Origin of the sequence: Micromonospora inyonensis, assembly GCF_900091415.1 — a bacterium.
Classification (GTDB): Bacteria; Actinomycetota; Actinomycetes; order Mycobacteriales; family Micromonosporaceae; genus Micromonospora; species Micromonospora inyonensis.
Genome location: NZ_FMHU01000002.1, coordinates 1,262,052 through 1,319,722, shown reverse-complemented (window position 1 = coordinate 1,319,722; position 57,671 = coordinate 1,262,052). Strand labels below are relative to the sequence as shown.

The 57,671-nt window shown below is 71.2% G+C and carries 49 protein-coding genes (2 of these 49 cut by a window edge); 16 read left to right on the top strand and 33 right to left on the bottom strand.

The genetic code is table 11. From position 1 onward, the window contains the following. Positions 1–48, bottom strand: the beginning of a protein-coding gene (locus tag GA0074694_RS31845; protein ID WP_176738043.1) for a helix-turn-helix domain-containing protein. Its footprint begins 156 nt before the window's first position; 48 of the gene's 204 nt are visible here — the first part of the coding sequence; its start codon is at positions 46–48; the stop codon falls past the left edge of the window. Positions 49–177: 129 nt separating this feature from the next. Here GA0074694_RS31845 and GA0074694_RS31840 point away from each other — a divergent pair, with 129 nt between their 5' ends. Next, positions 178–762 carry a hypothetical protein gene (locus tag GA0074694_RS31840; protein WP_176738042.1) on the top strand — a complete coding sequence of 195 codons (585 nt, stop codon included), beginning with the start codon at positions 178–180 and terminating at the stop codon, positions 760–762. Between the two features lie 124 nt (positions 763–886). On the opposite strand, the gene GA0074694_RS20595 is transcribed toward GA0074694_RS31840, so the two are convergent. Then, positions 887–2,305 carry a recombinase family protein gene (locus GA0074694_RS20595; RefSeq protein WP_176738041.1) on the bottom strand — a complete coding sequence of 473 codons (1,419 nt, stop codon included), beginning with the start codon at positions 2,303–2,305 and terminating at the stop codon, positions 887–889. Between GA0074694_RS20595 and GA0074694_RS31835 the strand changes: the two genes are divergently transcribed. Further along, the gene (locus GA0074694_RS31835; RefSeq protein WP_176737954.1) at positions 2,219–2,929 is read left to right on the top strand and encodes a hypothetical protein; all 711 of its coding nucleotides are present in this window, start codon (positions 2,219–2,221) and stop codon (positions 2,927–2,929) included. The genes GA0074694_RS20595 and GA0074694_RS31835 overlap by 87 nt on opposite strands. On the opposite strand, the gene GA0074694_RS20590 is transcribed toward GA0074694_RS31835, so the two are convergent. The 8 genes from GA0074694_RS20590 to GA0074694_RS31830 form a co-directional block, all read right to left on the bottom strand. After that, complete coding sequence (locus tag GA0074694_RS20590; protein ID WP_091460899.1) at positions 2,865–4,082, bottom strand: sensor histidine kinase; 1,218 nt, start codon at positions 4,080–4,082, stop codon at positions 2,865–2,867. The two genes, GA0074694_RS31835 and GA0074694_RS20590, sit on opposite strands and share 65 nt — an antisense overlap. Further along, a complete protein-coding gene (locus tag GA0074694_RS20585; RefSeq protein WP_091460896.1) occupies positions 4,075–4,770 on the bottom strand; it encodes a response regulator transcription factor in 696 nt (231 codons plus the stop codon). The genes GA0074694_RS20590 and GA0074694_RS20585 overlap by 8 nt, the downstream gene beginning before the upstream one ends. A 9-nt stretch (positions 4,771–4,779) precedes the next feature. After that, the gene (locus GA0074694_RS20580; protein ID WP_091460893.1) at positions 4,780–5,442 is read right to left on the bottom strand and encodes a VanZ family protein; all 663 of its coding nucleotides are present in this window, start codon (positions 5,440–5,442) and stop codon (positions 4,780–4,782) included. Positions 5,443–5,569: 127 nt separating this feature from the next. Next, positions 5,570–6,841: a serine hydrolase domain-containing protein gene (locus GA0074694_RS20575; protein WP_091460891.1), complete on the bottom strand. Its 1,272-nt coding sequence runs from the start codon at positions 6,839–6,841 to the stop codon at positions 5,570–5,572. A gap of 211 nt (positions 6,842–7,052) precedes the next feature. Further along, positions 7,053–8,258 (bottom strand): ARPP-2 domain-containing protein, encoded by a 1,206-nt coding sequence (locus GA0074694_RS20570; RefSeq protein ID WP_218105755.1) that lies wholly within the window; start codon positions 8,256–8,258, stop codon positions 7,053–7,055. Continuing rightward, positions 8,255–9,691: a hypothetical protein gene (locus tag GA0074694_RS20565; RefSeq protein ID WP_218105754.1), complete on the bottom strand. Its 1,437-nt coding sequence runs from the start codon at positions 9,689–9,691 to the stop codon at positions 8,255–8,257. Before GA0074694_RS20565 ends, GA0074694_RS20570 begins: the two co-directional genes overlap by 4 nt. A gap of 485 nt (positions 9,692–10,176) precedes the next feature. After that, positions 10,177–10,785 carry a TetR/AcrR family transcriptional regulator gene (locus tag GA0074694_RS20560; protein WP_091460888.1) on the bottom strand — a complete coding sequence of 203 codons (609 nt, stop codon included), beginning with the start codon at positions 10,783–10,785 and terminating at the stop codon, positions 10,177–10,179. Beyond that, positions 10,785–11,042, bottom strand: a complete 258-nt coding sequence (locus GA0074694_RS31830; RefSeq protein WP_176737953.1) for a hypothetical protein — start codon at positions 11,040–11,042, stop codon at positions 10,785–10,787. Before GA0074694_RS31830 ends, GA0074694_RS20560 begins: the two co-directional genes overlap by 1 nt. On the opposite strand from GA0074694_RS31830, the gene pdhA reads away from it, so the two are divergent. The 3 genes from pdhA to GA0074694_RS20545 are packed head-to-tail and all read left to right on the top strand — an operon-like array spanning position 10,960 to position 14,412. Continuing rightward, on the top strand, positions 10,960–12,099 hold the full coding sequence (gene pdhA, locus GA0074694_RS20555; RefSeq protein WP_091460886.1) for a pyruvate dehydrogenase (acetyl-transferring) E1 component subunit alpha: 1,140 nt from the start codon (positions 10,960–10,962) through the stop codon (positions 12,097–12,099). The two genes, GA0074694_RS31830 and pdhA, sit on opposite strands and share 83 nt — an antisense overlap. Further along, the gene (locus GA0074694_RS20550; RefSeq protein WP_091460883.1) at positions 12,096–13,091 is read left to right on the top strand and encodes an alpha-ketoacid dehydrogenase subunit beta; all 996 of its coding nucleotides are present in this window, start codon (positions 12,096–12,098) and stop codon (positions 13,089–13,091) included. Before pdhA ends, GA0074694_RS20550 begins: the two co-directional genes overlap by 4 nt. Positions 13,092–13,104: 13 nt before the next feature. Then, positions 13,105–14,412, top strand: a complete 1,308-nt coding sequence (locus tag GA0074694_RS20545) for a dihydrolipoamide acetyltransferase family protein (RefSeq protein ID WP_091460880.1) — start codon at positions 13,105–13,107, stop codon at positions 14,410–14,412. A gap of 384 nt (positions 14,413–14,796) precedes the next feature. Here GA0074694_RS20545 and GA0074694_RS20540 read toward each other — a convergent pair whose 3' ends face one another. Beyond that, complete coding sequence (locus GA0074694_RS20540; protein WP_342670955.1) at positions 14,797–15,309, bottom strand: transposase; 513 nt, start codon at positions 15,307–15,309, stop codon at positions 14,797–14,799. Positions 15,310–15,386: 77 nt separating this feature from the next. Between GA0074694_RS20540 and GA0074694_RS20535 the strand changes: the two genes are divergently transcribed. Further along, complete coding sequence (locus GA0074694_RS20535) at positions 15,387–15,764, top strand: FG-GAP repeat domain-containing protein (RefSeq protein WP_091460877.1); 378 nt, start codon at positions 15,387–15,389, stop codon at positions 15,762–15,764. A 151-nt stretch (positions 15,765–15,915) separates the two neighbouring features. On the opposite strand, the gene GA0074694_RS20530 is transcribed toward GA0074694_RS20535, so the two are convergent. Beyond that, positions 15,916–17,010 carry a serine hydrolase domain-containing protein gene (locus tag GA0074694_RS20530; RefSeq protein WP_091460874.1) on the bottom strand — a complete coding sequence of 365 codons (1,095 nt, stop codon included), beginning with the start codon at positions 17,008–17,010 and terminating at the stop codon, positions 15,916–15,918. A gap of 407 nt (positions 17,011–17,417) precedes the next feature. On the opposite strand from GA0074694_RS20530, the gene GA0074694_RS20525 reads away from it, so the two are divergent. After that, positions 17,418–17,573 carry a hypothetical protein gene (locus GA0074694_RS20525; RefSeq protein WP_245714823.1) on the top strand — a complete coding sequence of 52 codons (156 nt, stop codon included), beginning with the start codon at positions 17,418–17,420 and terminating at the stop codon, positions 17,571–17,573. A 136-nt stretch (positions 17,574–17,709) separates the two neighbouring features. Here GA0074694_RS20525 and GA0074694_RS20520 read toward each other — a convergent pair whose 3' ends face one another. The 8 genes from GA0074694_RS20520 to GA0074694_RS20485 form a co-directional block, all read right to left on the bottom strand. Then, positions 17,710–18,207, bottom strand: coding sequence for a DinB family protein (locus GA0074694_RS20520; protein WP_091460872.1), 498 nt, complete (start codon positions 18,205–18,207; stop codon positions 17,710–17,712). A 158-nt stretch (positions 18,208–18,365) separates the two neighbouring features. After that, positions 18,366–18,887 carry a hypothetical protein gene (locus GA0074694_RS20515; RefSeq protein ID WP_141714219.1) on the bottom strand — a complete coding sequence of 174 codons (522 nt, stop codon included), beginning with the start codon at positions 18,885–18,887 and terminating at the stop codon, positions 18,366–18,368. 345 nt (positions 18,888–19,232) lie between these two features. After that, the gene (locus GA0074694_RS20510) at positions 19,233–20,990 is read right to left on the bottom strand and encodes a non-ribosomal peptide synthetase (RefSeq protein WP_091460866.1); all 1,758 of its coding nucleotides are present in this window, start codon (positions 20,988–20,990) and stop codon (positions 19,233–19,235) included. Between the two features lie 39 nt (positions 20,991–21,029). After that, on the bottom strand, positions 21,030–22,046 hold the full coding sequence (locus GA0074694_RS20505; RefSeq protein ID WP_091460863.1) for a TauD/TfdA family dioxygenase: 1,017 nt from the start codon (positions 22,044–22,046) through the stop codon (positions 21,030–21,032). 63 nt (positions 22,047–22,109) lie between these two features. Next, on the bottom strand, positions 22,110–22,868 hold the full coding sequence (locus GA0074694_RS20500) for a thioesterase II family protein (RefSeq protein ID WP_091463499.1): 759 nt from the start codon (positions 22,866–22,868) through the stop codon (positions 22,110–22,112). Further along, positions 22,868–23,101, bottom strand: coding sequence for an MbtH family protein (locus GA0074694_RS20495; protein WP_091460860.1), 234 nt, complete (start codon positions 23,099–23,101; stop codon positions 22,868–22,870). The genes GA0074694_RS20500 and GA0074694_RS20495 overlap by 1 nt, the downstream gene beginning before the upstream one ends. Further along, complete coding sequence (locus GA0074694_RS20490) at positions 23,098–23,970, bottom strand: protein phosphatase 2C domain-containing protein (protein WP_091460857.1); 873 nt, start codon at positions 23,968–23,970, stop codon at positions 23,098–23,100. Before GA0074694_RS20490 ends, GA0074694_RS20495 begins: the two co-directional genes overlap by 4 nt. 17 nt (positions 23,971–23,987) lie before the next feature. Beyond that, complete coding sequence (locus tag GA0074694_RS20485) at positions 23,988–24,998, bottom strand: NAD-dependent epimerase/dehydratase family protein (RefSeq protein ID WP_091460855.1); 1,011 nt, start codon at positions 24,996–24,998, stop codon at positions 23,988–23,990. A gap of 297 nt (positions 24,999–25,295) precedes the next feature. Here GA0074694_RS20485 and GA0074694_RS20480 point away from each other — a divergent pair, with 297 nt between their 5' ends. From GA0074694_RS20480 to GA0074694_RS20450, 7 genes are all read left to right on the top strand, one after another. Then, complete coding sequence (locus tag GA0074694_RS20480; RefSeq protein ID WP_091460853.1) at positions 25,296–27,053, top strand: carbamoyltransferase family protein; 1,758 nt, start codon at positions 25,296–25,298, stop codon at positions 27,051–27,053. Further along, positions 27,053–27,742, top strand: coding sequence for a thioesterase II family protein (locus GA0074694_RS20475; RefSeq protein ID WP_091460851.1), 690 nt, complete (start codon positions 27,053–27,055; stop codon positions 27,740–27,742). The genes GA0074694_RS20480 and GA0074694_RS20475 overlap by 1 nt, the downstream gene beginning before the upstream one ends. Before the next feature lies 1 nt (position 27,743). After that, the gene (locus GA0074694_RS20470) at positions 27,744–30,218 is read left to right on the top strand and encodes a non-ribosomal peptide synthetase (RefSeq protein WP_091460849.1); all 2,475 of its coding nucleotides are present in this window, start codon (positions 27,744–27,746) and stop codon (positions 30,216–30,218) included. Then, positions 30,205–31,029, top strand: coding sequence for an SDR family oxidoreductase (locus GA0074694_RS20465; RefSeq protein WP_091460847.1), 825 nt, complete (start codon positions 30,205–30,207; stop codon positions 31,027–31,029). The genes GA0074694_RS20470 and GA0074694_RS20465 overlap by 14 nt, the downstream gene beginning before the upstream one ends. Before the next feature lie 60 nt (positions 31,030–31,089). Next, positions 31,090–37,449, top strand: coding sequence for a non-ribosomal peptide synthetase (locus GA0074694_RS20460; RefSeq protein ID WP_091460844.1), 6,360 nt, complete (start codon positions 31,090–31,092; stop codon positions 37,447–37,449). Then, a complete protein-coding gene (locus GA0074694_RS20455; protein ID WP_091460842.1) occupies positions 37,446–38,660 on the top strand; it encodes an aminoacyl--tRNA ligase-related protein in 1,215 nt (404 codons plus the stop codon). The genes GA0074694_RS20460 and GA0074694_RS20455 overlap by 4 nt, the downstream gene beginning before the upstream one ends. Before the next feature lie 185 nt (positions 38,661–38,845). Next, positions 38,846–40,162, top strand: coding sequence for an MFS transporter (locus GA0074694_RS20450; RefSeq protein ID WP_091460840.1), 1,317 nt, complete (start codon positions 38,846–38,848; stop codon positions 40,160–40,162). Here the strand turns inward: GA0074694_RS20450 and GA0074694_RS20445 are convergent. From GA0074694_RS20445 to GA0074694_RS20415, 7 genes are all read right to left on the bottom strand, one after another. After that, entirely contained in the window at positions 40,140–40,607 is a 468-nt protein-coding gene (locus GA0074694_RS20445; RefSeq protein WP_091460837.1) for an NUDIX hydrolase, read from the bottom strand. The genes GA0074694_RS20450 and GA0074694_RS20445 overlap by 23 nt on opposite strands. After that, on the bottom strand, positions 40,604–41,755 hold the full coding sequence (locus tag GA0074694_RS20440; RefSeq protein ID WP_091460835.1) for a DegT/DnrJ/EryC1/StrS family aminotransferase: 1,152 nt from the start codon (positions 41,753–41,755) through the stop codon (positions 40,604–40,606). Before GA0074694_RS20440 ends, GA0074694_RS20445 begins: the two co-directional genes overlap by 4 nt. After that, complete coding sequence (locus GA0074694_RS20435; protein ID WP_176738040.1) at positions 41,752–43,278, bottom strand: condensation domain-containing protein; 1,527 nt, start codon at positions 43,276–43,278, stop codon at positions 41,752–41,754. The genes GA0074694_RS20440 and GA0074694_RS20435 overlap by 4 nt, the downstream gene beginning before the upstream one ends. Further along, positions 43,275–45,203, bottom strand: coding sequence for a condensation domain-containing protein (locus tag GA0074694_RS20430; protein ID WP_091460829.1), 1,929 nt, complete (start codon positions 45,201–45,203; stop codon positions 43,275–43,277). Before GA0074694_RS20430 ends, GA0074694_RS20435 begins: the two co-directional genes overlap by 4 nt. A 44-nt stretch (positions 45,204–45,247) precedes the next feature. Further along, positions 45,248–45,580, bottom strand: coding sequence for a hypothetical protein (locus GA0074694_RS20425; protein WP_091460826.1), 333 nt, complete (start codon positions 45,578–45,580; stop codon positions 45,248–45,250). A gap of 105 nt (positions 45,581–45,685) precedes the next feature. Next, complete coding sequence (locus tag GA0074694_RS20420; protein ID WP_091460824.1) at positions 45,686–46,501, bottom strand: LuxR C-terminal-related transcriptional regulator; 816 nt, start codon at positions 46,499–46,501, stop codon at positions 45,686–45,688. Positions 46,502–46,773: 272 nt separating this feature from the next. After that, the gene (locus tag GA0074694_RS20415; RefSeq protein ID WP_245714822.1) at positions 46,774–47,595 is read right to left on the bottom strand and encodes a TetR/AcrR family transcriptional regulator C-terminal domain-containing protein; all 822 of its coding nucleotides are present in this window, start codon (positions 47,593–47,595) and stop codon (positions 46,774–46,776) included. Here GA0074694_RS20415 and GA0074694_RS20410 point away from each other — a divergent pair. After that, positions 47,530–48,657, top strand: coding sequence for an FAD-dependent oxidoreductase (locus GA0074694_RS20410; RefSeq protein WP_091460821.1), 1,128 nt, complete (start codon positions 47,530–47,532; stop codon positions 48,655–48,657). The genes GA0074694_RS20415 and GA0074694_RS20410 overlap by 66 nt on opposite strands. A gap of 32 nt (positions 48,658–48,689) precedes the next feature. Here the strand turns inward: GA0074694_RS20410 and GA0074694_RS20405 are convergent, their stop codons facing one another. Together GA0074694_RS20405 and GA0074694_RS20400 are read right to left on the bottom strand one after the other, a co-directional pair. Then, the gene (locus tag GA0074694_RS20405) at positions 48,690–49,085 is read right to left on the bottom strand and encodes a VOC family protein (protein ID WP_091463492.1); all 396 of its coding nucleotides are present in this window, start codon (positions 49,083–49,085) and stop codon (positions 48,690–48,692) included. Positions 49,086–49,341: 256 nt separating this feature from the next. Further along, a complete protein-coding gene (locus GA0074694_RS20400; RefSeq protein ID WP_091460819.1) occupies positions 49,342–52,812 on the bottom strand; it encodes a non-ribosomal peptide synthetase in 3,471 nt (1,156 codons plus the stop codon). Between the two features lie 137 nt (positions 52,813–52,949). Here GA0074694_RS20400 and GA0074694_RS20395 point away from each other — a divergent pair, with 137 nt between their 5' ends. Beyond that, positions 52,950–54,593 (top strand): (2,3-dihydroxybenzoyl)adenylate synthase, encoded by a 1,644-nt coding sequence (locus tag GA0074694_RS20395; RefSeq protein WP_091460816.1) that lies wholly within the window; start codon positions 52,950–52,952, stop codon positions 54,591–54,593. 64 nt (positions 54,594–54,657) lie between these two features. Here GA0074694_RS20395 and GA0074694_RS20390 read toward each other — a convergent pair whose 3' ends face one another. The 4 genes from GA0074694_RS20390 to GA0074694_RS20375 form a co-directional block, all read right to left on the bottom strand. After that, positions 54,658–54,867, bottom strand: a complete 210-nt coding sequence (locus GA0074694_RS20390) for an MbtH family protein (RefSeq protein WP_091460813.1) — start codon at positions 54,865–54,867, stop codon at positions 54,658–54,660. Between the two features lie 29 nt (positions 54,868–54,896). Further along, positions 54,897–56,255: a lysine N(6)-hydroxylase/L-ornithine N(5)-oxygenase family protein gene (locus tag GA0074694_RS20385; protein ID WP_091460811.1), complete on the bottom strand. Its 1,359-nt coding sequence runs from the start codon at positions 56,253–56,255 to the stop codon at positions 54,897–54,899. A gap of 6 nt (positions 56,256–56,261) precedes the next feature. Then, positions 56,262–57,059, bottom strand: coding sequence for a thioesterase II family protein (locus GA0074694_RS20380; RefSeq protein WP_091460808.1), 798 nt, complete (start codon positions 57,057–57,059; stop codon positions 56,262–56,264). A 62-nt stretch (positions 57,060–57,121) separates the two neighbouring features. Further along, positions 57,122–57,671, bottom strand: partial view of an ABC transporter substrate-binding protein gene (locus tag GA0074694_RS20375; RefSeq protein WP_091460806.1) — the 3' portion only. It continues 479 nt past the right edge of the window; the window shows 550 of its 1,029 coding nt (coding positions 480–1,029); its start codon lies off the right edge, out of view; the stop codon is at positions 57,122–57,124.

Genomic DNA, 57,671 nt, shown 5'->3' with positions numbered 1-57,671 from the left:
GTCGCAAACCTCGTCGATGGTGTAGAGCCGGTTGTCCGTGGTCGCCACTTCCGTACCTCCGAGGGGATGCGCGGCTTGACCGAGTAAGCCGCGCTGATCTTCGGAGGTAGATAAGCACGTCCAGGGGGGTGTGCGCAAGCCGGCTCGCTTACGCGGGTGTGCGTCGGTGCTTGCGCGGTGAAGTCGCGCGGTGCGATGCTGGCCGGCATGCGTTGGGTGGAGTTCGGCTCGCAGGGCTGGGTGCGTGTGAACGGCCTGAGCGACGGTGACGAGAAGTTCGTCGTGATCGCCAAGACGAAGGAGTGGGAGGGCCGCCGGATCATCGTTGACCTGGTCATCAGCTCCGACCCCTGGTCGCCGGGGGTCACTGCCGGGAAGTTGAAGGCGGTCCCGATCGGCTGGATTGAGAGCGCGGTCAACACCCCTGAGGCTCTGGAGTGGCTCGCCCAGCGGGACGACGGGGACCAGAAGGCCGACCCGACGCGGACGGCGCTGCACGAGCGCAAGCGCGAGTACTTCGAGCAGCTCGCGCCGTTCAGCACGGAGGAGATGCCGAAGCTGACCAGGCCGGACGGCACGAACCCGGATGGCTTCTACCGCCTGGTGGCTGCCGCGTACGTGGCTGCGGTGGCCAGCTCGGGCAAGCCCGCTGCGGTGATCGCGGAGCGGAGCGAGGTACCGGTGGCCACCGTGCACCGGTGGATTGCTGAGGCGCGGCGGCGGGGTTTCCTGCCGCCTGCTCGGAAGGGCCGGGCCGGCTGATGCGCGGGCACGGCAGGGCCTAGGATCCTGCATGGGTCTGCTCGCTTTCTGTGGGAGCGGAGCGGATCAAGTCGTCCCCGGCAGGCGTTGCAGTCGCCTCGCCGGGGGCGCGTTCAGTTGTGGGTCAGTGCTTCCATTCGATCTCGACCGTTTCCGGTCGGAACGTTCGTGTACCGCGCCCAGGAGGGTGCAGGCGAACGGTCATGAGCGTGTCGATCACGGCGCGCTGCCGTTCGACATCAAGGGCATCCCAGGCTGCGCGGATGTCGTCGGCGTCGATGAGCGGGCCGAGGATGTCGACTCGTCCGGCGTCGGCCAGCTTCGCCTCTACCGCCGCGATCTTCTCGGCGAGTCGGCCCGCCCGGTCGCGTATCTCAGCGTCGGTGTAGGTGCCGTCTTCGACCAAGCCGAGCAGCGCCTTTCGTCGACCGCGCAGGGCAATTGCTTCGGTGCGGAGCTGCTCAACGTCGGCTCGGTCGCGGTCGATCAGGAGGTCCCGGGCGTCCGGCCGACTGAGACGCTCCAGGGCAACGGCGGTGACGAACTCGTCGACCGGCTCGGCGGCCCGCCCGACGTGTCCGTACGCGGCTCGGCACCGGTACGTCCGGTAGCCCTCTCGGCCCTTCCGGCTCGGCGCCGCGCCGGCGTGCACGGTGGCCGGGGTGTCCTCACCGCAGACGCCGCAGAAGGCGAGGCCGGTGAGCAGGGACCGACCGCCACGCGGCGGGTTGGCACGTGCAGGGTCGGCGATCACCGCGACGGCGGCCCGCCAGGTCGACTCGGGCACGATTGCCTGCCACTCGGCGGCGGCCATCACCTGCTGGCTCTTACCGCGCCCACGGGCGCGCAGACCGGCGTACCGAGGGTTCAGCAGGGTCGGACGGACGGTCTGTGACGTCCAGAGCGACGGGCTCCCGTCGCGCTTGCCCTGGGGCGTGTGGAGGCCGCGGGTGTTCCAGTCGCGGGCGACGCCGCCGAGTGATACCCCGGTGAGCACGGCCGCGTAGGCGTCGCGGAGGGCCGCCGCCTCTGCCTCACGGATCGTGCACCCATCGGCCTCGTATCCGAAAGGCCGGCGGCCACCTACCCATCGTCCCTGCTCCGCGGCTTGCAGCGCGGCCCGCCGCTGCCGGTCGGACTTCACCGCGATCTCGTTGCGCGCCACGCCGGCGAGGATGTCGGCGATGAGTCCGCCGGCCGGGGTCGACAGGTCGAGGTCCGTGCCACGAACGAAAGCGAGGGTGATCTTCGCGCGCTCTCCGGCCTCCAGTAGACGGACCGTATCGCGCCGGTTCCGGCTCAGCCGGGTCATGTCCCACGCGATGACGGCCCCGACTTCTTGCGCCTCGATGGCGGCTAGGACAGCTTCGAACTGGGGCCGCTGCCGCTTGCCCGATGCACTGGTGTCGTTCTCCGGCAGCTCACGGATCACCTCCCATCCGCGCAGCTTGGCGAGTTGGCGGGCGTCCGCGAGTTGGCGGGCGATGCCAAGCTCTTCGCCGGACCGATCCTGCGACTGTCGAACGTAGATCAGGGCCTTCACATCGGCGAGTATTGCATACTTGCCAGAGCGGGCAGGGAGGCGTTCGCCGGCCTGCCGGCACCGGACGCCGATTCGGAGAGGAAGGGACCCGAAATGCCACGAGCATGGAGACGTCCATCGAGCGGACGCACGAACAGAACCCCACGGTCGCGGTCTCGTGCGCTGGCCGTTGTCGCCGCCCTGACCGTGCTGATCTCGGTGTTCCCGACGGCCGCCCCCGCGGCACAGGCCACGGGAACACGCGGGACGGCCTCGCGCACGACCGACGTCGGAGCGACGGCCTGGACACCGATCATCAGCCCCTTGTACACCGACCGCGAGGAGCGCCGGTTCGCGCACGTGGACACGGACGACCGGAACCTCCTCATCGATCTCTGCCCGAGCGGGCGACTCTGCGTTGCCGCCGGTGAGGGTGACGGTCGGCACACGGTCTTCTACCTCTACTACTGCAACGAACGATCGCTGACCAACTTCATCGGCGACGGGTCCGCCAAGAACGCCCAGACCGGCAACGCCAGAGCCCTTCTGCTGAACCAGAACCGGGTCATCCAGGTGGTCCTCAATCCGGACCCTGATCCGGTGCGCGTCGACTGGGACCCCATCTACTACATCGATCCCTGCTGAGGCCGTCAGGCTCGGGAGGGTGTCCACCCGCGTCCCCGGACCCGCCGGGAAGCCGGACCGTGACGACGAGACCGCCGTCGGGCCCGGGGACGAGGTCGAGGGTCCCGTCGTGGCCACGGACGATGCTGTGCACGATGGCCAGGCCGAGACCGACGCCGGCGTGTTCGTCGGTGCGTACGCGTTCCGTCCCGCGCTGGAAGGGCTCGACGAGGGTCGGTACCAGGTCGGGTGGGAGCCGGCGGCCGGTGTTCTCGATCCGCAGCACGCTCGTGTCACCGTCGGTGGCGGTGTGGACGGTCACGGTGCCGCCGGCGGGGAGGTTGTGGACGATGGCGTTCTGGACGAGGTTCGTCACCATCCGCAGCAGGAGTTCGGCCGAGCCGCTGGTGCGGGCCGCCCCGCCGGTGACGTCCAGCGTCGTCCGACGCCGTTCGGCGAGGGGAAGCAGCGTCTCGGCGGCTTCCTCGGCGACGAGCGAGAGGTCGACGATCTCGCGGGTGACGTTTCCGCGGCCGCCCCGGCTGAGCAGCAGGAGGGCCTCGGTGAGGTCGATCGCCCGCTGGTTGACGCGGTGCAGTCGTTCGATGAGTTCGCCCCGCACGTGGGTGGGGTCCTTGCGGGCGACGTCGAGGAGCGTCCGCGAGATCGCGAGCGGAGTGCGCAGTTCGTGGGAGGCGTTCGCGGCGAACCTCCGCTGCTCGGCGACGTGGGACTCGAGTCGTTCGAGCATCGAGTCGAACGCGTCGGCCAGTTCCCGGAACTCGTCCTGGCGGCCCTCCAGACGAATCCGGTGGGACAGTGATCCGTCCGCGGCCACGCGGGTGGCGTCCGTGATGCGGGTCAGCGGCGCGAGCATCCGGCCGGCGAGGATCCATCCGCCCAGGAGGCCGAACACCAGCAGGAAGGCCAGCACCACGGCTGCTCTCGGGGCGAAGGCGCGGAGCAGGTCGAAGCGGTTCGGTACGAACATCACGGGGACGGGTAGACGGGAACCACCCGGTGCGGGCATCCGGGGGTTGTCGACCACCTCGGGTACGTACCGCAGCAGGAACACCCACACGGTGACGAGGAGCAAGCCACCGGCCAGCATGACGAACCCCGCATAGCTCAGGGTCAGTTTGAGGCGGGCGCTCAGACCGGGCTCCCTATCCACGGTCCCCTCCCGTGGGCCCGGTGCCGGGTGCCGCCTCGATCCGGTAGCCGACGCCGGGCACCGTGGCGATGATCCAGGGTTCGCCGAGCCGTTTGCGCAGCGCGGAGACGGTGATGCGCACCGCGTTGGTGAAGGGGTTGGCGTTCTCGTCCCAGCCCCGTTCCAACAGCTCTTCGGCGCTGACGACCCCGCCCTCGGCGGCGACGAGGACCTCCAGCACGGCGAACTGCTTGCGGGTGAGCGCGACGTAGCGTCCGTCGCGGAAGACCTCCCGGCGGAAGGGGTCGAGCCGCAGGCCCGCGATCTCGCGGACCGGCGGCCGGGCGTACCCCCGTCTGCGGTCGAGCGCCCTCAGCCGCAGGACGAGTTCCCGCAGGTCGAACGGCTTGGTGAGGTAGTCGTCGGCGCCGAGCGCGAACCCGGAGGCCTTGTCGTCGATCCGGTCGGCAGCGGTGAGCATGAGGATCGGGATGCCGCTGCCGGAGGCGACGATGCGCCGGGCGACCTCGTCGCCGGAGGGGCCGGGGATGTCGCGGTCGAGGACCGCGAGGTCGTAGGAGTTGACGCCGAGCATTTCCAGGGCGGTGTCGCCGTCGCCGGCGACGTCGGCGGCGATCGCCTCCAGCCGCAGACCGTCACGGACGGCTTCGGCCAGGTAGGGCTCGTCCTCCACGATCAGTACGCGCATGCCGGAACCCTATGACCTCGTGGTGGCCCACCAGCGGCGCGACGCCAGCGCGGCCAGCCCGGCGCCGGTGGCGTTGACCAGTACGTCGTCCACCGAGGACACCCGGTCCAGCCGCAGCACGTACTGCGCGGTTTCGACCAGCATCGAGCAGCCCGCCCCGAGCGCCAGGATCCGCGGCACGGACGCCAGGGCCGCGAACCGGATCGGAGCGAAGAACCCCAGGGCCGCGAAGATCAGCAGGTTGCCGCCGATCCCGACCGGCCCCATCGTGACCAGGTCCCGTAACGGGACCAGACTCACCCGGCCGGGGACGATGCCGGCCCCCGGCCCCGGCATCAGGGTCAGCCACACCATCGGCACCGTCCCGTAGGCCATGCCCACCTCAGCCAGCGACCTCCGCCGCGCCGACGTGACGCCGGCGGCACGCCGCCGGTGCGCCAGGGCCCACACCACCAGTGCGGCCAGCGGCAGCCCCACCAGCATCATGAGCACCACGCCGTTGAACGTGTCGTAGCAGCCGTGCCACCGCCCGGCCAGGCACCTCGGAGCGGCCATCAGGAGCGGTCGCCGCACGGCGGACGCCGTGCCCGCCAGCCCGAGGACGGCCAGGCTGACGAGCACGGCCCTACGCGTGCGGCGGGACGGCGCGGACGGGGATGCGCTGTGGTTCATGCCCCCATCGAAGCCGGAGGAGTGTTGCGGTGGCGTATGCGGTTTTCCTTACGCCCGCGATACACGCGGTGCCCGGTGGCGTCGCGGGTCGAACGACATCGGATCGCCCCGCCAGGAGCCGGACCACTCAGCGACCGCCCCCGCCGCCGGGTGGGTCGACCGGCCCGCCGGTGACGGCCTCGGCCTCCCGCAGGCAGATGTCCATCAGCGGCACGCCGTCGTGGTTGCTGAGGACGACGCCGACCCAACCGGTGTCCGGGTAGATGCTCCAGTTGGCGCCGATGCCCCCGGCCCCGCCGCCGCGCCCGATCACCCACTGGCCGTTGATGATGCTGACCGGCATCGTGTACGCCCCGAACGACGTGGGCTCTGGGCCGGGGAGCTTGGCGCCGGCGAACAACTCGGCGTAGGGGCGGTCCAGCACCGTGCCGTCGCGCAGCGCTTCCGCGAACCGCACCAGGTCCGGCGCGGTGGCGAAGCCCTCCCCCGAGGCGTACCCGATGAAACTGCGGCCCGGGTTCGGGCCTCGTATGTGCGGGTCCAGGCTGCCCTTGTCCAGGTTGCGGACGGCGTCCACCAGGCTGCCGTCGGCCTGCCGCATGTACGGGTGCGCGATGTGCTCGTCGGTGAGCCACTGGTCCCTGGTGTAGAACGCCGAGCCGCTCATGCCGGAGCGCCGGAAGACGTGCTCGTGCACGTAGTCCCAGAACGTCATGCCGGACACGGCCTCCACTGTCTGCGCGGCCATGGCCAGACCGACGCCGCCGCCGGGGAGGTGGCCGTTGGACCCCGCGCCGGGGACTCCCACCAGCGTCGCCTGCCGGGCCCACCGCTCGTGGTACTCGTGCGCCTCCTCCCGGCTGTGGAAGACGCGTTGCCAGTCCGGCATCGGGGCGTCCAGCCCGGACGTGCTGGTGAGCAGGTGGTGGATGGTCACCTGCTCGGCGATCTCCCTGGCGAAGCCCGTCAGGTGGGCACCCACCGGGTCCGACAGCGTCAACCGGCCCTGCTGCACCAACTGCAGGACGGCCACCGACAGGAAGGGCTGGCTCCCCGACGAGAGGTTGAACGCGACGTCCTCGTGATTGCGGATCCCCCTCTCCCGGTCGGCCATGTCGTAGCTGCGCGACAGCACCGTCCGGCCCCGGTACGACAGCAGCACCACGCCGGAGAACCTGCCCTCGGCGGCCAGCCGCGCCACGTACCGGTCGTAGGCGCCGCCGGGCCGGGTGTCCGGCGGGATCCGGCCGTGTCCGGACGGGCCGGCGGGGGTCGAGTCGGCGTGGCCGACCCGGGCGCCCACCAGCGACCCACCGGCCGCCACCACACCGACGGCGGCCGCCCCGCCCCATCTGACCAGCCGCCGCCGGTCGACACCACGTGCGGTACCCGAGTCCATGTTCACGCTCTCTTTCCCGGTCGATTCCTGCACTCCGGTTCGTTCCGGTACTCAAGCCGTACGACCGTTGCGGTGGCGTATGCGATTTCCGATACGCCCGCGATACACGTTCCGGGAGGAGCACTGGTCGTCGTGTGCCGTGACGTTCTGTGCCACCGTGTCGTCGGCGCGGGGCGTCGAGGCAGCGGGTCACAGGACGGTGAGGGCCGCGTCACCCCCTGCGCGACGTGGGCCGCTTTCTCGTCGCGTCGTCGTGCGGTTTCCGGGCATGGTTGCGGCAGGCGTCGATGATATCGGGTCGGAGCAGGTGGCCGAAGCCGGCGTTGTCCAGACGTAGCGCGATTCCCTGACGGTCGGTGCCGAGGGCGGTCGCGGTGGCGTCGAGGTTCCAGTCGTGGGCGGCGAGTCGGGACAGCAGGTACCCACGACGGGTCTGGGCGGCCGACAGCCGGAACGTCTTGAGGTAGGCGAGTTGGCCGGTGTCGTCGGTGATCATCTCGCCGATGTGGTTCTCGGTGACGGGGTCGAGGGCGGGCCGGAAACGGGACAGGGTGAAGCGTCCCATCCGGTACACCGGTGTGACCGTGAGGCGTTGCGCCGTGAGCAGCCCACCGGCCATGACGGTGTGGAAGGCCGCCCAGTCGGCGCGGGCCTGGGCGAGTTGTGCGCGCAAATCGGCGACGCTGGCGACGACGCTGTCGTCGAGCCGGGCGGTGAAGCCGGGCGCGGCCCGGTGCAGGTGGGCGTAGTGGAAGACCAGCTCGCCGTAGAAGTCCTGCAACAGGGTCGGGTGCAGGGCGCGGTAGTCGTCGGGGTGGCTGACGACGAATGCCGCGGCCAGGGTGTCGGCGACGTAGAGCACCATTCCGCACTGGTCGGGGTAGATTTCGAAGACGCGCAGCGCGTCGTCGAGGCCGGGAACGGCCGTGCCGGTGTAGCTGGCCTCGACGCGCGGGGACAGGCCGCGGGTGACGGCGTGGCGGGTCCATTCCTGCCAGGCGACGGGCGGCCCGCCGAACTGTAGGGCGAGGTAGCCCTCCATCGCCAGGTGCAGCGGCAGGAAGCGGAGCCGCTGCCTGCCGTCACGGTGGGCCATGCGGTGCCGGATCGCCAGGCGGATGCCGGTGGGGTCGCCGGTCGTCGCGGGGTCGCGTAGCTGGGTGCCGTAGGCGGCGGCGGGCGTGTCGTCGGTGGTCCAGGTCGCCACGAACGCGTGGGGCACGTAGGAGACGTACGCGCTGCGCGGCCCGGTGTGCACGATCGACAGTTCGTCGGGGTCGTAGAGGCGGGCGTGCAGGCGCAGATCCGTGATGGGTGCGGGTCGCAGCAGCGGCACCAGGCGTACCGCACCCCACGTCTGGTCGGGGGCGACGGTCAGCCCGGTCAGGTCGATCCCATCCATGGCGGTGGCGGTCATGTCGACTCCCGGACGCCGGAGTCGTCGGTGAGGAACCGGTCCACCCGGTCCGCGAGGTGGCGACGCAGCTCGTCGAAGCCGGCGCCCCCGGTGGCGAAACGGGCCAGCTCGACGAGGGCCGCGACGTCCTCGACGTCGCGCACGCCGACGGTGGCCACCCCGGAGGCGAGCCGCCGTACGTCGAAGGTGTCGGCGTCGTAGACCGGGTTGAGGTGCACGATGCTCGTGCGCCGGTCGGGGTCGAGGCGGGTACGCCACACCCGGAGCACCTCGGCGGCCTGTCCGGGCGGGGCGTTGTCCCAGCCGTCGGAGACGATGACGAGCCGCTCGGGTCGCTGTTCGAGACCGTCGAGGATGCGCTCACCGAGCCCGGTCGCTCCGCTGGGGTGCACCAGCAGCGGGTCGCCGCGGTGGGCCAGCCACAGTCCGGTGTACTCGGCGGCGAGCGCCTCCAGCAGGTAGTGGGTGGCGAGGGCGACGGCGAGGGGCCGGCGACGTTTGACCCCGGAGCCGGAGGCGGAGTAGCTGTCGTCGAGGACCGCCACGACCCGACCCCACGAGCCCGCCTGTCGACGCGCGGCGCGACGGGCGGCCGCCCGCAGCGCACCGGTCAACTCCTCGCGGCGTCGTTTCCGCTCCGGTCGGGACAGCGACAGCGCGTAGACGGCGAGGCGGGTCAGTGGCACGGTGGCGAGGTCCATGGCGACCGCGCCTACCTGGTGCCGCGCGGCGGCCGACTGCAGCCGCAGCCGCTCGCCGTCGGTGAGCTTCGGCGCGATGCCGGTCAGGAAGCGGGCCCGGTCGATGCCATGCTGGGCGGCGAGCCCCTCGGCGACCGTGTACGGCAGCTCGTACAACGCGCGCTGTTCGTAGTGGGCGCGCCGCCACGCATCCAGGAGCGGCGTCTCGTACCGCCCGGGGCGACGCCAGTCGAACAGCACGGTACCCACCTCGCCGGGCAGCGGCAGGTGGGCGTGGCGGGCCGCGACCGACAACGACCGGCGGTACTTGACCGCGTCGAACGCCAGACCGGGCCGGCCAGCCACCCAGTCGCGCACGATCGCCCTGGTCCGTCGGTTGTTGATGCCCAGCCGGCGTAGTTCACGGAACACCGAGTACACCCGTTGGGGCGGCAGTAGCCGCAGCCGCGCGGCGATCAGCCGCCCCTCCACCGCCCGCTGCTCGGGGCTCGCGGTCGACGCGGTGCGCAGCAGGTTCGTCACGACCATCGCCGCGTTGAGGTGGTTGATGTCCAGGGCCGCCGTCGCCGCGTAGAGGTCCCGGTAGTTGCCCAGCACGTACTCGTGCAGGAAACCCAGCGACATCCGCTGCGCGTCCGCGCCACCGTGGAACTCGCGCTGGGCCGTGGAGGCGATGGCCGCGTTGACGAACATGAGCACGTCCTCGCACGCGACCTGATCCGACAGCGACACGACAGCGACCCAGCTTCCTCGACGGGCGGCCCGGACGCCGGCCGGGGAATGAAGGCACGAACTGCGAAGTGTCGCTTCAATGCGGGTTCCGGAAGTCGCGACCAAGTCCCGCGGCCGGCGCGGCCACCATACCGTCACGATCACCACGGACGCCACGAGTAATCGCCGCAGCGGCCGGGCCTACCCGGCTGTGGGCATTGCCGTGCTGTCCGCAGCGCGGCACCGTCGCACTCCGGTCGAACGCTCGAACTGTATCTTCTGCGACACGCCAGACGGTTGGTACTGCAACGGCACTGAGCGCGCCGAGTGCTGCTCGTGTCCGTTGGTCATCGTGTGACGAATGTTGATGTCGACCGGGGCATGCGGAGCTGGATCGGCTCCATGGTCGGATCGGACCAGCGCCGCGCCGAACCAGCCCACCATCAGGGAAGACGCCGCCTGAACCAGCTACTGCCGGAGTACCAGAACCTCAACCGCGGTTCATCTCAAGTCGCGGTGGGAGCGTCGCCGAGCCCCAGGTGCGCGAGCGAGGCGATGGCGTGCCCGCGCGCCTCGGCCCAGGTTGGCGCGGCCCGCAGACCGAGCAGACGCTGACGGTGCGGTTCACCCAGCAGGAGAGTGAACAGCGCACGCGCCAGGTCGGGATCCGGCTCAGGGAGACGTTCGCCGAGTGCCCGAATGTAGGACTCGGGGCCGTCGCGGTAGAACCGTTCGGCCAGCTCGGGAAAGGCGTGCGCCTCGGTGACCATCAGCCGGTGCAGCCCGATCGCCTCATCGGAGTGCAACACGGAGACGATCTTGGTCGCGAGCTCGACCAGGGTGTCGTCCTCGCCACCGGCCGGACCAAGGGTGCGCTGGCGAAGCCGCTCGACAGCGGCAACGAACATCTCGGTCCGGTCCCCGAAGTAGCTGTAGATGGTGCGCTTGGCGACGTGAGCTGTCGCGGCCACATCGTCGAGCGAGACCTGACCGAACCCGCCTGCGACGAACAGGTGCACTGCGGCATCCAGGATCTCGTCGCGCCGCCGGGTCCGTTCCGCCTCGGTCGGGCGGCCCCGCTTGCGACGGGGCGCCTGCGGTGGGCTGGCGCTCATCAGGTTCCTCTCATCGACAACCGGTCGCCACCGACCCTATAATGAAACGGACTACGTTTCATTGTCTGGTCGGTGTTGATCTCAACCAACGTTGGGACCTTAACGTCGGCCCGCAGGGGCGCCACGATCGACTCATCCGTCGGCTGCGGCACGCCCAGGCGAGAAGGAGACCACATGCCCTCGAGCACACCGGCCAGAACGGCTGCCCGGACCACCAAGTCCACGACGGGGAGCAAGCCCAGGACCTCGGCGAACACAGAGCCGCAAACGGTGAGTGACGAGCAGTTGCTGGCGTTCTACCGGCAGTTGGTGCTGATCCGCCGGTTCGAGGAGCGCGCCGCCCGCGCCTACACCGAGGCGAAGGTCGGCGGTTACTGCCACCTGAACCTTGGTGAGGAGGCCACCGTCGCCGGTCTCATGGCCGCGCTCGACGACTCTGACTACGTGTTCGCCAACTACCGGGAGCACGGGTACGCGATCGCCCGCGGCATCGGCCCAGAACGGGTGATGGCCGAGCTGTACGGCCGCACCGACGGTGTATCGCGGGGGTGGGGCGGGTCGATGCACATGTTCGACATCGCAGCCCGGTTCATGGGCGGGTACGGCATCGTCGGCGGCCAGTTACCACTCGCGACCGGGGCCGCGCTGGCCATTGACTACCGCGGCGGATCCGAAGCGGTGATGTGCTTGATGGGCGACGGCACCACGAACATCGGCGCCTTCCACGAATCCCTCAACATCGCCGCCCTGTGGAACCTGCCGATCGTCTACGTCGTGATCAACAACGGACTCGGCATGGGCACCACCGTCGAGCAGTCGTCCGCCGAACCCGAACTACACAAGCGCGCGGCCTCCTACCGGATGCCCGCAGCCCGCGTGGACGGCAACGACCCAGTCGCCGTCCACGGAGCCGCCAAGGCCGCGTTGGCCAGCGCCCGGGCCGGAAAGCCGTACCTGCTGGAGGCCGTCTCCGCCCGCCTCAAGGGGCACTCGGTGGTGGATCCGGCGAAGTACCGCAGCAAGGAGGAAGCCGAGGCGTTGAAAGCGGCCGATCCCATTGCGGCCTACGCCGTCCGACTCCATGGTCAAGGGCTGCTGACGGACGAACTGATCGCCGAGATCGACGCCGAGGCCGCCGCCACGGTTGCCGCTGCCGCCGAGTTCGCCGATGCCAGCCCGCACCCGGGGGTGTCGACATTGTTCGACTACACCTATGCGACTCCGGTGCCAAACGATTCCCGTCGGCTGCCCGGCGACGCGCTCTTCCCCGCCGCGCCGCGGCCGACCGCCCAGCCGATCGGAGCTTCGGCATGACTGTGATCACGTACCGGCAGGCGCTGCACGATGCTCTGCGGTCGGAGATGCTGCGCGACGAGAACGTGTTCTTGATCGGTGAGGAGATCGGCCTGTTCGAGGGCTCGTACAAGATCACCGCCGGCATGCTCGCCGAGTTCGGCCCGAAGCGGGTGCGGGACACCCCGATCGCCGAGGAGGGCTTCATCGGCGCCGCGATCGGCGCCGCCATGCTCGGCTTGCGGCCGGTGGCGGAGATCATGACGATCAACTTCTCACTGCTCGCTCTGGACCAGATCGTCAACCACGCCGCCAAGATCTACGGCATGTTCGGCGGCCAGGCGAAGGTGCCGATGGTCATCCGCACCCCGGGCGGCGGCGGGCAGCAGCTCGGCGCCACCCACTCGCAGAACATCGAGCTCTACTACGCCTTCGTCCCCGGCATGAAGGTCGTCGCCCCCTCCAACCCTGCCGACGCGAAGGCGCTGATGCTGGCCGCGATCCGCGATGACGACCCCGTCCTCGTGTTGGAGAACCTGGCGCTCTACAACACCAAGGGCGAGGTACATGACGAGGACCTACCGGCCGAGATCGGCAAGGCAAAGATCACCCGCGAAGGTTCCGACATCAGCGTCGTCGCCTACTCCCGGATGGCGGCGGTCGCACTCCAGGTAGCCGAGCAGCTCGCCGAGAGTGATGGGATCGATGTCGAGGTGGTCGACCTACGCAGCCTCCGCCCGCTGGACCGGGAGACGATCATCGCCTCGGTCCAGAAGACGAACTGCGCCGTCGTCCTCGAAGACGACTGGCTCACCTACGGCATCGGCGCCGAGATCGCCGCGACCATCTCCGACGGCGCCTTCGACTGGCTCGACGCCCCCGTCCGCCGCGTCGCGATGGCCGAGATCCCACTCCCCTATTCCAAGCCGCTTGAGACCGCGGCTCTGCCCTCCGCCGACGACGCGATCACCGCTATCCGCCAAACCCTCGACGCCGTCGCCCGGCGCCGCTGATCGGAGACCTTTCATGATCGACATCCTCATGCCGCGCCTGTCCGACACCATGGAAGAAGGCGCCATCTCCATCTGGCACAAGCAACCCGGCGACCCGGTCGCCGCCGGCGACATCCTCGTCGACATCGAGACCGACAAGGCCGTCATGGAGTACGAGGCCTACGAGAGCGGCACCCTGGCCGAGATCCTCGTCCCCGAAGGCCAGAACGCCGCCATCGGTACCCCCATTGCCCGCCTCAACGACGGATCTGGCGACGAGACCGTCATCCTCACGCAAGGGGCGCACGCCGAGTCGGCCGTCCCCGAACCAGCAGATAGTCACGACGCCACCGATGCTCCGACACCGGCTGCTGCGGAACAATCACCCGCACCCGCACCCGCGGCGACCGCGGTGAAGCCGGAGCACCGGGCCGCGACCCCGTTGGTACGCAAGCTCGCGCGGGAACGCGGCATCGACCTGATCAGCGTCACCGGCACGGGCCCCGGTGGTCGGATCGTCCGCGCGGATCTCGACGCCTTCGAATCGGAGCCGACGCCTGCACCGATTGCCAACGAACCGGCCGAGGCCGGATCGCCTCCCCCTGCCGCGGCCGGTGTCGCAGCACCGTCCGCGCCGGACGGGCGTGAACCGACCACGGTGCCGTTCGATCCGGTGCGACAGGCGATCGCGAGGCGGCTTACCGAGAGCGCGACAACCATCCCGACCTTCACCGTGACTGCATCCGCCGATCTGGAGGACCTCCTCGCGCTCCGGGCGCAGCTGAACACCGCACTGCACGGTGCCGGACGCAAGGTGACTGTCAACGACCTCATGGTGCGGGCGGTCGCGCTCGCCCTACGCGAGCACCCCGGCGTCAACGCGTCCTACTCCCCCGAGGGCCGTGGCCAAACCCTGCTGCACGGGCGGGTCAACATCGGCATCGCCGTCACCTCCCCGGCCGGGCTCATGGTGCCGGTGATCCGCGATGCCGACCGGACGTCGGTCACGGCGATCTCCGCGCAGACCCGAACTCTGGCCGACAAGGCGGCGAACCGTACGCTGAACACGGCCGACATGGCCGACGGGACGTTCACCATCAGCAACCTCGGCATGTACGGAGTCGAGCACTTCACAGCGATCATCAACCCACCCCAAGGTGCGATCCTCGCCGTCGGTGCCGCGACACCGGAGCCCACGCTCTCCGGGACGATGCTGGAAGCGCGGCACCGGATGCGATACACGCTCACCGCCGACCACCGCATCATCGACGGCGCCCTGGCCGCGCAGTTCCTCGCCACCCTCACCGACCTGCTCGAGCATCCGCTGCGGATCGTGGCGTGACCGGAATCGTGGCGTGACCGGCGTCGTGGTGACCGGATCGACCGGTCAGATCGACTCGTGGACACTCGCCCCACTGGTCCGGGCCGGGGACGACGTGTTCGGTTGCGGAATGCCACAAGCAAGGATCCTGGCTGTCGTTTCGGTCAGGTCGGACCCCTTGTGATCTTGCCGCACCCGGAGGGACTCGAACCCCTGACCTTCTGATCCGCGGGCCGCGCACCACGCCAACTCACCACACCTACGGCCGCGGCAGCGCTCAGGGATCCTGTCACCACTGGCCGCAGCGCCCTGGTGACCGCGGATGCAGATCGACTCAAGGTCATGAGTATTCCGTCGACCGCAGCCGTTGACGGGGCTGTCTGGTCTAGCCCCAACGCCGCTCGGTTAAGGTCCGGCGGGTGTTTCGCAATGGTTTGTGATGATGTCGATTGCGATGGTGGCTTTGTAGCTACGCCGGTCTATGTTGGGTCCGCGGGCTTGGTACTTGGAGTTCGAGCGTTTGATCATCCGGGTTTTCACCCGGATCCGGCGGTCGGGTAGCAGGTGGGCCAGGACCACGCGGCCGATGGCGCCGACCAGGTCGATGACGGTGTCAGCGATGACGCCGGCGGCGTTGGTGATCTGGTCGCGGGCGGTGTTCAGGGCGATGGTGAAGCTGGCCCGGTCGGGGCTGGTGGCGGGCTGGCTGTCGGTGGCATCGGTCATAGCGGTGCGGAGGACCTGGTAGACGGTGAGCAGGGCGTAGATCTCCTGGTCGATGCCGTCGGGGGTGCGGGCACGCAGGACCCGGCCGCCGAGGATGCTGGATTTCAGCTCCAGATAGGCGGTTTCGATCTCCCATCTGCGGTGATACAGCTTCATCAATTCGCCGGCGGGATGGGTGTGCGGGTCGAGCAGGGTCGTGCTCAGCGGCGGCCAGAAGGTGGGATGGATCGCTGTGGCACTACCTGAACACCGGCAGCTTCACCGGAGGAATGTTCGCTGCCGGTCAACGGGTCGGTGAGGGCTGGACCGGGTATCTGGCGGTGCACGTCGTCGACCTCGATGGCGACGGACCTGCGGATGTGCTCGGTGTCCTGGCGGACGGGACGCTTGCCGCCTTCCGCAACCTGGGCGTGACGAACGGACATGCCACGTTGGGACCCCGAGCTTCGGTCGGCCACGGCTGGAACCCCACCATGCTGCCCGTCCCGACCGACCTGAGCGGCGACGGTCGCGCCGACCTGATCTCGATCGACGGGGAGGGCAGGCTCCTCACGAACATCAATGCCGGCCGCTTCGCCAACGGGTTGATGTTTCCGACGACGGCAGCACACGGCCCGGGCTGGCAAGGAACCCTCTTCCTTCGCTGACGGCCTGCCTGAGTCGGGCAACGCCGACGAGTTCCATGCGCGGCGGCGACGCACCGCCTGGTCCGGGCGGCGGGGTGCAGCTCGTTCGAGCTGCACCCCGCCGCCAACCTGAGGACCGCAGGTGTTGACGGCCCGCCACCGCTGCGGGCGCTCAGTCCTCCCCGACCACGGCCAGGTTGTCACCGAGTACGGTAGCGATCTCGGCGGCTCGGGAGTGGTCGTCCAGCCGGCGGGTGAGGTAGGCGCAGGAGTGGTGGTGGTGGAGCGACCACCAGGCAGCGGAGCCCCCGATACCACCCTTGGCGATTTTGCCGCGATCACGGAGCAGGCCAAGCGTCCAGGTGAGTCTGGTACCGAAAACCTGGTCATGGCCGGTGACCTGCGAGGTGAGCAGTTCGGTGTGCAACTGCGGGCCGAGCAGCTCGCCCAGGGGCCCCTGTTGACTGGTGATGAAGGAGAAGAAGCGGGCCATGGCGGTCGCGGTCGTATGGAGGTTGGCCGCGGCGAACACCGTCTGCCGCCAGGCGCGGGAGTTGGTCCGGCGGGTGTCCAACGCGCCGTCGGGGATCTGAAGCCACGGTGCCGCGTGCAGTTGCCGCGGCCAGTCCGGTCTGGCGTACTCGAGGTCGGCGACACGTTCGAGTTCAGTGTCCGGCACCCCGAACCAGGCGTCGAGAGCGAGCGCGGGTCGCACGACGCTGTCGAACACCTCCTGGAGGCTACGTCCGGTGGCGGCGCGGAGGATCCCGTCGATGAGGTGGCCGTAGGTCAGTGCGTGCTCCCCCAGCGCGGTGCCCGGGGCATACTCCGGCGCCGTCCTCGCGAGACTTTCCCGTAGCCCGGCATCGTCGAGCAGATCCAGGTTCGCGGCCTCCTGCGGGAACCGAGGCTGCCCCGCCTGGTGGGTGAGCACCTGACGCAACGTGGTCCGCTCCTTGCCCTTCACTCCGTACTCTTTCCAGTACGCCGCGACGGGCTCGTCAAGCCCCAGCGCACCGTCGCGGACCGCCACCAACGCGGCGAGCGTGGCGAACGTCTTCGACAGCGAGTAGGGCTGAACCAGCGTGTCATCGCGCCACGGGCGCTGCCGCTCCACATCAGCCCATCCCCCGCTGAGCCGAACCACCTCTCGACCGTCCCGCCACACCGACACCCCCGCGCCGGTTTCCCGCCCCTCGTCGACCAGGCGCTGGAACACCTCCCGTACGGCGTCGTACCCCTCTTCGGTGAACCCTTCGACCTTCAAGCTGTCCGCCTCCCCGTCTTCATGGACCGCCAGCGGCGTCGGTACGGCCCGCGCCAGCCAGAGGACGCGCGTCGGCAGGGCCAGCAGCGACGCGCCGGAGGGTACGGGCTTGATGGCAACCGCCTAATTACCCTACCCCCGTAGGGTAAGGTGGACAATCGACATCCGGCGCTCTCTGCTTGCTCGACGAACTCGGTGAGCGTGCAGGTCCGGGGAATCGGTATGACCGTCGTAGACTGCGCGCTCGTGGAAGATCCAGTTGTGCTCGGCGAGGTCACCTGTCCGTCCGGCGAGCTCATTCTGATGGACGGCGGCCACCTCGCGCTCTGGTCGGGCGACCGCTCCCCGGAGGAGACTCGGCGTTTGACTTCCGCCCCCACTCCCACCACTGGCAGGTGATGGCAGGTGTGCGCGCCTCCGAGTACGAGGCGGCCACCATCACGGTCGGCGGCGCCGAAATCATGATGGCCATGACCTCGGTTGGCGACGGCGCTTTCCCGGTACACCTGGACCTGGACGCTTCAGGCGTCCCGACCGCCGTCCGTATCACCGTCGACGAGTAAGGACTGAACGCGGTCGCCGCACCGACGTCGTCGCCGTGAGGCGGCCCATCTTTCTCCCCATGTCGGGACGTCGGCAGCCGCATTCCCAGTGACAGTGCGCAGCGCGCGACTCGCGGCATGAGCGGACGTCCGCGCGCTACTCGTTGACGAGCTGCTCTCGAAGAATGTCTGCGTGCCCACAGTGCTGGGCGAGCTCGCGCAGCACGTGGAGATACACCCATCGCAGCGGAAGCGGGCCCCGCCGGTGCCCCCGAAGGATGTCGTCCAGCCCCAGGGACGACGTCGCATGGCGTGATGCTTCGCAGGCTTCGCGGTGTGCGTGTTGAACGGTCGCGATCGTGTCGTCGTCATCGAGGATGAACGACTCCTCGGACGTCGCAGGGATGCCGATCTCAGCGCGCGACCGGCCCGTGACGGCCTCGTCAAACCAGACCTTCTCGACGAAAGTAGCGTGCTTCACAAGACCCAGCAGCGTCGTCCGGGAGGCCACCAACGGTCGGCGCACCTGTTCCTCTGTCAGCCCGTCCAAGCAGCCATTGAGCGCGCCGCGGTGCTCGTCGAGGAACGCCTCGAACTGCGCACGGGCTGGCTGTGCAACGACATGGTCGGCGAAGGTAGGCGGGTAGGAAGGCATGGACGGAGCATTCCAGACCGTCGCCCAGGAGCAACCAGCGGACATCGGCACGAGAGGTCGGCTGCCTTGTCGGTCTCGCAGGTGCGGCCCTGATGCCCCCCAGGCGGCACGAGCGGATGGCCCGGGATCTCCGGCACGCCGGCTACGGCGAGCAGCACTCAGGGAAACAACAGCAGAACGCAGCCGAGGACGGCGACCACCCCGCACGACAGCAGGACGACTATGACGAGACGCGGGAAGTCGGCGTCCTCGTTGCGGCCCAGGGGACTGAGCAACCAGACCAGCGGTGTCCAACCGAGTACGACGATGCTCAGCGTTGCCCAGGTGATGACCATGATGTGGCCGAGGTACCGCTCGGTGAGGGCAGCACCCTCGACGCCCCACACCTCGATCACCTTCCCCGACCGGTGCAGGCCGCTGGCGGTGAAGGTGACGACACCCACCGGCCGGTCGGCGCCGGCCGGGGTGAAGGCGCCCTCGCAGTTGTGGCCGGTATACGACCCCTCGTAGTCGGTCTGCTGCCAGCAGTCCTCGACGACGACCGTCCCGGCCGGCGGGCCCAAGCCGGTCGCGGCGATCAAGTACGGCACCGCCACGGCCCAGAGCAGGAAGGCCGCGCCGGCCGCCCATACCGTCGCCGCGAGAAGCGCGCCGACCCGTCGTCCCAACGGTTTATCCACGCCGATCATCATGTCTCATCGATGCACGAAGCCACCGGGCCGAGGGGCATAGGCGCGCTCGTGGCCCCCACCCCACACGCCGGGGAGTCAAGCGGGCGAGGGTGCGTTCCGAAGGACGGAGGTCGATCCTTCCTCAGGCACCACGCCGGGGCCGCCGTGAGAAGAAGATCCCGGGATCGTGTCGTATCGAGGCGCAGCCGCTCGTGGAGCGGGTGTCCGTCAGCTGGCCGGGCCGCCGCCACACGAGGAGTCGGGCTACCTGAGCTGGCCGGCGGTCGGGCCCGCCTGAACCTGGCGCCGGAATGCCACGTACACCGACAGCACCGGCAACGCCCGCGCGCCACGTCAGCAGCGACCAGGATCCGTTGACGGCACTGCTTCGGTGGCGGCGAGTTCCGCGACCCGTTCAGCCAGGTCCCGCAGACGCGGCCGTTCGTAAATGTCTATCGACGGCAGGCGTACGCCCAGACGCTTCCTGATCGCCGCGACGACGTGCAGGGCAAGGAGGGAGTGTCCGCCGAGCGCGAAGAAGTCGTCGTCGGCGCCGACCCCGCTGCGGCCGAGTACCTCGCCCCAGACATCGGCGATGAGGCTTTCGACCTCGCTGCCCACGGACGCGGTGGAGGACTCGGCCGGAAAGCGCGGTGCCGGCAGGGCGGACAGGTCCAGCTTGCCGCTCACCGTACGCGGAAAGCTCTCCAGCGCGGTGAAGGAGGCGGGGAGCAGGTGCGTCGGGAGCCGGTCCGCGGCCCAGTCGCGCAACCCGTCCGCCGCCCCGACGTGGTACGCCACGAGAATCGTCCCGCGGTGTGGGTCGTCGTACGGCAGGACGGCCGCCGCCGCGACGTCGGGGTGGGCGACCAGCGCCGCCTCGATCTCGCCCGGCTCGATGCGGAAGCCGTGCACCTTCACCTGGCGGTCGGTGCGACCGAGGTACTCCATGGCCCCGTCTGGTCGCTGGTGTACCCGGTCGCCGGTGCGGTACATGCGGGAGCCGTCGGCCGCGACCGGGTCGGCCAGGAACCGTTCGGCGGTGCGGCCGGGCTGGCCGCGGTAGCCGTCGGCGACGCCCGGACCGGCCAGGTAAAGCTCGCCGGTCCGCGCCGGCTCCAGGTCGTCGTCGAGGACGTAGGCCCGGACACCGGGCAGCGGACGGCCGATGACCGGGTCCTCCCCGGTGATCCAGGCGGCGGTGGCGTCCACCGTGCACTCGGTCGGGCCGTAGAGGTTGACTGCCGTCGGTCCCGACCGGGCCGCCAGGTCGCGCCACAGCCACGGCGGGACCGGCTCGCCACCGACGAACAGCCGCACCGGCTGGGTGACCGCTCCGGCCAGCACCTGCCAGTGCGTAGGTGTGACGTCCAGGGCCGTCGCGCCGTTGGCCCGCAGCCAGTCGGCCAGCCGCTGTGGATCGGTCCGCAGGTCGTCGCCGATCAGCAGTACGGTGTCGCCCCGGCAGATGCGCACCCACTGCTGCACGGACGCGTCGAACGACACGCTGGCGTTCCACGCCACCCGGCTCGGCTCGGACGGGTAGAGCCCCACCCGCTCCAGGCTGTCGACAAGGTGGGTGACCGCACCCCGACTCACCTGAACGCCCTTGGGTGTCCCGGTCGAGCCCGAGGTGAAGATGACGTAGGCCGGCTCGCCGGGCGTGACGTCGACCGACGGCAGCGCCCGGTCCGTCAGCGGATCGTCGGGCAGTTGGTCGACTCGGACTGTGGACGTCTCCGCCTCCCATGGCGCACCCGAGGTGCCGGCGAGCACCGTACGGACCCCGGCCGCGACGGCCATGGCCCGCAGGCGTGCGCCGGGATACGCCGGGTCCATGGGGACGAACGCCGCACCGAGCCGCCACGCCGCCAGCAGCGAGGCCAGCAGGTCGACCTGGCGCGGCAGGCACACGCCGACCACGTCGCCGCGGCGCACGCCGTGCCGGTCCATTGCCCGGGCCAGCCGGTCGACACGGGCCGCCAGGGCGGCGTAGGTGACGGCCGGGGAGGTCGGGGTGGCGGCCGGGCCAACCACCGCGAGGTCCTCCGGACGCTCGGCCACGACCTGGTCGAACCGGCGCAGCAGATCGGCCGTCTCGGTCGCCGTCATGGGAAACCTCCTCACGGTCCGGTGTGTTCGGTGGGCCGGTCAGATCTTCGGACCGGCGGCGGCAGCCACGGTGGACCGGCAGGCGGTGACCTCCACCGCGTCGCCCATCGCGACGAGGATCCTGCGGTCGCCCTGGAACGCCTCGCGGCCGTGGGAGGCGAGGATGTTGTCGACGATCATCACGTCGCCCGGCTGCCACGTCTCACGGACGGTCGCCTTGTCGTAGGCCGCGTTGATCGCGCCGACCTCGTCCCGGGTCAGGGTCGTGCCGTCGCCGAGCATGGTGGCGAACGGCAGACCGTCCTCACCCAGCTCGGATTCCAGGACCTCGCGGATGCTGTCGTCGAGTGAGTACCTGTTCCAGAAGGCGACGTGGTTGAACCACACCGCCTCGTCGGTACGCGGGTGGTGGAGGACAGCCGGGCGCAGCTGGGTGGTGTGCAGGGATCCGTCCTGGCCCCATTCGCAGCTGATGAGGTTCGCGGCGCAGTACCGCTCGACCTCCTCGGCGGAATCGGTGCCGAACGAGGTCCGCCACGGCAGCGACAGGTGCTCGCTGTAGTTGCGGCGCAGGACCCAGCCCTGCTCCCGGAACCGCCGCACCAGGTCGTCGGGGATGAGCTCGAGCACCCGACGGCAGTCGGCCGTCGGGGTGGCGCCACCCCGCTCCGGTGCGACCAGACACGCGAATATCAGCGTGCCCGGGAACGTGATCGTGTAGCTGTTCTCGTTGTGCTGGCGGATCCGCTGCGCCGGCGGCAGGTCCGTCGAGGAGAACACGTCGTCGCCGAAGTCACTGCGCGGTGTGGCCTTCTCCTGATACGGCGCCCGCCTGGAGACCACGCCGTCCCGGACGACCGCGAAGTCCTCGACGCCACGGACCGGCAGGCCGCGCAGGAACAACACGCCGTGCTCGTCGAGCGCGGCGCGCAGATCGTCGCGTGTGTCCGCCAACCACGAGCGCGCCGCGTCGATCGTGCCTATCCCGGTCACATGCACCGTCGCCGGACGGCCGGCCCGCTGGACGACCTCCAGCCGCGTTCCCGCGGATCCCATGTCCTCTCACCTCTTCCGTTCATCGCACCAGCGCGACCTGTCGCATCCAACGGACGCGGCCGGTCATCGGACTGACGCGGCAGTCCACGCCGCGAAAATCGTCGGTAGGCTCCGCCACAGTCGCGGCGTATAGAAGTGCCCGCCGGGCAGGCAGGTCATCCGGAAGTCGCCGGCCGCCGCCGCGCCCCAATGGTCGGCCACGGCCGGCTCGATCACGGCGTCGTCGACGCCGTAGCACACCTGCGTCGGTACGCCGACCCGTGCCCCGCGCTCGGGCTCGTAGGTGTCACGTACCCGCAGATCCGCACGCATGAGGCGGATCGCCATGGCGCGCATGTCGTCGTCTTCGAGGATGTAGTCGGGCAGCGAACCCGACGTGCGCATCCACTCGACGAGTTCCTCGTCGCCGTCCTCCACCCGGGGGAAGCGGTCCTTGTCCGTCAGGCCACGGACCGGGGAGTTGCACGACGACACCACCAGCGCGTCCGGCACCGGACCGCCCCGGCGTTCGAGCCGGAGCGCGACGTCGAAGGCCACCCAGCCGCCCATGCTGTGTCCGAAGAGCACGAAGGGCGTACGCGCAGCCCGGGCGACCGCCTCGGTGGCGTCCGAGACCAGTTCGGCCCAGGTGCGAGCGGCGGGTTCGGTGTACCGCCCCTCACGGCCGGGATAGCAGACGATGGCCAGATCGGTGTCGCTGTCGAGTACGTCGGCCCACGGGCGGTATGCCCCGGTTCCTCCACCGGCGAAGCCCAGGCAGACGACGGTACGGGCGGCATCGGCGCGATCGAGCGGCCGGACGATCGCGGCGTCGGTGGGCATCACCGGCCGCCCTCGTCCCCGGCGGCTGCTGCGGACAGGAGCCGGCGCACCGAGTGGGGCCGGATGTCAGGCCAGGCATGCTCGACATAGCCGACGCACTCGTCGCGGGTGGCCGGGCCGAAGGCGAGCGTCCAACCGTGCGGCACGCCGACCGCCGATGGCCACAGGGAGTGCTGCTCCTCCGCGTTGACCAGGACGAGGCACTCGGCTTCCGGGTCGTCGAAGGCGTTCATCGGTTTCCTCCCTCGGAGTGGTGGGCCGGCCCGGCCGGCGCGGCGAGAGCGCACAGCACGAGCGTGGCGTCGTCGTGGGTCTTGTCGGGGAACCGGCCGGGCTCGGTCGCCGCCTCGGCTGCGCGCAGCCGGCGCAGCACCGCGTCCGGGCCGCCCGTCTCGGCGAGGGCGAACAGTTGGGGCCAGCTCACCCCGTACCGCTCGACCAGGCGGGTGACGCCGTCGGTCAGGACCAGGGCGGCGTCGACGTCGGCGAGCTCGACCCGGCCGCTGACCGCGTTCCTGGCGGCGGCGGGATCGGTGCCGGCCACCCAGAACCCGCCGATCCGGTTGCGCAGCGCTCGCTTTGTCGCCTGGGTGTCGTCAGGTAGCCGCCGTAGCCGCTCGTCGGTGACGACGTGCACGTTCCCGCCGCGTCGACGGAAGGCGATCACGGTGTCACACAGGACGAGGTACTCCAGCTTCGCCCCACGGCAACGCAGAATCGCCACCGTCGCTGACGGCGAGTCCGCATGGGTGAGGTCGCAGCTGTCCTCGTGCAGTCCACGTACGTCGACGATGGCCCGGGCCAGCGCGGTCTCGGGCGAGTTGTCGGGCTCGGTGGCCAGCGCCGCCGCCAGGTGGCAGCCGAGGCGGTCGACGAACCACGCCACGTCGTGGCGGCATCCGGTCTCGGCCCTCATCTGGGTCGCGCCGTCGAGCACCACAACCGTGTCGTTCGAGGCGAAGACGCGGTCCTCGTTGACCCGCTCGTCGTCCTCCCGAGTGACGGGGGCCGGTCCGGCCGGCGCGGGCAGCGCGACCCCGTACGGATCGGCAGGGTCACCGAAGTACCGGGAACCCACCCAACTCGCGTAGCTGACCTGCATGCGCGTGCACCTTTCGGTCAGGCGGCGGCCATCGCCGGCTGCCGACCACCCGCAGCCGCGCGCACGAGGGCGAGATTGCTGTAGGCCGGATCGGTGAAGTCCTGGAAGCGGCCGTGCCGCAGCGCGGCGGCCATCTCCGCGACGCCGTCCCGAACCGATCGACCGGGCCGCAGGCCCAGCCCGGACCGGGACGAGGTGAAGTCCACCTGGTAGTCGCGGGGGTCCGTGGCCGAGGGCGTGACCTCCAGCCGGGCACCCGGCACGACGGCGGCCACCATCTCGCCGATGTCGCGCAGTCGGTAGTTCTCACCGTTGGAGCCGCAGTTGTAGATGCCGCCCGACGATCCGCCGGCCGGTACCCCGACCGCCAGCGCGAACGCCTCGGCCGCGTCTTCGACGTGCAGGAACGGCCGCCACTGCTCGCCGCCGTGGACCACGACCCGGCGCTGCTGGACAGCCATCGCCGTCATCGTGTTGACGGCCAGGTCGAAGCGCATCCGCGGGGACAGTCCGTAGAGCGTGGCGAGCCGCAGGATCACCGTGCGGAACGACGGACAGCGGCTGGACAGCACGTGGTGCTCGGCGTAGATCTTGGATTGGGCGTAGAGCGACTTCGGCTGCATCGGCGACAGCGTGCGGGCCCGCTCGTTCGCGGACTCGCCGTAGTTGCTACAGCTCGAGGCGAGCACGAACCGGCCCACCCCCGCCGCCCGGCACGCTCCGACGAGTCCGACGGTGGCCAGATAGTTGGTCTCCCAGGTCAGGTCGTGGTCGACCTCGCAGGCTGGATCGCCGACGATCGCCGCCAGGTGCACCACGGCGTCGATGCCGCGCAGTGCGGCCGACCAGTCGCCGACGTCGCGGATGTCCGCCTCCACGTGGCGTATCCCGGGGCTGGGAGCGCGCCGTGGTGAGGTGGCATGGTTGTCGACGACGGTGACCCGGTGGCCGGCCGCGCACAGCTTGCCGGCCAGCACCGAGCCAAGATAGCCAGCACCCCCGGTAACCAGGACGGCTTGACGCTCCATGTAGGGCTCCTCCGTTCACACTTCCCGCCGGACGGCGTCGCCCGGCCCGGCCAACAGGCGGCGGGAGTGAGCAGACGCAGGGGAGCTGACAGTTCCGAGCCTAGGAACGCGGCCGGCACGTCGTCCCCGCCCGCACGGCCGGTCCGATCCCCGCCTTGAGGCGGGGGGTCCGGTCCGCCCCGGGCCGGGAGGAACCGGGCCCCGCGGCGGGCGTGCCGCCATGCCGTCGTCTGGGGACGGCCGCAGGGCACGGCCCATACGGTCGAGAGGTCGAGCACCGACGACGAGGAGGCGACCATGCGCGTACTGGGCGTCAGCGGGCTGCCGAACAGCCAGCCGTTCAAGCGGCGGGAGCTTCCCGGCCTCGCCGAACGCGACTACCGGATCGTGCAGGGGCTGGACTCGGCCGCCGCGATCGTCACCGACGCCGGCGTGGTCGCCGCCGCCGCCGAGGAACGGTTCACCGGTGTGAAGGCGACCGGCGAGCTGCCGGTCAACGCCATCAGGTACTGCCTGCGCGAGGCCGGGCTGACCTTCGACGACCTGGACTCGGTGGCGCACGGCTTCCACTACGCGTCATCGCCGGTGCACGCCGCGAACCCGTACTTCCGGCGGCGGCACGACCAGGCGTACGCCCCCGAAGCGATGAAGGACCGGCTGCGTCGGCACTTTCCGGACGCCGACTGGGACCGGCTGTTCGTTCCGGTACGCCACCACCTGGCGCACGCCGCGAGCGCGTACCACCTCAGTGGGTTCGACCGGGCGCTGGTGCTGGTCGCCGACGGCATGGGCGAGGCCGAGAGCATGACCGTGCTGACCGGCGAAGGCCCCGACCTGCGCCCACTCGCGGTGGTTCCGGCACCGCACTCGCTCGGCACCCTCTACGGCGCCGTGACCCTGCACCTGGGTTTCGAGTTCAACATGGACGAGTACAAGGTCATGGGGTTGGCGCCCTACGGCGACGCCGGGCGGTTCCGCTCGGTCTTCGACCAGCTCGTCCGGCTCCGCGACGACGGCACCTACTCGGTGCCCGTCCTCGGCGAGAACCGGGGCTGGCAGGAGTTCGAGACGCTCGCCGGCACCCGCCGCAAGCTGGTGGAGCTGTTCGGGCCGGCCCGCGAACCGGGCGAACCGCTGACCGGCACCCACATGGACATCGCCGCCACCGCGCAGGCCGTCGTGGAACACGCGCTGCTGCACACCCTGCGCCACTTCGCCACGACGACCGGTGAACGCCGGCTCTGTTACGCCGGGGGCGTCGCGCTCAACTGCACCGTCAACGGTGTCGCCAGCCGCAGCGGCCTGTTCGACGACATCTTCGTCCAGCCCGCAGCCGGCGACGACGGCTCCGCCCTCGGTGCCGCGCTGGCCGTCCACCCGGCCCGACCGTTCCCCCGGATGAGCATGCCCTACTGGGGCCCGTCCTACGGGGGCGCCGAGTGCGGGGCCGCCATCGCCCAGACCACCGGCATCGCCGTGGAGACCTACGACGACGAGGACAAGCTGCTCGACGACATCGCACACCTGCTCACCGAGCAGAACTTCGTCGGCTGGTTCACCGGTCGCATGGAGTTCGGGCCGCGCGCGCTGGGCCACCGGAGCATCCTGGCCGACCCGCGCGACGCCGGCGTCCGCGACCGGCTCAACGCCGTCGTCAAGCAGCGCGAGGATTTCCGGCCGTTCGCGCCGGTGGTACGGGAGGAGGACGCCGACACCTACTTCGAGGTGGGCGACGGTGTCGAGCGCTACCGGCACATGCTGTTCGTCACCCACACGCGGTCCGCCTACCGGGAGCCGCTGGCGGCCGTCACCCACGTCGACGGCACGGCGCGGGTGCAGGTGCTGCGCCGCGCGGACAACCCCCGCCTGTGGCGGCTGCTCGGCCGTTTCGGCGAACTCACCGGCCTGCCGGTGTTGCTCAACACCTCGCTCAACCTGCGAGGGCAGCCCATCATCCGCGATCCGCGCACCGCCCTGGACACCTTCGTCCGGTCGCGGCTGGACCGGCTCGTCCTGGAGAACGCGGTCGTACGCCATGAGGGGAGGCCGTCCTGATGGGCACCCTCCTGTTCGCACTGCCCTATGCCGGTGGCGGTGCCTCCCTCTACCGGTCCTGGCCCGAGACCACAGGCGTGCGGGTGCACGGCGTGCAGCTACCGGGTCGTGAGGAGCTGTTCGACGAGCCATGGCCGCTGAGCATGGCGGACACCATCGCGCGGTGCGTACGCCAGGTCGTCGAACGGTCCACCGGGGACGATAACGTCGCACTGTTCGGCCACAGCTTCGGCGCGGTCCTCGCCTACGAGGTGGCCCGCCACCTGGTGGCCGACGGGCGCACGCCGGTGCACCTGTTCGCCAGCGGATCGGTCGATCCGACCACGCCACTGGGCCGCGACCCCGCCCAGCTCAGCGACACCGAGTTCGTGGGGCGGGTGGAGAGCCTGGCCGGCTACACCCATCCGGCGTTGGCGATTCCCGACCTGCGCGAGATCGTCCTGCCGGTGCTACGCGCCGACGTGCGGATGCACGAGACCTACCGCACCGACGCCGAGCGGCCCCTGCCGGTACCGGTCACCGCCCTGCGGGGCACGTCCGACCATCTGGTGAGCGCCGACGACTGCGCGCGGTGGGCCAAGGTGACCAGCGCCGTCAGCACCGTCGTCCAGTTGCCCGGCGGGCACATGTACTTCGTGGACGACCCGCAACCGTTGCTGACGGTCATCGAGCGCACCCTGGAGTCCTGACATGGCCGACTCCGTTCTGCACGCTGCCGCGTACGCCGGACGCGCTCCCGACCCGCACCGGCCGCTGTTCACCGAGACGACCGTGGTGGCCGCCGACGACCCGCGCGCCGCCGCCGTCCGCCGCCGCATCCTGCGGCGCCCGATCGACCCCTCGCGGGCCGGTGACCGTCAGGTCCTCCTGCGCTACGTCGACGGCACCGAGCACCTGCTCGTGTCGACGGTACGGGCGGGCGAGGCGGTGGCACCGGTCCCACCGTGGGCGACCTTCGCCGGGCTACCCGACCCGGCCGAGCCCTCGGAACTGGTGTGGCGGGCCGAAGCGGCTCTCGACCAGGCCGACGTGATCGCGGCGGCGGCCGTGGTCCTGGCCCGTTACACCGGCACGTCGCTGGTCGCGCTGGGCACCGAGAACGGGGCCGTGGAGGTCGACGCGGCCGACGACGCGCCGCGCGTGCGGATCCGCACGTCGATCCGCCCGGCCACGACCGTCGCCGCCCCGGCGGAGGTGGCCGTCGTGTGTGCCGACCCCGAGGTACTGGACGAGTGGCGCAGCCGACCGATCGCGCCGATCGAGCTGAGCCTGCGCGACCGGCAGCTCACCCTGCACACCCAGGCGGGAGTCCATCCGCGCGCGGCCCGGGCCTTCCTCGACGCCGTGACGGCCGTCCTCACCGCCGACGAGGCCCGCCCGGTCGGCGGCGTCGAGATCGCCGCCGAACCACCCGCCCCGACCCGGCTGGCCGTCGGCGACGACGAGAGCATCGTCTCGGCGGTGCTGGCCCGCTCGCGGGAGCGGCCGGACGCCGTAGCCGTCCGGTGCGGGTCGCGGACGATCTCCTACCAGCGGCTGTCGGACGAGGCGTACGCCGTCGCCACCCGGCTCGCGGCAGTGGGCGTGCGCCGCGGCGACCGCGTGGGGGTCACCGTCGAGCCGGACGAGTCGCTGATTCCCGTGCTGCTGGGCGTGCTCATGGCCGGGGCCGCCTACGTTCCGCTCGACCCGGCGTACCCGAGGATGCGGCTGGCCTTCATGGCCGAGGACGCCGGTGTGGCTGCTGTCATCGGGCCCGACGGGACGGTCGACACCACGGCGCCTGTGCTACCGGTGCGCGGGCCGGCCGAGCCTGCGGAGCTGCCGAGCATCGGTGCGCCCGACGCCGCCTACGTCATCTACACCTCGGGCTCGACCGGGCGGCCCAAGGGCGTCCTCGTCGCGCACCGCACGGTGCTCAACCTGCTCGCGGCGACCGCTGACTTCGGCTTCTCCGAAGCCGACGTGTGGACGGTGTTCCACTCCTACGCGTTCGACTTCTCGGTATGGGAGATCTGGGGCTGCCTGGCCACGGGCGGCCGGCTGGTCGTCGTGCCGCGCGAGACTGCGCGAGACCCCTACGCCTTCCACCGTCTCCTGATCGACGAGGGGGTGACCGTGCTCAACCAGACGCCGTCGGCGTTCGCGCAGCTGTCGGCGGTGGATGGCGGGGAATGCGATTCGGTTCGGTTGCTGGTCTTCGGCGGCGAGCCGCTGGACGTGTCGGTCCTGCGGTCGTGGCTGGACCGCTATCCGCGCCAACGCGTCGAGAACATGTACGGCATCACCGAGACGACCGTCCACTGCACCCGCAGGACGATCCTCCCGGTCGACGTGGCCCTGGCCGGCCGCTCGGTCGGCCAGGCGCTGCCCGGCTGGTCGCTGTGCGTACGTGATGCCGCCGGGCGGGTGCTGCCGGTCGGCGTGCCCGGCGAGATCTACGTCGAGGGCGCGGGCGTCACGCACGGCTATCTCGGCCGTCCTGGCCTGACCGCGCAGCGGTTCACGGCCACGGCCGGCGGACGCCGGCGGTATCGCAGCGGCGACCGGGGTCGCCTGCGCCCCGACGGCGAACTGGAGCACCTGGGCCGTCTCGACGGCCAGGTGAAGGTCCGGGGGCACCGCATCGAACTCGGCGAGGTCCGGGCCGCGCTGCTGGACCAGCTAGGGGTGGCCGCGGCGGCGGTGGTGGTCCGGCGCCACGACGACGACGCCTTCCTGGCCGCCTACGTGGTCGGGCCGGCCGACCCCGCCCGGCTGGGCCAGGCCCTGGCCAATCGGCTGCCGGTGCACTACCTGCCGCGCACGATCACCCCGATCGACCAGCTGCCGACGACGGTCAACGGCAAGCTCGACGTCGCGCGCCTGCCCGGACCCACGGTGGCCACGTCCGCGACCGCGCCGCCGGGCGGCGACGCGGGCACCCCGGCAGACGGTCCGCTGGCCTGGGTGCTGGCGCTGTGGGAGCGGCTGTTGCGCCGCCCGGTCGGGCCCGACGACAACCTCTTCCTGATCGGCGGCACCTCGCTGCTCGCGTTGAAGACCGCCCTCGAGGCCCGTGGGGCCGGGTTCGGCGAGGTCACAGTGAAGGACGTGTACCGCCACCCCGTCGCGCGAGCGCTCGCCGCGACCTTGGCGACGGGAGTTCAGGATGCGTCTGCGTGAGAAGGTCGTCGTCGTCACCGGGGCCGCCCGGGGCATCGGTCGCGCCACCGCACTCGCCTGTGCGAGCGAAGGCGCCGACGTCGTCCTGCTCGACGTCGCGGCCGACATCGACGGCTGCCCGTACCCACTGGGCACGCCCGACCAGCTGGCCATGACCGCCAAGCGGTGCGCCGAGCACGCCGTCACCGTGACGAGCCACGCCGTGGACGTCCGCGACGGCGCCGCCGCGAGCGCCGCGATCGACGAGACGCTCGACCGGTTCGGACGCGTCGATGTGCTCGTCAACAACGCGGGACTGGCCGCACCGGCCGGCGTGCCGGTCCACGAGGTGAGCGAGGAGCAGTGGCGACTGATCCTCGACGTCGACCTCGACGGCGCGTGGCGCATGCTGCGGCTGACCGTGCCGTCGATGCTGCGGACCGGCCGGGGCAGCGTGGTCAACATCGCCTCGACCGCCGGTCTCGTCGGCTACCGCTCGTTCGCCGCGTACGTGACCGCCAAGCACGCGCTCGTGGGGCTGACCAAAGCGGCCGCGCTGGACCTGGCGCCGCACGGCGTCCGGGTCAACGCGGTCTGCCCCGGCTCCGTCCGCGACGACCCGGCCCTCGACGGCCGGATGCTCGCCGAGATCGCCCGCGCGTTGGGCCTACCCGTGACCGAACACGAGCGCACCTTCGTCGCCGACCAGCCGACCAACCGGCTCGTGCGCGCCGAGGACGTCGCACGGGCGTGCGTCTGGCTCGGCAGCGACGAGTCGACGGACGTGACGGGCGCGGCCATCCCCGTCGACGGCGGCTTCACCGCACGCTGACCGGCCGCCGGCGCGGCGGAGCCGACCGCTTCCACCCCACCGACGCAGAAGGGACACGTCGTGACGATCGACGAGCGTCAGCGAAACGAAGCCGAGCTGAGCCGCCTGCTGAAGATGAGCGGGTCCGATGACATCCCCCGGGTCGAAGGCGACCGCGGGCCGATGTCGTCCGGGCAGCGGCAGATGTGGTTCTTCGAACAGTGGAGCCGCGGCACCCCGACGTACCACACCCCGGCGGTGTTCTGGGCCGACGGCCCGCTCGACCCGTCGGTCCTCGGAACGGCGTACGCGGCACTCGTGCGGCGGCACGGCGCTCTGCGTACGCGCTTCGCCGACGGTGACGGACGGCGTCTCGACCAGTTCGTCGATCCGGCCGTCCCGGCGGAGTACGCCTTCCACGACGTATCGGGCCGCGCCGACGCCGCCGATGCCGCCCGGCGGCTCGTCGAGGCCGCCGTGCGCCGCCCGTTCGACCTGCGCCAGGGTCCGCCTGCCCGCCTGACCCTGATCCGGGTAGACCCGCGCCGGCATCTGCTGGCCCTGACCGTGCACCACATGGTCGGCGACGGCGTGTCGCTGGGCGTTCTGCTACGTGACCTCGACGTGCTGTACCGCGAGGCAGACGGCGAGTCGGCTGTGCCGCCGCCGGAGCCTGGGCGTTACCTCGACTTCGCCGCGTTCGAGCACGACCGCCTGTCCGGTGGCGGGCTGGACGAGGAGTTGGCGTACTGGCGGGACCGGCTGGCCGGAGCACCCGAGATCCTCCCGGTACCGACGAGTGGGCCACGGCCGAGCACGAGGAGGTTCGCCGGGCGTACCGTCACCTTCCTCGTACCCGACGAGGTGGCGGCCCGTGTCCGCGATCTCAGCGGATCGGTCGGGGTCACGCCGTTCACCGGGTACCTGACCGCGTTCCAGATCCTGCTGACCAGGTTCACCGGGGAGACCGACCTCGTCGTCGGCACGCCGGTCTCGCTGCGTGACCGGCCCGGGCTGGCGCACGTCGTCGGCCCGCTGGTCAACACCGTGCCGATCCGCACCGACCTGTCCGGCCGGCCCGACCTGGCGGAGGCGTTGCGGCGTACGCACGCGGCCGCCGCGGCTGCCTACGCCCACAAGGATCTGCCGTTCGAGCGGATGGTGACCGAGCTGGCCCCTCAGCGGTCGCTGTCCCACAGCCCGATCGTCCAGGTGGTCTTCGGCGCCCAGGAACGGCCCGGCGTGGGCGCGTCGATCGGGGCCGCCCGCCTCAGCGGCGAGACGGTCGAACGCGGCACGGCCAAGTTCGACCTGACCTGGTCGGTGTTCCTCGGTGAGCACACCAGCTTCGAGGTCGAGTACGACAGCGACCTGTTCGACGCGACCGACATCGACCGCCTGATCGCGGCCTACGGGCACCTGCTGACGTCGGCCACCGACCCGGCGCGGTCGATCGGCGACCTGGATCTGCTCGACCCCCAGGAGCGGGCGGCCGTCCTGCGGCGATCCGCTGCAGCCAGGCCCACCGTCGCGACGGAAGCACTGACCGAGCTGTTCGCCCGCAGCGTCGACGCGCGACCGGACGCGATCGCCGTCAGCGACACCCACCGGCAGCTCTCCTACGCGGATCTCGACCAGCGTTCGACCGCACTGGCGCACGCGCTGCGCCAGCACGGCGCCGGGCCAGGCAGCATCGTCGGGCTCTGCGTCGACCGCAGTGTCGACCTCGTCGTGGCGCTGTTGGCCGTGCTCAAGTCCGGTGCGGCGTACCTGCCGCTGGACGTGCGGTACCCCCGCGACCGGCTGGGGTACATGCTGGACGACGCCGGGACGCACGCCGTGGTGGCCGACAAGGCCGGCCGCGCCGCGCTCCCCGAGGGGCCGTGGCCCGTCGTCGACGTGGCCCACAACGCGCCGCTGGCGCGGCCACTGGAGGTCACCGTCAGCGTCCAGGACCGCGCCTACGTCCTCTACACCTCCGGCACCACCGGTCGGCCCAAGGCCGTCGAGGTGACCCACGGCAACGTCAGCCGGCTGTTGTCGTCCACCCAGCACTGGTTCGGTTTCCGCGACACCGACGTGTGGACGATGTTCCACTCGCACTCGTTCGACTTCTCGGTCTGGGAGATGTGGGGCGCGCTGGCCTACGGCGGGCGGCTGGTCGTCGTGCCCTACCTGGTCGCGCGGTCGCCCGGGGACTTCCACGAGCTGGTCCGGGCCGAGGGCGTTACCGTGCTCAACCAGACCCCGTCGGCCTTCCGGCAGTTCGAGGCGGCCGACGCGGACAGCGGCGCGCGGCTGGCCCTGCGCCTGGTCGTGTTCGGCGGCGAGGCGGTGGACCTCGGCAGCGTCGGCCGGTGGTTCGACCGGCGCGGCGACGAGAGCCCCCGCCTGGTCAACATGTACGGCATCACCGAGACCACCGTCCACGTCACCTACCGACCGCTTCGCCGTCGTGACGTGGCGAGCACCGGCAGTCCGCTCGGCGTGCCGATCCCGGACCTGTCGGTCTACCTGCTCGACCGGTTCGGCGGGCTGCTGCCCGACGGGGTACCCGGCGAGTTCTACGTCGGCGGTGGCGGGGTGGCCAAGGGCTACCTCGGCCACCCGGAGCTGACCGCCGAGCGGTTCGTGGCCGACCCATTCAGCGACGTCGACGGCGCCCGCCTGTACCGCACCGGTGACGTCGGCCGGCGCCGGGCCGACGGTGAGCTGGAGTACCTCGGCCGCAACGACGACCAGGTGAAGATCCGTGGCTTCCGGATCGAGATCGGGGAGATCGACAACGTGTTGTCGCGGATCGCGGGGGTACGCGCGGCGGCCACCACGGTACGCCGGGACGGTGGCGCGCCACGGCTCGTGGCGTACGTCGTCGGGCCGGGCCTGACCGTGGGTACGCTACGCACGGAAGCCGCCAAGGTGCTGCCGGAGCACATGATCCCGGCGGTGTTCGTGTTCCTCGACGCGCTGCCGACGACGCCGAACGGCAAGGTCGACCACCAACGGCTGCCGGCACCGCAGGCGACCCGACCCGACCTGGCCGGCCAGTACGAGGCGCCGCGCGACGGCGTCGAGCGGATCATCGCCGAGGCGTGGGCGGAGGTGCTGGAGGTCGACCGCGTCGGCGTCCACGACAGCTTCTTCGACCTCGGCGGGGACTCGATCCGGACGCTCCAGGCGATCGGCACCGTCAAGAAGCGCGGCTTGGAGATCATGCTGCCGGACCTGTTCCGGACCCCGACCGTGGCCGAGCTGGCTCCGCTGGCCAAACCGGTCGACGCCACCGACCGCCGGCGGGAGCCGTTCTCGCTGGTGTCCGAGCAGGACCGGGCGGCGTTACCCAAGGGCCTGGAGGACGCGTATCCCATGTCGGTCCTCCAGGCCGGGATGGTCTACCACATGACCCTGGACACCGAGAACCTGCCGTACCACAACGTCAACGTGTTCCGCGTCGGTGCGCCCTTCCACGAGGCGGCGTTCCGGCAGGCGGTGGCGGACACGGTGACGAGGCACAGCATCATGCGGACGGCGTTCGACCTGTCGACCTACAGCGAGCCGATGCAGTTGGTGTATCCGACCGCCGACCTGCCGGTCGAGGTCGAGGACCTACGCGGCATGTCCGCGGCGGAGCAGGAGGAGTACCTGCTGGGCGTGCTGGACCGCGAGCGGCGCAGCACCTTCTCCCCCGGCGATGTGCCGTTGCTGCGCTACCTGGTGCACCGCCGCTCCGACCGCGAGTTCCAGTGGACGATCACCGAGCACCACGCGGTGTTCGACGGCTGGAGCCTGTTCTCGACCCAGGCCGAGACGCTGCGGCGCTACCTGCAGTTGCTGCGCGATCCGCAGGCACCGGCCGACCCGCCGCCGGTGGCCCAGTTCCGTGACTTCATCGAGCTGGAGCGGGAGGCCATCGAGTCACCGGAGCACCGCGGCTACTGGGCCGGCAAGCTCGACGGCTACCGCCCGTTCCAGCTGCCCCGGTGGGGCAACGGCCCGCGCGGACCGAAACCGGGCGCCGACTACGACACCCCCACGGGGGGCGAGGTCATCGACGGCGTGCGCCGGTGGCGGTTCACGTCCACCGGGGACGCCAGCCACCGGTCGACCGACACCCTCATCCCGCCGGAGCTGTGCGAGGCCGTCCTCGCCGCGGCGGCCCAGGCCGGCGTGCCGCTCAAGACGGTCCTGCTGTCGGCGTACCTCAAGGTGCTCAGCCTGCTCACCGGAGAGCGCGACGTGGTCGCGGGGGTCAGCACCCACGGCCGCCCCGAGGACGTCGACTCGACCGAGGTGCGGGGCATGTTCCTGAACATCCCGCCGGTGATGGTGACCGTGTCCGGCGGCACGTGGCTGGACCTGATCCAGCGTACGTTCGCCGCGGAGCAGGAGATGCTGCCGTACCGGCGCTACCCCTACGCGCACATGCAGTGGGACGTCGGCACGCGGTCGCGGCTGTTCGACACGTCGTTCCTGTACAACCACTTCCACGTGATGAGCGACGTGCTCGGCGCCGGTGTGGAGATCATGGACGGTCGGGTCGAGAACCAGGCCGAGTACCGGGTCGAGCCGAACAGCTTCAGCGTCAACGCGGGCGTGCTGCGCAACCCGCGCTCAAACCAGATGCTGTGGCGGGTCGACTACTACACCGACCGGGTCTCCGACGAGATGGGCGAGGCGATGCACCGGTACTACGTCGCCGTGCTGCGGGCCATGGCCACCCCGACCGACAGCCAGGAGGGCTTCTCCCCGCTCGGCGCCGTCGAGCACGACCGGCTCGTCTACGACTGGAACGGCTCGCGTGAGCCGATCTGCGGGGATCTGTGTCTACACGACGTGGTCGCGCTCCAGGCGGGGCGTACGCCGCAGGCGACGGCCGTGTCGGACGGCGGTCCCGGGCTCAGCTACGCGGACCTGCACGAGCGCGTCACGCGGCTGGCCCGGCACCTGCGCCGGTTGGGCGCAGGCCCCGGGTCGAGGGTGGCCGTGGCCGTTCCGCCGGGCGCGGAGCTGATGGTGGCCCTGCTGGCCGTCAGCCGGATCGGCGCCACGTCGCTGCCGTACGCCGCGCCGCCCGTGGACGGCGACATGCTCGGCCGCATCGATCTCGCGGTCACGACCGAGGCCGACGCCGGCCGCTTCGGCACCGGTCCGACGGTCGCCCTCGACCGGGACGCGGCCGCCATCGCCGCCGCCACCGGCAGCCTGTCCGATCCCGCCGTCGACCCGGCCACCGCGGTGTGCGTGGTCGACGGGCAGCCGATGTCACACCGGGCGCTCGTGGCGTACCTGGCGTGGGCTGCCGAGGAATACGGTGGTCGCACCTGCGGTGGCGGCGTGCCACTGACCGCTGTGCCCGCGTCGGCGGCCGGGTTCGCCCACGCGTTCCTGCCGCTGGTGCTGGGCGAGCACGTCCGCGTCCTGCCGGCCGACGTCGACCTGCGCCAGCAGGCGCCGTTCGGGGTCCTGCCACTGGCTCCGGCCCAGCTGGCCGAGCTGTCCGCGACGGGCGACCGGCACGCCGCGGCGAAGCTCGCCGGGACGATCGTGATTCATGGTGACCCCTTCCCGGAGCGGGTGCTGGACGCCTGGCGGGAGCTGGCCCCGGACAGTGTCGTGGTCCACGAGTTTCACGCCTTCGGCGGCGTCTGCGCCGGCGAGGGCGGCGACGGCGGCTGGTCGGTCCGGGTACCGGTCGGGCGGCCGTTGCCCGGGATGACGGCATACGTCCTCGGCGCGGACGGGCGGATCACTCCGCCCGGCGTCACCGGCGTGCTGCACTTCGGGGGGGTCGAGGTGGCCGGCGAGCCGTCGGTCAGCGGCCCGATCGACGGTGAGCGGCTGCGCCCGACCGGCCGGTACGCCCGCTGGTTGCCCGACGGCCGGCTGGACGTGCTGGACCCGGAGACCATCGCCGGCCGCCCGGTCGACGTGACCGCGGTGGCGTCGGTCCTGGCCGGGCTCGACGGCGTCGGTGACGCTGTCGTGGCCGTCGAGGACTCGGCGCTGGTGGCCTACGTCGTCGGGGAGCCGCCGTACCCGGCCGACGAGGTCGACGCGGTGCTGCCCGCAGGGCTGGAGATCTCGGCGTATCGCAGGCTCGATCGGATCCCGCTCGGCGGCGACGGCCGGATCGACCGGGCCGCGTTGGCCAGCCACGCCTGCGAGGCCCTGGCCGATCGTGGCGAAGGTGCGGCGGCCTCGCCGTTGGAGACCGAGATCGCCGCTCTCTGGAGCGATCTGCTCCACACGCCGATCGACGACATGACCGTGGACTTCTTCGAGGTCGGCGGTCAGTCGCTCAAGGCGGCGCAACTGCGCGACCGGATCGGCGCCCGCTACGCGGTCGAGGTCCCGCTCATCACGTTCTTCCGCGCCCGCACCGTACGCGACCAGGCTGTGGTCGTCATCGAGGCGGTCTCCGTCCAGCGAGGTGTCCGATGACCACCCCGAGCACGTTCACCGTCACGTTCCCCCAGCCGTTGGCCGCCTGGCACGCCGAGGACCTGCGCCGCCACGTCTTCTACGTCGCCGAGGAGATCAAGGACTTCCGGCTCGTCCGGGTCCGCGAGGCCGCCCCGGTCACGGCGGGTGGTACCGAGGACATCAGCGGCGTGACGATCACCGTCACGGACCCGGCCCGGGCGGATGCCGTCGCGTCGAAGGTACTCCGCCTGGTGGCCGACGACATCGCCCACCGGCGCGAGGTGCCGGAGAAGGTGGTGTGGCGGCTGCCGGACCGCGGCCGCTACCCGACCGGCGTCGTCGAACGGCTGACCGGTCTGGACAGCGTGGTCCCGACCGCGCCGGGGCTGGCATCGGTGAGCGGGCCGGTACTGGACCTGCTCGAGTATTTCGACGCCGGCTTCCGCGCCATGGCCCGCGATGTCGGTGCGGTCGGCATCCGCTACCCGACGCTGATCCCGACCGAGGTCATCGACCGGTGCGGTTACGTCGAGTCGTTTCCGCAGCTGCTCATGTTCACGACCCGGCTGCGCGGCGACATCGACAACTACCGGAGCTTCACCGAGCGGCACGGCCACGGCGACGTCGCCGACCGGGTCCTGGAGCACGCCGGTCCGGCTGACTTCTGCCTGCCGCCGGCAGCCTGCTTCCACGTCTACCACCAGTTCCGGGGCCGGACCCTGGTGGCAGGTCAGGCAGTGGTGACCACGGCGGCGAAGGTTTTCCGCCACGAGTCACGCTACGAGGACGGCTTGGAACGCCTCTGGGACTTCACGATGCGCGAGATCGTCTTCATCGGCGACCGCGACAGCGTCCGCGAGCGCCGGCGACACCTGATGGAAACGGTACGCGAGTTCCTCGGCAGGCACGCGTTGGCCGGCCACTGCGCTGTGGCGACCGACCCGTTCTTCGTCGGTGCCGACTTCGCGGCCAAGATGACGCTGCAGAGCCTGTCGGAATCGAAGTACGAGCTGCAACTCAACGTCGACGCCGAGCGCACGATCGCGTGCGGCTCGTTCAACTACCACGATTCGTTCTTCACGTCGCGGTTCACCATCGGCGCGGCGAGTGGGGAGGAGATGGTCACCGGCTGTGTCGCCTTCGGCCTGGAGCGGTTCGCCTACGCCTTCCTGCGCCAGCACGGCACCGAACCGGCCGGGTGGCCGCCGGAGGTGGTCGCGGCGCTGTGACGCAGCGGGTGGCCGCCCGGTGGTGACGCGGTGGTCCGCCCCCGTGCCCGGCGATCGGGTGCGGTGACCGGCCGCCGGTCGACGGGGGCGTCCACCGCCGGTTCGGCTCGGCACGTCGGCGGCACCCACCGCGAATTAGATAACCTTCTTTATCAAGGGATGCCGACAGATGGGCAGGGGCACAGATGGCGACGGTTCTCGCGTCTTCCCGTTTCCGACGGCTGTTGATCGGCCAGTCGGTCTCCAACCTCGCCGACACCGCCCTATACCTGTCCCTCGGCATCTGGGCCAAGGACCTCACCGGTAGCAACAGCGCGGCCGGTGCCGTGTTCCTGGCGCTGACGGTCCCGGTGCTGTTCGCCCCGGCGGCCGGGAGCATCGTGGACCGGGTACGCCGCCGGCCGCTGCTCGTCCTGACCAACCTGCTGACCGGTCTGGTCGTACTGAGCCTGCTGCTGGTGCGCGGCACGGACCAGCTGTGGATCCTCTACACCGTGGCGGTCCTGTACGGCTGCTCGGCGCTGTTCATCGTGGCGGCCCGCTCGGCGATGCTCAAGGAACTGGTGTCCGACGAGGACCTGGCTTCGGCCAACGCCGCACTACAAACGGCCAGCCAGGGCATCCGTGTCCTGTCCCCGCTGATCGGCGCCGCGCTCTACGCGGCCTTCGGCGGCACGGCGCTGGCCCTGTTCGTCGCCGCGCTGTTCGTCGTCGCGGCGGCGATCCTCGGCTCGATCCGCGTCACCGAGACCGAGCCGGAGCCCCGCGTCCCGTTCCGGCGGGACGTCCTGGCCGGCTTCCAGCACATCCGGTCGGTGCCGCTGCTGCTGCGGGTCACGCTCGCGGCCGCGGCGGCCTGGGCGGTACTGGGCTTCTTCGAGACCGTCATCTTCGCCGTCATCGAAACGGGGCTGCACCGCTCGCCGTCGTTCTTCGGGGTGATCACGAGCATCCAGGGCGTCGGGGCCGTCCTGAGCGGCCTGACGGCCGGGTGGTTGAGCCGGCGGATCGGCGACGGCCGCCTCATCGCCCTCGCGCTGGCCGCGTTCGGCGTCGGCAACCTCGCGTTGGTCACTCCGTCGCTTCAGGTGGTCGTGGCCGCCTCGGTTCTCAACGGCGCGGCCATGGTGTGGTTCGTGGTGGGCTTCACCACCGCGATGCAGGTCCACACGCCGACCCGGATGCAGGGCCGGGTGAACTCGGCGTCCAACATGTTCATCCTGATCCCCAACACGGTGTCGATCGCACTCGGCGCCACGCTCATCACCGTGTTCGACTACCGCGCGCTGCTCGCGGCCACCGCCGTGGTCACCCTCGCCTGCGCCGTCGCGCTCTGGCGTGGCACCTCCCCCACCGGGTACGCCCGGCCACCGGGACACGAGCCGCACGACGCCCGGCCCGGCGATGACGCGCCGCCCGGCGCCGCGCGCGGCGATGAGTTGCGGAGTGCCGGGCACCTCCGCCACGGTCAGGAAGAGTTCAACGAGGACCTGCGGCGGTGAGCTGCTCGGCGTAGGCGACGACGATCGGATTCTCCGGGCCGATGACGTCATCCGGCAGCTCGTCGACGGCGAAGAATCGGCCGCCGCGCAGTTCGGTGCCGTCGACGGCGAGTGTGCCTGACCGCACGGGTGCGGTGTAGGCCGCCGTCACGTTGTGCACCTCGTCCCCGTTGGGGTACCGGAAGTAGTACCCGGGTCCGGAGAAGACGCCGAGCAGCGTCAACGCGCCGATCTCCAGGCCGGTCTCCTCCAGCACCTCGCGCCGGCCGGCGTCCTCGAAGGACTCCCCCGGCTCCAGGAACCCGCCCGGCAGGCCCCAGCCGGCGATGCCCGTCCGCTCGACGAGCAACACCCGGCCAACGTCGTCGAGGACGAGCACAGAGGTGCCGGGCAGGATGAGTGGGCGCGTCCCGACCAGTGCCCGCAACTGCGCCACGTAGTTCATGCCAGCTCCTCACGGTGGTCGTAGGCGCGAATGATCGCCTCGATCACCATATCCACCGCCGACTCCGGCATGTGTGAGTAGAGCGGAAGGGTCAGGCACTGACCCGCGATCGCGTCCGTCACCGGCAGGTCGACCGGCTCGCAGCTGGCGTACGCGGTCTGCCGGTGCAGCGGCGGGTCGAAGTAGGACCGGGTGCTGATCCCTTCGGCGGCCAGCGTCTGGGCGAGCCGGTCGCGGTCGATGCCGAACCGGCGAGGGTCGACCAGGATCGTGAAGTCCTTGTAGACCGGGGTACAACCGTCAGGGACGCGCTGGACGCCCAGCGGCAGCCCGGCCAGGCCGTCGACGTAACGGCCGGCCAGCGCACGTCGGCGGTCGAGGGTGGCGTCCAGCGCCGGTAGGGCGCACAGCCCCATCGCCGCCGAGATCTCGGTCATCCGCGCGTTGAGCCCGACGAGACGACTGTCGTAGTCGCCGGGATTACCATAGTTGCGCGCGTGCCGCAGTTCGGCCGCCAGGGAGCGGTCATCGGTCGCGACAAGGCCGCCCTCGGCGGTCGTCAGCGGCTTGGTCGGGCTGAGGCTGAACACCTCGGCCAGCCCCTTGCTGCCGACACGGGTCCCGTCCGGATAGCGGCCACCGAACCCGTGGGCCGCGTCGAGGATCAGCTCGGCGCCTCGGGCGGCGGCGACCTTCGCCAGCTCGTCGGCGTCGGCCGGCATACCGAAGGTGTGGACACCGAGAATGGCGACCGGGTCGCCGGCACGGGCCGCCCGAGGGTCGAGCGTGAAGGTGTCGGGAGCCACGTCGGCGAAGCGCGGTCGCAGGCCGTTCCACATCACGGCGTGTCCGCTGGCCATGAACGTGAAGCTGGGCAGCAGCACGTCGCCGGTACGGCCGAGGCAGCGCAGCACCAGCATCAGGCCGCTGGTGCAGCTGTTGACCGCGACCACATCCTCGACCCCCAGGTACCGGGCGGCCTGGTGTTCGAACTCGGCGACGGTGGGCCCATCGGTCAGCATCCCGCTGGCGAGGATCGCACGGATGCGTTCCATGGTCCCGGGTTGGTCGACCAGCGTCGGGCGGGTCATCGGCAGTGGCGTGGACAGCAGGGGTGTTCCGCCCAGGACGGCGGGCTTGCCGGTCATCGCATCGTTCCTTTCGCGGCGTCGTAGACGACGATCCCGTCGGGTACCACGGCACCGCTCACCCACGGTTGCCGTTCGGTGTAGGCACGCATCAGTTCGTCGGGGCATGCCTCGGCGGCGACTCGGGCCAGCACACGCAGCCCGTCCCGGCCGTCGGCGGTGGTCCAGTCCGCCGCACGCACCCCGGCGACGCTGGTGAGCAGAGCGAGTTGGGCCTCCGGGTCGATGGCCACGCCGCTGCGGTGGCCGGTGATCAGTCTGGCCGCCGTGACGAGCGGACTGATCGGCAGGTCGTCGGGGACCCGGTCGGGGTCGTCGCCGAACGCCCGCAGCGTCTCGAACAGGTCGGCCGCGATGTCGCCGGGACCACGCCCGGCCCAGACCGGTTCCCCGGCGGTGACCCGGACGTGGGTGGTCGGTCCGGGCTGGACCTGCACGGCCAGGTCGGCGGTGGCCCGCCCGGGAGTCACCCGGCAGCGCTGGACGTCGTCGCCGACCGGTGGCAGCAGACCGTCGTCGTGCACCAGGAAGTTGAGGTCGAACGCCGGCCGGAAGACCGCGCCACGGCGCCGTTCCCGCTCGTTGAGCCACTCCAGTAGGGCAACGGAGTCGAACACGCCGTGCGTGTGGGCGGCCAGGCTGGCCTCCAGCACGCGCTCGGCCCGCCGCCGCAGGGTGTCGCCGGGCTCGCCGTCGACCAGGATGTACACGGGCTGGGCGAGGTTGGCCACGGCGGCCGCGTCGGCGTCGTCGAACCGGTTGGCCGACACCGAGCGGAACACCTGCCGGTGCTGCCCGGTGTAGACACCGACGAGGGCGCTGAGGGCGGCGGCCCAGACCGCGAACGGCGACACGCCGAGTTCGCGGGAGGCCTCGCCGACCTCGCCCCGTATCCGCCGGTCGGTGCGCCGACTGACTCGCAGCAGTTCCTCCGCGCCGCGTACGGCACCGCTGAAGGTGCAGGCCCGGGGCGCGTCGGCGAGGACGGCCTGCCAGTACTCGGTGTTCCGCCGGGTGACGTCGCCGAGACGGTCGTCGGCGTAGTCGCTGACCTGGCGGCGCCGATCGGCCCCGACGATCGGCTCGCCACGCAGCAGCGCCGACAGGTCCCGGTGCAGGACGCCCTGGCTCATCCCGTCGGCGAACAGGTGCGACACGGTCAGCATGACGTGACGGACCAGGCCGTGCCGGGTGTACAGCGTGGCGCGGGCGGCGTGCTCGGTCGGGTCGACCGGCACCGGATCGGTGACCGTGATGTCGGGGATCTCGTCCATCCGGCGGATCAGGCACACGGCGATCTCACACCGGGCGGCAGCGGTGACCTCGTGCCGAGGGTGACCACCCGGGTCGATCAGCCGGGACCGCAGCGCCTCGTGCACGTCCGCCAGCTGGGCCAGCGCGTTCCGGACCTGGCGTACCGGCAGGCCACCAGGTATATCGAGCGACACCGTGATGGTGTAGACCCGCTCCGGCGGCGTCTGGTAGAGGTTGCGCCGCTGTGCGTGGTTCAGCTCGAAGATCACGGCAGCTCCCCGACGGGGTGCCACCGGTCCGACCCGGCCGCGCGCAGGCGCAGCAGGACGCGGGCGAGGTCACGGGCGTGGCCGGGCGCGGGCTCGGCGGCCGTGACGGCGGCGGCGAGCGCGGCGACCGTCGGCTTCTCGTACAGGCTGATCGGGTTGATCGAGACACGCATCTCCGCGCGTAGCCAGGCCATCAGGCGCACGATCTCCAGCGAGGTTCCGCCGAGCGCGAAGAAGCTGTCGGTCCGGTCGAAGCTGTCGACGCCGCGGTGGAGGAGCTCCGACCAGAGCACCGCGATCAGCCTTTCCACCGGCTCGTCGGCGGCCGTCGCGGCGGTGACGGCCGGCGTCGCGGGTTCCGTCCGCGGCGTGCTCAGCAAACGGCGTGGGTCCTCGGCGTACCGGTCGAGCAGGTCGAGCCAGCCCGTCAGGATCTCCTCCGCGTCGGATTCGCCGTAGCGGCCGGTGTCGTAGGTGAGCCGCCCACCGAATCGGTCGCCCTCGTCGGTGATGGTGAACGCCAGGTCGTACTTGGCGGCACCGGTGTCCACCAGGGCAGCCCGCCAGTGCGTGCCGGCCGGATCAGCGTCGGCGACGTGCGGCGCGAACTCGACCAGCACGCGGAACAACGGCGGCGCGTTCAGCGTCCGTTCCGGCACGAGGCGGCGCACCAGCAGGTCGAACGGCGCGTCCTGGTGGGCGAAGGCCCCCAGGACGACCGGCTGCGCCGCGCCGACCAGGCTCGCGAAGGTCGCGTCGACCGGCACCGGCAACCGCAGCGGCAACAGGTTGAAGACCGGGCCGATGACCGCGGCCACCTCAGTCCGTTCCCGGTTCGCGCTGGTCGTCCCGAGTACGATGTCGCGTTGCCCGGTGCGTGCGTGCAGCAGCGCCGCGGTCACGGCGGCCAGGTAGGTGAACGGCGTCGCGGCCAGCTCCCGGCTCGCCGTCCGGATCCGGCTCGCGTCGAGTTCGAACTCCCGGGTGCGCCCACCGCTCGGCCCGGACCGCGTAGCCGGCACCGTGACGGGCTGGGCGGGCGCGCCCGACAGCATCTCCGACCAGTACGCCACGTCGGCATCGAAGCTGCCGTCGCAGACTGCCTGCTGCTGCCAGGCGGCGAAGCGGGCGTAGGGATCCTCCGGTGCCGGGGGCGTCGCGCGGCCGGCCGTGTGGTCGGCGTAGCGCTGGGCGAGTTCGGCGACCAGGAGCCGTGTCGACCAGCCGTCGCCGGTCAGATGGTGCTGGGTGAGCAGGAGGATGTGGGAATCCGGGGCCACGACCAGCATGTCGGCGCGCAGCAGCGGGCCGGACAGGTCGAACGGGCGGCGAGCCAGGTCGCGCAGGAGGTTGTCGGCGACCGAGCGGCGCGACTGTTCCGGGACGGTCCGTAGGTCGTGCTCGCGTACCGGAACGCGGAGGCCGCCGAGGACCCGGGGTTCGGGCCGGGATTCGCCGAAGCCGGTACGGAGGATCGCGTGCCGTGCGACGAGGTCGTCGATCGCGGCGAGCAGGGCCGCCCGGTCGAGCGGGCCACTGATGTCGATCGCCCACGGCATGTGGTACGCCGCCGTACCGGGCTGCCATTGCTCGGCGAACCAGATGCGCTCCTGGGCGGGTGAGGCCACCGGCGGCCCGGCCGGCGCGGCCGCGCTCGATCCGGTGCTCTCGACGGGCTCGGCCGACTCGACCAGATGGGCGGCCTCGCGGATGGTCGGCACCGAGAACAGCAGGTCGACGGGGACGTCGACGCCAAGGTCCTCGCGGATGCGGGCCGCGACCTCGAGTGCCTGGACGGAGCTGCCGCCGAGGGCGAAGAAGTTGTCGTCGAGCCCGATTTCCTCGCTCCGCAGCGCGGTGGACCACAACTGTGCCAGGGCGTCCAGGGTCCGCGCCGCAGCCGGACCGGCGGTGTTGGGGGGCATGGTGGTGTTCCTCCTCGCGGATCCGGATCGAGGCGCGGGCCGGTTCAGCCCGGCGGCGGGCCGTAGCGGCCCTGGGCGACGAGGGCGAAGGACGCCGCGGTGACCGCCGCGCGAGCCGCCGCGAGCGCCTCCTCCAACAGGTCGACCGTGCGGTCGCCGGCGGTGGTCTCGAGCGCGCCGGCCGCTTGGCAGGCGCTCTCCACCAGACACAACAACGCTTCGTGACGGGGATCGGCCCGGTCGGCGGCCCGCAGCCCGGCGGCGAGGCCAGCCAGCTGAGCGGCGACCAGTCCAATGGCATCCGCTATGACCGGCTCGGCCGGCGATCGCGATACGGTGAGAGGCACGATCGGCCGCGCCCGGCTGCGGTTGCGCACGTCACCTCCCTGTGGCCCTGTCTGGCCTCCGACGCTATCGGCGCCGGCCCGCGCCCCGCCCCCGTCGTAAGTCCGGCCGCGCCCTAGACCTCGGTCGACTGTGGCCTAGCCGGGCAGCTCGCGATCGACCAGCCCGTTGCGGTACGCGAACGCGACCGCCTGGACCCGGTCGCGCAGGTCGAGTTTGCGTAGCGTCTGGGACACGTGGTATTTCACCGTCGGCTCGCCGATGTGCAGCCGCTTCCCGATTTCCTGGTTGCTCATGCCCTTCGACACGAGATCCAGTACCTCGCGTTCGCGCAGGGTCAGGCTTTCCAGCGCCAGGTTGCCGGCGCGGGTGAGGGTGAAGCCGAAGATGTGGTCGAGGATGTCGCCGATGATCTGCGGTGCGAGGAAGCGGTTGCCCTCCCGGACAACCTTCACGGCCCAGATGAGTTCGTCCACGTCACACGTCTTGAGGAGAACGCCGGACGCGCCTACCCGCAATGCCTCGAACACGTTACCGTCGATGTTGGAAATCATCAATACGACAGCCGCCCGCCTGACGGTGTCGCCCTGGAGGTCCACGCTGGTGATCCGCTCGGTCAGCGTCACCGCGTCGAGGCCGGTCAGGTCGGCATCGGCAAGGACGATGTTGGGCTGGAGCCGCCGGGCCGCCCGCACCGCCTGCTCGCCGTTGGCTGTCTCTCCCACGACAAGGATGTCGGGGCACTCGGACAGGATAGTCTTCAGACCGATACGGGTCATCGGCTGCGAGTCGCAGAGCAGGATCCGGATCGGGCCGTCGATAGGCGACCCGTTGTTTGCAGAGGTCATGACACCGCCTTCATGTACGCCGCAGCCGCCAGATCGACCGTCATCCACGGTCCAGCCATCTCGCTCTCCCAGATGGCCGGAGATCCTCACCTCACCTTCGGCCATGCGTACGCCCGGCAGTCCGCGCTGTTGAACCCCTTCCGGAGTGCGATCAGTCCATTTCAGTCTGTAAATATGGTGAGGGGCAGCCGGCGTCTCAGGATGCGAGCGAACCGGGAGGAAACTTTCCACAATGGGAATCTTGCATGATCGTTCCCATGTCAGCAGGACCGGCACAGGAATGGGCCAGCGCGCGTATCGGGATTGCCGGGACCCAGGGCCCTGCTTTTGATCGATGTGTACCGTTGTCGAGCCGGTACCGACCTGCGAGCAGTAGGTCACGTGCGGGGGTGGCTGGTGATGCCGTCCAGGATTGTGGTCAGGTTGTGGTGGAAGGCTTCCTCGGCGTTGAGGTGGGCACCGTCGATGACGAGCCGGGCGACGGTGGGGTAGCGGCCCGTTTCGAGCATGCGTGTCAGGTAGGGCCCGAGGGCGGCCTGCCAGGCGGACACGTCGGTGCCGGTCGAACGGGCGGCGCGGCGCTCGGTGATCTCCCTGCGGAGCGCCCCGACGACGAACGCGTCGAGGGCACCCAACGCCCGCTGAAGGTCGTCGATACCACGCACACCGGGGGCCTGACTGAGCGCCGCCGCGGTCGATTCACCCACGGCGAGGGCGTGCGGTCCCAAGTGCGGCCTTCCGCCGATCAGGTCGGCGAACCACTCATGGTCAAGGGCGGCTTCGCGGGTCGCCTGGGCGAGGGCCAGCACCGTGGCGCGCCACTCGGAGCGCTGGCCGGCCTCGGCGATCTGGGCATACACAGTATCGACCATCAGATCGAGCAGTTCGGATCTGTTGATCACGTAGTCGTAGAGCCGCATCGGACCGACACCGAGCTCTTTGGCGATCTTGCGCACCGACAGCCCGTCGAGGCCGTGTGCGTCGGCGAGCCGGATCGCTGTGGCGGCGATCTTCGCGCGGCTCAGCGGCACCGGCGCCGCCCGCGGCTGAGGCTCGGGCCGTTCCCAGACGGGCAGCGGTGCGCTACTGTACGGCGTATCCATAAGATACAGCGTACGGTAACGGAGAAGCTGATGCGAATTGCGATCGCCGGCGGTGGCCTCGGCGGCCTGACGCTGGCCCGAATCCTGCACCTGCACGGCATCGGCGCGATGGTGTACGAACGCGAGGCAAGCCGATCCGCGCGATCACAGGGCGGATCGCTCGACCTGCACCCGGAGTCCGGGCAACAGGCCCTGGCCGCGGCAGGTCTCGCCGGCCGATTCCGGTCCGAGGCGCGGCCGGAAGGCGAGGAACATCGCATCCTCGACCCGGCCGGACGCACCCTCGTGCACCACAAGCCACAGCCCGGCTCGTTCTCCGGACGCCCCGAGATCGACCGCAGCGTACTGCGTGATCTCCTGCTCGATTCGCTCCCCGGCGACGCGGTCGCGTGGCAGCACCGGATCGTCGCGGCGACGCCACGACCCGACGGAGGGTTCCGACTGACGTTCGATGGCGGCCACAGCGCCGACTGCGACGTCCTCGTCGGCGCGGACGGCGCACGCTCGGTCGTCCGGTCGCTGCTCACCGACGCAGGATTGTCCTACGTGGCCACTTTGGTAGAGCTGAGCATCAGCGACGCCGACCGGCGCCATCCGGATCTCGCCGATCTGGTCGGCCCCGGAAACCTCTGGTGCGTCGGCGTCAACCAGATCCTGGCAGCACAACGGCTCGGCGACGGCAGCATCCGAGTCGGGATCTCCCTACGCGCGGACGACCGCCACACAGACACCTACCGCAGCAAGCGCGCCCTACTGGACATGTTCGACGGCTGGAACCCCAGCCTCACCGCACTCATCGAGGCCGGCGACAGCCCGCCGAGCCCACGCAGGATCGAGGCCATGCCCACCGGTACACGCTGGGCCCACCAACCGGGCATCACCCTCATCGGTGATGCCGCGCACCTCATGCCGCCGGTCGGCGAGGGCGCCAACCAGGCCATGCTCGACGCTGCCGAACTCGCCGCCGAACTCGTCGCCAACCCCGCCGACCCCGACTCAGCGATCCGGACGTACGAGGAGGCGATGTTCACCAGAATCCGCCCGATCGCCGAAATGTCCGCACGAGTCCAGGCGATGATGCTGTCCCCCACCGCAGCCGACGACATCATCCGCTTCTTCGACCCGCGCCCCGCCGAGCCGGCAGCACAGATTGTGTGACCCTGGCGCCCCGGCTGGCGGGCGCGGCGACGTCAGGTGGCGCCGAGAAGGTCCCACCGGTTGCCGGCGATGTCGAGAAAAACCGCGACCCGGCCATAGGGTTCGGTCCGCGGTTCCCGGACGAAGGTGACACCGGCCTGCGCCATGCGCAGGTAAGCGGCGTCGAAGTCGTCGACACGGAGGAAGAGCCCGACCCGGCCGGCTGCCTGGTTACCGACAGCGGCACGCTGGAGTTCTCCGTCTGCGCGGGCGAGCAGAATCCCGGTCTGGGCTCCCGGCGGCCGAACGACGACCCACCGCTTGGGTCGCCCGTCATCGGTCAGCGATGGGGAGTCCTCGACGAGGTCAAAGCCGAGTACGTCGGTGAAGAACGTGATCGCAGGGTCGTACTCGTCGACGATCAGGGCAACCAAGTCGATCTGCACCACGGCAGCGTACGCGTTCAACACGTTCGTGATCGCGCGAACTGGGTCGACGCCGGATTCAAGAACGGCGTCGTCGAACACGCGCAGGAGTCGGCGTCGACGCCATGATCGACAACCTCGCACCACGATGGCGCCATCTGACCCCGCCCGGCACCGCCTTGGGATCGACCGGTGCCGGGAAGGTGACCGGCGGCGGACCCGCTCGGCGGTGAGCGGCTCGCCCCGCTCTGGCCACGTGGCCATCCGCGAGAACAGGAGTTCAGCTACGTGGTACGCCGCTGTCGTCGCTCTCCCCCAGCTCGGCCGCGAGCTGGTCCTCGGTGAGGGCCTCGACCTCCAGGTAGATCTCCGCCGTGGTGGTCAGGATCGCCGGGTCAGCGGCCCGGCGGAGCAGCGCCTCCGCGAGCCGGGCGACGGTGAGCGAACCCAGCACGTCGTGGATGCGGACGTCGTCGGTGTCGAGGGCCGCGCGCAGGCGCGCGGTGATCACCGTGGCGAGCACGGAGTCGCCGCCGAGCTGGAAGTAGTCGTCGTGCAGCCCGACCGGGCCGGACTGGAGGGCCTGCTCCCAGACGTGGGCGACGAGCTTCTGCAGGGGCGTCTCGGGGACCGCGTGCCGCTCGGCCACCGGGCGGGCCTCGGCAAGGGCCGTGAGCGCCGCGCGGTCGACCTTGCCGTTCACGGTAAGCGGCAGCTCCGACGTGACGACGATGGGGTCGGGCAGCATGTGCGGCGGCAGGCGGAGGGCGGCATGCGCGGCGAGGTCCTCGGCGGTGACACCGGCGGTGACGGCGACGGCGGCGAGCCGCGGCGCGCCTGTCCCGCGCAGGACGAGGGCGACCGCCTGGCGGACGCCGGGATGGTCGCCGAGGGCGGCTTCGATCTCGCCCAGTTCGATCCGGAAGCCCCGGATCTTCACCTGGTCGTCGGCGCGACCGAGGAACTCGATGGTGCCGTCGGGCCAGTACCGGGCGCGGTCGCCGGTGCGGTACCACCGCGTGCCGTCGACGGTGACGAACCGGTCGGCGGTACGGTCCGGGTCGGCGCGGTACCCGTCGGCGACACCCGCCCCACCGATCCAGAGTTCGCCGGGAACCCAGTCCGGGCAGTCGCGGCCCTGCGGGTCGACCACCCGGCACCGGACGTTGCGCAGCGGCGTGCCGTACGGGACGCTCGCCCACTCCGCCGGCACCACGCCGTCGTGGACCTCCTGGATCGTGGAGTGGATGGCCGTCTCGGTCGTGCCGCCCAGGCCGAGGAACCGGCAGCCGGGCACCTGGGAGCGCAGGCGGCCGGGCAGGTCGACGCCGACCCAGTCGCCGCCGAGCAGCACCACCCGCAGGCTGTCCCCCAGCGGCTCGGCCCGGCCCGCGGTCAGCAGCATGTCGAGCAGGCTCGGCACACAGTTGAGGAGCGTCACGGCGCGGTCGCGCACGAGGGCGGCCCAGGCGGTGGCGTCACGGCGGGTCGACTCGTCCACCGTGACGACGGCGCCGCCGACGGAGAGCGGCGCGAACAGGTCGAAGACCGAGAGGTCGAAGTCCAGCGCGGACAGCGCGAGGGTGCGGTCGTCGGCGTCGAGGCCGAGCCGCTCGACCAGGTCGTCGACGGTGTTCGCGGCGGCCCGGTGGGACACCTCGACACCCTTGGGCTCGCCGGTGGAACCCGAGGTGAACAGGACGTACGCGACGTCGGCCGGATCGGCGAGAACGGGGGCGGGGGCGGGGTGCCCGGTGGCGACCGCCAGGGCGTAGCCGATCTCGTCGTCGCCCGTCGCGTGCTCGGCGACGACGACGGTGGTGCCGGCCCGCTCCCGGATCCGGCGGACCCGTTCCGCGGGCTGCTCCACACCGACCGGGACGTAGTGGGCGCCGGCCGCCAGCACGCCCAGGACGGCGACGACCTGCTCCGGGCCCTTGGGCAGCCGGATGGCCACGGCGTCACCCGTCCGGACGCCGCGGTCGGCGAGCGTCCGGGCGAGGCGGAGGGCGCGGTCGGCCAACTGGCCGTAGGTGAGGGCGGTGCCGGCTGCGGTCACGACTGCCGGCCGGTCCGGCTCGTCGGCGGCACGGGCGAAGAAGGCGTGGTGCAGCGGCTGCCGCGGCGACGGGCCTGCGGTGGCGTTGACCTGTTCCCGTACGGACCGGCACCCAGCCGGGCGCAGGTCTCCGACCGGGTCGTCCCAGGCCGTGCCGTCCGCGACGCGGCCGAGCAGGTCACCGAACGCGGCGAACATCTCGTCGGCGACGCCGTCGGGCAGCGCGTCGACGCGGACGTCCCAGTTGACGAGCAGGCCGCCGTGCAGCTCGGTCACCTGGGCGTCCAGCACGACCTGCGGCCCCTGCGAGATGATGTGGACCGGCTCGCCGAGGACCCGTTCCACCTCCGCCCCGAACAGCTCGCCGAGGTCCAACGCGCTGGTGAACACGACGGGAGCGAGCACCTGCGTGCCGTGTTCGCGGGAGAGGTCGCGCAGCACGTCCAGGCCCGGGTACGAGGAGTGCGCGACGGCGTCGTGCATCGATTGCTGCACGTCCTGGGCGCGCTCGACGAAGTCGACGGAGCGGGAGACGTCCACCGGCAGCAGCACCGAGCTGGTGAAGTCGCCGACGAGCCGTTCGACGTCGGGGTGGACCGGCTGACGGTCGAACATCGGGACGTTGAGCAGGAAGCGCGGCACCCCGCTCCACGCCCCGAGCACCTCGGCGAAGACCGTGGCGACGGCCACGGCCGGGGTGACGGCGTGGCGGCGCGCCTGGCGTACCAGGCCGGCGCGGGTTTTGGGGTCGAGCCACCGGTGCAGCCGGACGACCCGGTGCGGGTCGGTACGCCGGCCGTCCGGCCGCGTCGGAAGCTCGGGAGCGCCCGGCAGGTCGGGTATCCGCTTCTGCCACCACCGCACGTCGGCGGGGCGGGGCCGTTCGGTGCGCCGGTGAGCGAGGTACTGCGCGTACTGGTAGTCGAGGGCCGGCAGGGGTTGGTCGGGGTGCTCGTAGAGCCGGACCAGGTCGGCGAGGAGCATCCGGTAGCTGCGGGCGTCGGCGGCTACCATGTCGATGTCGACGTGGACGCGGGTACGGCGCTCGGGCAGCAGGGTCACCCGTACGTCCAGCATGCGGCCCTGTTCCACCGCCAGGAGCTGGTGGGACATCTGCTCGCGCAGGGCCGCGGTGGCGGTGGCGACCTGGTCGGGGGCCGCTTCGCGCAGGTCGAGCACCGGAAGCTCGGTGCCGTGCCGCCAGGGTTCGACGACCTGCTGACCGTCGTCCAGGATGCGGGCGCGCAGCATGTGGTGGTGCTCGGCGAGTGCGGCGAGAGCGGCACCGAGCCGGGCGGGATCGACGTCGTGACCGTCGAACTCCGTGTAGAGGTGCGCCGCGACCGCGCCGAGCTGCTGGGCGGCCCCGCGTCCGACCCAGTACGCGTGCTGCATCGGCGCGAGCGGGAACGGCTCCCCCTCGGCGACGGTGGCCGCGCCCGCGTCACCGGCGGAGGTGGGGTCACCGGACGGCGTCGCGGCGGCGAGCAGTGCCGTCCAGGCACCGAGGGTGGGGGTGGCGATGAGGTCGGCGAAGCTGACCTGGACGCCGCGCTGGCGGAGCAGGCCGGCGATGCGCATCAGCTTGAGCGAGTCGAGGCCGAGCGCGATGAGGTGGTCGTCGTCGTCCGGGGCGATGTCGCTGCCGAGCAGCTCGGGAACAAATCGCCGCAGGTCGTCCTGGGTAGACACCGGCCACCTTTCGTTCGTGAGTGCGCGCAGGGTCGTTGCCGACTGTCGCTGATCGACGGTTAGGTTAACCTAACCTACTGCCCGACGGTGTCCGATCCGGACCCCGCACCCGCCGTGCCCGCGAAGGAGAAGCAGCGATGCGCGTACCGGACGACCTGGTCGCCCCCCTACCGTCCGGCCTGACGCCGTGGCCCCGCGACCTGTGCGAGCGCTACGTCGAGCGCGGGTACTGGGACGGCCGCACCCTCGGCCGGCTGCTGCGGGACTTGACCGCAGCGCACGGCCGCCGGCTGGCCCTCGTCGCCGGCGAGCAGCGGCTGACGTACCGTCAGCTCGACCAACGGGCCGACCGGATGGCGGCGGGCCTCGCCGACCTCGGCATCCGCGCGGGCGACCGGGTGCTCGTCCAGCTGCCCAACACCGGGGCCTTCCCGCCGCTGCTGTTCGCCCTGGCCCGCATCGGCGCGATCGCGGTGCTGACGCTGCCCGCGCACCGGCTCACGGAGATCGGTCACCTCGCCCGGCTCTCCGGCGCGGTGGCCTACGTCATCGCGGACCAGGTCGCCGGATTCGACTACCGGGAGCTGGCCGACCAGGTCACCGCGCAGGCGCCCGAGCTGCGCCACGTTCTCGTCGACGGCGATCCCGGACCGTACACGGCGCTCGCCTCGGTGGACGCCGAGCCGCGGGAGTTCGCCGAGCCGGATCCCGCCGACATCGCCCTGCTGCTGGTGTCGGGCGGCACGACCGGCGTGCCGAAGCTGATTCCGCGGACCCACAACGACTACGGGTACAACGCCCGGGCCAGCGCCGAGGTGTGCGAGCTGGACCGCGACACGGTTTACCTCGCCTGCCTGCCGATCGCCCACAACTTCGCGCTCGCCTGCCCCGGAATGCTCGGCACCCTCGCCGTCGGCGGCACGGTCGTGCTGTCGCCCTCGCCCGCGCCCGACGACGCGTTCCCGCTCATCGAAGCCGAGGGCGTCACCCACACGGCACTGGTTCCGCCGCTGATCCCGCTCTGGATCGAGACCACGGCGTGGGACCAGACGGACCTGTCCACACTGGAGGTTTTGCAGGCGGGCGGATCCAAACTGTCCGCACAGCTGGCCCGGCAGATCCCCGGTGCGCTCGGCTGCCGCGTGCAACAGGTGTTCGGGATGGCGGAGGGGCTGCTGAACTACACCCGTGGCGAGGACGACGACGAGATCGTGGCGACCACGCAGGGCCGGCCGATGTGCCCGGACGACGACCTGCGCGTCGTGGACGCGGACGGCGCCGACGTCGCCCCCGGCGAGGTGGGCGAGCTGCTGGTACGCGGGCCGTACACCCTGCGCGGGTACTACCGGGCGCCCGAGGTCAACGCGACGGCGTTCACGCCGGACGGGTACTACACCACCGGTGACCTGGTCCGTGCGCTGCCGTCCGGCCACCTCGTCGTCGAGGGCCGGGTCAAGGACACCATCGACCGCAACGGGGAGAGCGTCTCCGGCGAGGAGATCGAGAGCCACCTGCACGCCCACCCGCTCATCGACCGGTGCGCCGCCGTGGGCGTGTCGGACGGTGCCGAGGGGCAGCTGATCTGCGTGGCGATGCGACCGCCCGCCGGGGCTCCGGCGCCGGAGCTGGCGGACGTACGCGCCTTCCTGCTGGAACGCGGCGTGGCGGCGTTCAAGCTGCCGGACCTGCTGGTCGTCGTCGACGAGCTGCCGCTGACCGCCATCGGGAAGATCGACAAGCGGGCGTTGGCGGCTGCCGTCGCGCCGGCCAGCACAGCCTGACGCCCCTGCGCCGTCGCCCAGGCCGACCCGGCCCCGCCGCCCTCACGCGGCGGCGGGGCACGGCTCACCCCTGGGCGGTCAGGCTGGCCGGGCGCAGGTCGGTCCAGTGCGTCTCCACGTACTCGAGGCAGCCCGAGCGGGAGTCCTCGCCGTGCACGACGGACCAGCCCGCCGGCACGGCTGCGAAAGCCGGCCAGATGGAGTGCTGGTTCTCGGCGTTCACCAGCACCAGGTAGCGGGCGTCGTCGTCCTCGAACGGGTTGGTGGCGGCCATCGGTACTCCTTCGACGTGGGCGGGTGGGTTCAGCCGGGCTGGACGGCGGTGGCCATCCCGGCGGTGGAGGGCTGCGGCTCGGCGCGCCGCTGGACGAGCGAGTCGCAGATCTCGCCGGAGCGCACCGCGAGGGTGGACAGCAGCGACGCTGTCAGTCCGTGGCTGTGCTCGGTGCCGGCGCCCTGGAGGTACAGGCCGGCCCGGATCCACCGGGACGTCAGTACCCGGTGGTCCCGGCCGATCCGCAGGCGCCCGAGCGTGTCGGTGGTGCACTCGTCGGCGAGCGCTCCCAGCAGTTCGCGCGGATCCCCGGGATGGTAGCCGGTGGCCAGCACCACGGCGTCGGAGTCGAGCGGGTACCGCTCCCCCGTGGTCAGGGACCGGAGCACGCACCGTACGCCGGCGTCGGATTCGTCGGCGGACTCCAGGGCGGTGGTGTTCAGGATGCGCAACCGCTGGACGCCGGCCACCTTCTCCTGGTACACGATCCGGTAGAGCTGCTCGATCAGGTCGCTGTCCACGACGGAGTAGTTGGTGTTGCCGTGGTAACCCAGCAGGGCCTGCTTGACGTCCTCCGGGGCGGTGTAGAAGTCGTCCACGGCGGCCGGGTCGAAGATGCGGTTGGCGAACGGACTGTCGTCGGCGGGGCTGTACCCGTACCGGGTGAACACCGCGCACACCTCGGCGTCCGGGAAGGTGCGGTGCAGGTACTCGGCGGTCTCGGCGGCGGACTGGCCGGCCCCCACGACGGTGAACCGCCGATGCCGGCGTACGTCCAGGTCGCGCACCCGGAAGAGCAGGTCGCGGTTGTGCCAGACCCGTGCTCCTGCGGTGACGCCGGAGGGCAGCCGTGGCCGCAGGCCGGTGCTGACCACCACGTTACGGGCGCGCAGCACCCGCTGCCCCCCGTCGGCGCACGACATCACCACGTCGAGATGGTCGACCGGTCCGGTGCCGGACGCCGCGGGCCGGATGGCGACGGCCGTCTCGCCGTAGGTGACCATGTCGTCCACCGCGGCGGCGCACCACCGCAGGTAGTCGTGGAACTCGATGCGGGTGGGAAAGAAGCTCTTCTGGTTGATGAAGTCCGGCAGTCGCCCGTGCTCGTGCAGGTAGCGCAGGAACGTGAACCGGCTGCCGGGGTCGCGCATGGTCACGAGGTCCTTCAGGAAGGACACCTGCATCGTCGCGCCCTCGAGCAGCATGCCGGGATGCCAACCGAACTGCGATTGACGCTCCACGAACGCCGCACGGACCGCGACGGCGTCCGGATGCCGGGCGTTGTGCTCGTGGATGGCGACGGCCAGCGCCAGGTTCGCGGGGCCGAATCCCACGCCCACCACGTCCGCGACGTCCTCCGCCTCGGGCCCCGAGCGCCGTTCTGCCATGCGGTTCTACCCCTCTCTCTGTGCGTGGATGGATGCCGAGGGCACGACACCACCGGGCAGCGGCTCGATGGCGGCGTGCAGTACGGCGGACCGCTGGTCGAGCAGGTAGAAGTGGCCCCCGGGGAAGGACCGCACCCCGGCGAACCGGTCGGTCACCTCGGCCCAGCGGGCGGCGTCGTCGGCCGGCGTCGCCGGATCCTGGTCGCCACGGAACACCTGAACCGGGGTACGCAGGCGGGCCCGTGTCGCGTCCGGCCGGTACGGCTCCAGGACGGCCAGGTCGGCGCGGAAGGTGTCGAGGACGAACTGGCGTACCTCCGGGTCGTCGAACACCTGGTTCGAGGTGCCGCCGAGGGTGCGCAGGTACGTCGCCAACTGGTCGTCGTCGTAGGCGGTCAGGCCCGGCCGCGAGTCCGGCTGCCGGGCCGGGCTGGCGCATGCCGACACGACCAGCCCGGCCAGTGCACCACCCGACGCTTCGTACCGCCGGCTGACCTCGTACGCCACCGCGGCGCCCATGCTGTGTCCGAACAGGACGGTCGGCCGGTCGCCCAGCCCACCGAGCGCCTGCGCGACAGCGTCGGCCAGGGATCCCAGATCGGTCACCGGCGGCTCGGCGCTGCGCTCTTCGCGACCGGGCAGCGTGACGACGAGTACCTCCACGCTCGGCGGCGCGGTCCGCGCCCAGTCGAGGTAGAACGACGGCATGCTGCCGGCGGGAGTGAAACACACCAGTCGCCCCGTCGCCTCCGGCTTGTGCACGTACCGGCGGAACCAGCGCGTCGAATCGTCGCGCAGCGCCATGGATCGCTTCCTCTCGCAGGGCCTTCCGCGCCCCGCCGACGTCGGCGGGGCGCGGTCGGGCGTCACGGCACGACGGCGGCGTCCGCCTTCGTGACCGCGGCCGCGGTGTCGGTGAGGACCTTGGTGAACCGCTGGTACGTGAACGGCGTCTCGGTCTGCCAGTCGACGACCTGGTTCGCCTTGACGGCGGGGCTGTTCTGCCAGGCGGGGTACGTCGCCATCTGCGTCGAGTCCAGGCCGCCCTCGGGGCGCGCGTCCTCGAGGACGAGGTCGGCCTTGTAGCGGCCGGCCTCCTCCCAGCTGAGCGACTCGAACCCGGCCTCGGGCTTCCCCGGCTTGACGATCTGCAGGCCGAGCTGCTGCAGGTACTTCACATCGCCGTGGAACTCCGGGTCCGCGACGAAGAAGTTCTCCTTGGTGCCCGAGACAACCGCCACCGACAGCCCGGGCTTCGCCGCCACCGCGGCCTTGAGGGCGTTGGCCGCGGTTTCGAAGTCGGTCCGGGCCTGCCGGATCGCCGGGCTGTCCGGATCAGCGCCCAGGGCTGCCGAGAGGTCACCGAAGCGCTTGACCGCGTCGGGGACGGCCACGCCCATCAACTGGATGACGGCG

Bases quoted from the DNA above. Each gene is read 5' to 3' on its own strand.
- GA0074694_RS20585 (WP_091460896.1), bottom strand. From the start codon at position 4,770: ATGCGCGTACTGATCGTGGAGGACGAGCCCTACCTGGCCGAAGCCGTC.
- GA0074694_RS20580 (WP_091460893.1), bottom strand. From the start codon at position 5,442: ATGAACCACAGCGCATCCCCGTCCGCGCCGTCCCGCCGCACGCGTAGG.
- GA0074694_RS20575 (WP_091460891.1), bottom strand. From the start codon at position 6,841: ATGGACTCGGGTACCGCACGTGGTGTCGACCGGCGGCGGCTGGTCAGA.
- GA0074694_RS20570 (WP_218105755.1), bottom strand. From the start codon at position 8,258: ATGACCGCCACCGCCATGGATGGGATCGACCTGACCGGGCTGACCGTC.
- GA0074694_RS20560 (WP_091460888.1), bottom strand. From the start codon at position 10,785: ATGAGCGCCAGCCCACCGCAGGCGCCCCGTCGCAAGCGGGGCCGCCCG.
- pdhA (WP_091460886.1), top strand. From the start codon at position 10,960: ATGCCCTCGAGCACACCGGCCAGAACGGCTGCCCGGACCACCAAGTCC.
- GA0074694_RS20550 (WP_091460883.1), top strand. From the start codon at position 12,096: ATGACTGTGATCACGTACCGGCAGGCGCTGCACGATGCTCTGCGGTCG.
- GA0074694_RS20545 (WP_091460880.1), top strand. From the start codon at position 13,105: ATGATCGACATCCTCATGCCGCGCCTGTCCGACACCATGGAAGAAGGC.
- GA0074694_RS20535 (WP_091460877.1), top strand. From the start codon at position 15,387: ATGTTCGCTGCCGGTCAACGGGTCGGTGAGGGCTGGACCGGGTATCTG.
- GA0074694_RS20520 (WP_091460872.1), bottom strand. From the start codon at position 18,207: ATGCCTTCCTACCCGCCTACCTTCGCCGACCATGTCGTTGCACAGCCA.
- GA0074694_RS20510 (WP_091460866.1), bottom strand. From the start codon at position 20,990: ATGACGGCGACCGAGACGGCCGATCTGCTGCGCCGGTTCGACCAGGTC.
- GA0074694_RS20505 (WP_091460863.1), bottom strand. From the start codon at position 22,046: ATGGGATCCGCGGGAACGCGGCTGGAGGTCGTCCAGCGGGCCGGCCGT.
- GA0074694_RS20500 (WP_091463499.1), bottom strand. From the start codon at position 22,868: ATGCCCACCGACGCCGCGATCGTCCGGCCGCTCGATCGCGCCGATGCC.
- GA0074694_RS20495 (WP_091460860.1), bottom strand. From the start codon at position 23,101: ATGAACGCCTTCGACGACCCGGAAGCCGAGTGCCTCGTCCTGGTCAAC.
- GA0074694_RS20490 (WP_091460857.1), bottom strand. From the start codon at position 23,970: ATGCAGGTCAGCTACGCGAGTTGGGTGGGTTCCCGGTACTTCGGTGAC.
- GA0074694_RS20485 (WP_091460855.1), bottom strand. From the start codon at position 24,998: ATGGAGCGTCAAGCCGTCCTGGTTACCGGGGGTGCTGGCTATCTTGGC.
- GA0074694_RS20480 (WP_091460853.1), top strand. From the start codon at position 25,296: ATGCGCGTACTGGGCGTCAGCGGGCTGCCGAACAGCCAGCCGTTCAAG.
- GA0074694_RS20475 (WP_091460851.1), top strand. From the start codon at position 27,053: ATGGGCACCCTCCTGTTCGCACTGCCCTATGCCGGTGGCGGTGCCTCC.
- GA0074694_RS20470 (WP_091460849.1), top strand. From the start codon at position 27,744: ATGGCCGACTCCGTTCTGCACGCTGCCGCGTACGCCGGACGCGCTCCC.
- GA0074694_RS20465 (WP_091460847.1), top strand. From the start codon at position 30,205: ATGCGTCTGCGTGAGAAGGTCGTCGTCGTCACCGGGGCCGCCCGGGGC.
- GA0074694_RS20455 (WP_091460842.1), top strand. From the start codon at position 37,446: ATGACCACCCCGAGCACGTTCACCGTCACGTTCCCCCAGCCGTTGGCC.
- GA0074694_RS20450 (WP_091460840.1), top strand. From the start codon at position 38,846: ATGGCGACGGTTCTCGCGTCTTCCCGTTTCCGACGGCTGTTGATCGGC.
- GA0074694_RS20445 (WP_091460837.1), bottom strand. From the start codon at position 40,607: ATGAACTACGTGGCGCAGTTGCGGGCACTGGTCGGGACGCGCCCACTC.
- GA0074694_RS20440 (WP_091460835.1), bottom strand. From the start codon at position 41,755: ATGACCGGCAAGCCCGCCGTCCTGGGCGGAACACCCCTGCTGTCCACG.
- GA0074694_RS20430 (WP_091460829.1), bottom strand. From the start codon at position 45,203: ATGCCCCCCAACACCGCCGGTCCGGCTGCGGCGCGGACCCTGGACGCC.
- GA0074694_RS20420 (WP_091460824.1), bottom strand. From the start codon at position 46,501: ATGGCCGAAGGTGAGGTGAGGATCTCCGGCCATCTGGGAGAGCGAGAT.
- GA0074694_RS20410 (WP_091460821.1), top strand. From the start codon at position 47,530: ATGCGAATTGCGATCGCCGGCGGTGGCCTCGGCGGCCTGACGCTGGCC.
- GA0074694_RS20395 (WP_091460816.1), top strand. From the start codon at position 52,950: ATGCGCGTACCGGACGACCTGGTCGCCCCCCTACCGTCCGGCCTGACG.
- GA0074694_RS20390 (WP_091460813.1), bottom strand. From the start codon at position 54,867: ATGGCCGCCACCAACCCGTTCGAGGACGACGACGCCCGCTACCTGGTG.
- GA0074694_RS20385 (WP_091460811.1), bottom strand. From the start codon at position 56,255: ATGGCAGAACGGCGCTCGGGGCCCGAGGCGGAGGACGTCGCGGACGTG.
- GA0074694_RS20380 (WP_091460808.1), bottom strand. From the start codon at position 57,059: ATGGCGCTGCGCGACGATTCGACGCGCTGGTTCCGCCGGTACGTGCAC.